53 protein-coding genes, 5 pseudogenes and 1 riboswitch (2 of these 59 running past the window's edge) are annotated in these 57,671 nt (G+C 36.1%); of the genes and pseudogenes, 35 read left to right on the top strand and 23 right to left on the bottom strand.

Annotated features, from left to right (window positions below; translation table 11 throughout):
- Positions 1-196: the start of a glycosyltransferase gene (locus tag Q5794_RS27965; RefSeq protein WP_374989287.1), read on the bottom strand. It extends 905 nt beyond the left edge of the window; 196 of the gene's 1,101 nt are visible here — the first part of the coding sequence; the start codon lies at positions 194-196; its stop codon lies off the left edge, out of view.
- Positions 197-602: 406 nt separating this feature from the next.
- Between Q5794_RS27965 and Q5794_RS27960 the strand changes: the two genes are divergently transcribed.
- Complete coding sequence (locus Q5794_RS27960) at positions 603-5,234, top strand: NTTRR-F1 domain (RefSeq protein ID WP_374989286.1); 4,632 nt, start codon at positions 603-605, stop codon at positions 5,232-5,234.
- 208 nt (positions 5,235-5,442) lie between these two features.
- On the opposite strand, the gene Q5794_RS27955 is transcribed toward Q5794_RS27960, so the two are convergent.
- On the bottom strand, positions 5,443-6,048 hold the full coding sequence (locus Q5794_RS27955; RefSeq protein ID WP_374989285.1) for a recombinase family protein: 606 nt from the start codon (positions 6,046-6,048) through the stop codon (positions 5,443-5,445).
- 440 nt (positions 6,049-6,488) lie between these two features.
- Here Q5794_RS27955 and Q5794_RS27950 point away from each other — a divergent pair, with 440 nt between their 5' ends.
- From Q5794_RS27950 to Q5794_RS27935, 4 genes are all read left to right on the top strand, one after another.
- Positions 6,489-7,529 carry a hypothetical protein gene (locus Q5794_RS27950; RefSeq protein ID WP_374989284.1) on the top strand — a complete coding sequence of 347 codons (1,041 nt, stop codon included), beginning with the start codon at positions 6,489-6,491 and terminating at the stop codon, positions 7,527-7,529.
- A gap of 109 nt (positions 7,530-7,638) precedes the next feature.
- Entirely contained in the window at positions 7,639-7,902 is a 264-nt protein-coding gene (locus Q5794_RS27945; protein ID WP_374989283.1) for a hypothetical protein, read from the top strand.
- Positions 7,903-8,175: 273 nt separating this feature from the next.
- Positions 8,176-8,871, top strand: a complete 696-nt coding sequence (locus tag Q5794_RS27940; RefSeq protein ID WP_374989282.1) for a hypothetical protein — start codon at positions 8,176-8,178, stop codon at positions 8,869-8,871.
- A gap of 716 nt (positions 8,872-9,587) precedes the next feature.
- Positions 9,588-9,672: riboswitch (cyclic di-GMP riboswitch) on the top strand.
- A gap of 18 nt (positions 9,673-9,690) precedes the next feature.
- Positions 9,691-9,822, top strand: a complete 132-nt coding sequence (locus tag Q5794_RS27935; RefSeq protein ID WP_374989281.1) for an anti-repressor SinI family protein — start codon at positions 9,691-9,693, stop codon at positions 9,820-9,822.
- A 62-nt stretch (positions 9,823-9,884) separates the two neighbouring features.
- Here the strand turns inward: Q5794_RS27935 and sinI are convergent, their stop codons facing one another.
- Entirely contained in the window at positions 9,885-10,007 is a 123-nt protein-coding gene (gene sinI / locus Q5794_RS27930; protein ID WP_374989280.1) for a DNA-binding anti-repressor SinI, read from the bottom strand.
- A gap of 243 nt (positions 10,008-10,250) precedes the next feature.
- Here sinI and Q5794_RS27925 point away from each other — a divergent pair, with 243 nt between their 5' ends.
- Positions 10,251-10,946 (top strand): AbrB/MazE/SpoVT family DNA-binding domain-containing protein, encoded by a 696-nt coding sequence (locus tag Q5794_RS27925; protein ID WP_374989279.1) that lies wholly within the window; start codon positions 10,251-10,253, stop codon positions 10,944-10,946.
- Positions 10,947-11,777: 831 nt separating this feature from the next.
- On the opposite strand, the pseudogene Q5794_RS27920 reads toward Q5794_RS27925, so the two are convergent.
- The 3 genes and pseudogenes from Q5794_RS27920 to Q5794_RS27910 all read right to left on the bottom strand — a co-directional run.
- Positions 11,778-12,056 (bottom strand): annotated as a pseudogene (locus Q5794_RS27920) (GNAT family N-acetyltransferase); the annotation flags it as partial.
- A 135-nt stretch (positions 12,057-12,191) separates the two neighbouring features.
- Entirely contained in the window at positions 12,192-13,430 is a 1,239-nt protein-coding gene (locus tag Q5794_RS27915) for a CynX/NimT family MFS transporter (protein ID WP_374989278.1), read from the bottom strand.
- Between the two features lie 272 nt (positions 13,431-13,702).
- Entirely contained in the window at positions 13,703-14,272 is a 570-nt protein-coding gene (locus Q5794_RS27910; RefSeq protein ID WP_214989359.1) for an XRE family transcriptional regulator, read from the bottom strand.
- 685 nt (positions 14,273-14,957) lie between these two features.
- Between Q5794_RS27910 and Q5794_RS27905 the strand changes: the two genes are divergently transcribed.
- From Q5794_RS27905 to Q5794_RS27890, 4 genes are all read left to right on the top strand, one after another.
- Complete coding sequence (locus Q5794_RS27905; protein WP_214989358.1) at positions 14,958-16,124, top strand: MFS transporter; 1,167 nt, start codon at positions 14,958-14,960, stop codon at positions 16,122-16,124.
- A 458-nt stretch (positions 16,125-16,582) separates the two neighbouring features.
- Positions 16,583-17,326 carry an SDR family oxidoreductase gene (locus Q5794_RS27900; protein ID WP_214989357.1) on the top strand — a complete coding sequence of 248 codons (744 nt, stop codon included), beginning with the start codon at positions 16,583-16,585 and terminating at the stop codon, positions 17,324-17,326.
- 181 nt (positions 17,327-17,507) lie between these two features.
- Positions 17,508-17,930, top strand: coding sequence for a MerR family transcriptional regulator (locus tag Q5794_RS27895; protein WP_214989356.1), 423 nt, complete (start codon positions 17,508-17,510; stop codon positions 17,928-17,930).
- Between the two features lie 678 nt (positions 17,931-18,608).
- Positions 18,609-19,031 carry a carboxymuconolactone decarboxylase family protein gene (locus tag Q5794_RS27890; protein ID WP_374989277.1) on the top strand — a complete coding sequence of 141 codons (423 nt, stop codon included), beginning with the start codon at positions 18,609-18,611 and terminating at the stop codon, positions 19,029-19,031.
- A gap of 360 nt (positions 19,032-19,391) precedes the next feature.
- On the opposite strand, the gene Q5794_RS27885 is transcribed toward Q5794_RS27890, so the two are convergent.
- The gene (locus tag Q5794_RS27885; protein WP_074897728.1) at positions 19,392-19,622 is read right to left on the bottom strand and encodes a cold-shock protein; all 231 of its coding nucleotides are present in this window, start codon (positions 19,620-19,622) and stop codon (positions 19,392-19,394) included.
- An 84-nt stretch (positions 19,623-19,706) separates the two neighbouring features.
- Positions 19,707-19,820, bottom strand: a complete 114-nt coding sequence (locus Q5794_RS27880) for a hypothetical protein (protein WP_013059980.1) — start codon at positions 19,818-19,820, stop codon at positions 19,707-19,709.
- Between the two features lie 321 nt (positions 19,821-20,141).
- Here Q5794_RS27880 and Q5794_RS27875 point away from each other — a divergent pair, with 321 nt between their 5' ends.
- Entirely contained in the window at positions 20,142-20,522 is a 381-nt protein-coding gene (locus Q5794_RS27875; protein ID WP_374989276.1) for a DoxX family protein, read from the top strand.
- 1,194 nt (positions 20,523-21,716) lie between these two features.
- Here the strand turns inward: Q5794_RS27875 and Q5794_RS27870 are convergent.
- From Q5794_RS27870 to Q5794_RS27860, 3 genes are all read right to left on the bottom strand, one after another.
- Positions 21,717-23,147, bottom strand: coding sequence for a sugar porter family MFS transporter (locus Q5794_RS27870; RefSeq protein WP_374989275.1), 1,431 nt, complete (start codon positions 23,145-23,147; stop codon positions 21,717-21,719).
- 57 nt (positions 23,148-23,204) lie between these two features.
- Positions 23,205-23,603 (bottom strand): sugar phosphate isomerase/epimerase family protein, encoded by a 399-nt coding sequence (locus tag Q5794_RS27865; RefSeq protein WP_374989274.1) that lies wholly within the window; start codon positions 23,601-23,603, stop codon positions 23,205-23,207.
- 86 nt (positions 23,604-23,689) lie between these two features.
- Positions 23,690-24,397, bottom strand: coding sequence for an IS6 family transposase (locus tag Q5794_RS27860; protein ID WP_374989273.1), 708 nt, complete (start codon positions 24,395-24,397; stop codon positions 23,690-23,692).
- A gap of 229 nt (positions 24,398-24,626) precedes the next feature.
- On the opposite strand from Q5794_RS27860, the gene Q5794_RS27855 reads away from it, so the two are divergent.
- Positions 24,627-24,869: a hypothetical protein gene (locus Q5794_RS27855; protein WP_182527981.1), complete on the top strand. Its 243-nt coding sequence runs from the start codon at positions 24,627-24,629 to the stop codon at positions 24,867-24,869.
- A 501-nt stretch (positions 24,870-25,370) separates the two neighbouring features.
- Positions 25,371-26,117: pseudogene (gene map / locus Q5794_RS27850) on the top strand (type I methionyl aminopeptidase).
- A gap of 413 nt (positions 26,118-26,530) precedes the next feature.
- Here the strand turns inward: map and Q5794_RS27845 are convergent.
- Positions 26,531-26,857, bottom strand: coding sequence for a general stress protein (locus Q5794_RS27845; RefSeq protein WP_164798500.1), 327 nt, complete (start codon positions 26,855-26,857; stop codon positions 26,531-26,533).
- 252 nt (positions 26,858-27,109) lie between these two features.
- On the opposite strand from Q5794_RS27845, the gene Q5794_RS27840 reads away from it, so the two are divergent.
- The 6 genes from Q5794_RS27840 to Q5794_RS27815 all read left to right on the top strand — a co-directional run bounded on the left by Q5794_RS27840 (position 27,110) and on the right by Q5794_RS27815 (position 30,652).
- On the top strand, positions 27,110-27,535 hold the full coding sequence (locus Q5794_RS27840; protein WP_214988886.1) for a CBS domain-containing protein: 426 nt from the start codon (positions 27,110-27,112) through the stop codon (positions 27,533-27,535).
- Between the two features lie 73 nt (positions 27,536-27,608).
- Positions 27,609-27,908, top strand: coding sequence for an MTH1187 family thiamine-binding protein (locus Q5794_RS27835; protein ID WP_192998696.1), 300 nt, complete (start codon positions 27,609-27,611; stop codon positions 27,906-27,908).
- Between the two features lie 159 nt (positions 27,909-28,067).
- A complete protein-coding gene (locus Q5794_RS27830) occupies positions 28,068-28,562 on the top strand; it encodes a general stress protein (protein ID WP_214988885.1) in 495 nt (164 codons plus the stop codon).
- Positions 28,563-28,910: 348 nt separating this feature from the next.
- Positions 28,911-29,009, top strand: a complete 99-nt coding sequence (locus tag Q5794_RS27825; RefSeq protein WP_251034303.1) for a universal stress protein — start codon at positions 28,911-28,913, stop codon at positions 29,007-29,009.
- A gap of 4 nt (positions 29,010-29,013) precedes the next feature.
- Positions 29,014-29,337, top strand: coding sequence for a universal stress protein (locus Q5794_RS27820; RefSeq protein WP_311590498.1), 324 nt, complete (start codon positions 29,014-29,016; stop codon positions 29,335-29,337).
- 412 nt (positions 29,338-29,749) lie between these two features.
- The gene (locus Q5794_RS27815; protein ID WP_214988884.1) at positions 29,750-30,652 is read left to right on the top strand and encodes an Rpn family recombination-promoting nuclease/putative transposase; all 903 of its coding nucleotides are present in this window, start codon (positions 29,750-29,752) and stop codon (positions 30,650-30,652) included.
- Positions 30,653-30,810: 158 nt separating this feature from the next.
- On the opposite strand, the gene Q5794_RS27810 is transcribed toward Q5794_RS27815, so the two are convergent.
- The 4 genes and pseudogenes from Q5794_RS27810 to Q5794_RS27795 form a co-directional block, all read right to left on the bottom strand.
- Positions 30,811-31,380 (bottom strand): YdeI family protein, encoded by a 570-nt coding sequence (locus Q5794_RS27810; protein WP_374989272.1) that lies wholly within the window; start codon positions 31,378-31,380, stop codon positions 30,811-30,813.
- An 86-nt stretch (positions 31,381-31,466) separates the two neighbouring features.
- Positions 31,467-32,669, bottom strand: a pseudogene (locus tag Q5794_RS27805) (macrolide family glycosyltransferase).
- A gap of 83 nt (positions 32,670-32,752) precedes the next feature.
- Positions 32,753-33,088, bottom strand: coding sequence for a YolD-like family protein (locus tag Q5794_RS27800; RefSeq protein WP_214988882.1), 336 nt, complete (start codon positions 33,086-33,088; stop codon positions 32,753-32,755).
- A gap of 19 nt (positions 33,089-33,107) precedes the next feature.
- Positions 33,108-34,373: a damage repair protein gene (locus tag Q5794_RS27795; protein ID WP_374989271.1), complete on the bottom strand. Its 1,266-nt coding sequence runs from the start codon at positions 34,371-34,373 to the stop codon at positions 33,108-33,110.
- 262 nt (positions 34,374-34,635) lie between these two features.
- Here Q5794_RS27795 and Q5794_RS27790 point away from each other — a divergent pair, with 262 nt between their 5' ends.
- The 7 genes and pseudogenes from Q5794_RS27790 (at position 34,636) to ltrA (ending at position 43,008) form a co-directional block, all read left to right on the top strand.
- Positions 34,636-35,727, top strand: a complete 1,092-nt coding sequence (locus Q5794_RS27790) for a YsnF/AvaK domain-containing protein (protein ID WP_374989270.1) — start codon at positions 34,636-34,638, stop codon at positions 35,725-35,727.
- Positions 35,728-36,058: 331 nt separating this feature from the next.
- Positions 36,059-36,229, top strand: a complete 171-nt coding sequence (locus Q5794_RS27785; protein ID WP_182006934.1) for a hypothetical protein — start codon at positions 36,059-36,061, stop codon at positions 36,227-36,229.
- 836 nt (positions 36,230-37,065) lie between these two features.
- Positions 37,066-37,554 carry a hypothetical protein gene (locus Q5794_RS27780; RefSeq protein ID WP_214988877.1) on the top strand — a complete coding sequence of 163 codons (489 nt, stop codon included), beginning with the start codon at positions 37,066-37,068 and terminating at the stop codon, positions 37,552-37,554.
- A gap of 1,039 nt (positions 37,555-38,593) precedes the next feature.
- Positions 38,594-39,490, top strand: a complete 897-nt coding sequence (locus Q5794_RS27775; protein ID WP_374989269.1) for a Virginiamycin B lyase — start codon at positions 38,594-38,596, stop codon at positions 39,488-39,490.
- A gap of 16 nt (positions 39,491-39,506) precedes the next feature.
- The gene (locus Q5794_RS27770) at positions 39,507-40,160 is read left to right on the top strand and encodes a Vat family streptogramin A O-acetyltransferase (RefSeq protein ID WP_374989268.1); all 654 of its coding nucleotides are present in this window, start codon (positions 39,507-39,509) and stop codon (positions 40,158-40,160) included.
- Positions 40,161-40,280: 120 nt separating this feature from the next.
- Positions 40,281-40,667 (top strand): VOC family protein, encoded by a 387-nt coding sequence (locus Q5794_RS27765; protein WP_214988949.1) that lies wholly within the window; start codon positions 40,281-40,283, stop codon positions 40,665-40,667.
- 692 nt (positions 40,668-41,359) lie between these two features.
- Positions 41,360-43,008: pseudogene (gene ltrA / locus Q5794_RS27760) on the top strand (group II intron reverse transcriptase/maturase).
- 191 nt (positions 43,009-43,199) lie between these two features.
- Here ltrA and Q5794_RS27755 read toward each other — a convergent pair.
- Entirely contained in the window at positions 43,200-44,507 is a 1,308-nt protein-coding gene (locus tag Q5794_RS27755; RefSeq protein WP_214988948.1) for an MFS transporter, read from the bottom strand.
- A gap of 65 nt (positions 44,508-44,572) precedes the next feature.
- Positions 44,573-44,860, bottom strand: coding sequence for a helix-turn-helix transcriptional regulator (locus Q5794_RS27750; protein WP_214988947.1), 288 nt, complete (start codon positions 44,858-44,860; stop codon positions 44,573-44,575).
- Between the two features lie 197 nt (positions 44,861-45,057).
- Between Q5794_RS27750 and Q5794_RS27745 the strand changes: the two genes are divergently transcribed.
- On the top strand, positions 45,058-45,669 hold the full coding sequence (locus tag Q5794_RS27745; RefSeq protein WP_214988946.1) for a hypothetical protein: 612 nt from the start codon (positions 45,058-45,060) through the stop codon (positions 45,667-45,669).
- A gap of 351 nt (positions 45,670-46,020) precedes the next feature.
- Here Q5794_RS27745 and Q5794_RS27740 read toward each other — a convergent pair whose 3' ends face one another.
- On the bottom strand, positions 46,021-46,371 hold the full coding sequence (locus tag Q5794_RS27740) for a winged helix-turn-helix transcriptional regulator (protein WP_374989267.1): 351 nt from the start codon (positions 46,369-46,371) through the stop codon (positions 46,021-46,023).
- Between the two features lie 123 nt (positions 46,372-46,494).
- Here Q5794_RS27740 and Q5794_RS27735 point away from each other — a divergent pair, with 123 nt between their 5' ends.
- Complete coding sequence (locus tag Q5794_RS27735; RefSeq protein ID WP_214988944.1) at positions 46,495-47,121, top strand: nitroreductase family protein; 627 nt, start codon at positions 46,495-46,497, stop codon at positions 47,119-47,121.
- A 41-nt stretch (positions 47,122-47,162) separates the two neighbouring features.
- Here Q5794_RS27735 and Q5794_RS27730 read toward each other — a convergent pair whose 3' ends face one another.
- The 3 genes from Q5794_RS27730 to Q5794_RS27720 form a co-directional block, all read right to left on the bottom strand.
- Positions 47,163-47,654, bottom strand: coding sequence for a DinB family protein (locus Q5794_RS27730; protein WP_214988943.1), 492 nt, complete (start codon positions 47,652-47,654; stop codon positions 47,163-47,165).
- Between the two features lie 252 nt (positions 47,655-47,906).
- The gene (locus Q5794_RS27725; protein ID WP_214988942.1) at positions 47,907-48,458 is read right to left on the bottom strand and encodes an NADPH-dependent FMN reductase; all 552 of its coding nucleotides are present in this window, start codon (positions 48,456-48,458) and stop codon (positions 47,907-47,909) included.
- Between the two features lie 24 nt (positions 48,459-48,482).
- Complete coding sequence (locus Q5794_RS27720; RefSeq protein ID WP_374989266.1) at positions 48,483-49,049, bottom strand: RBBP9/YdeN family alpha/beta hydrolase; 567 nt, start codon at positions 49,047-49,049, stop codon at positions 48,483-48,485.
- A 475-nt stretch (positions 49,050-49,524) separates the two neighbouring features.
- Here Q5794_RS27720 and Q5794_RS27715 point away from each other — a divergent pair, with 475 nt between their 5' ends.
- The 6 genes and pseudogenes from Q5794_RS27715 to Q5794_RS27690 all read left to right on the top strand — a co-directional run bounded on the left by Q5794_RS27715 (position 49,525) and on the right by Q5794_RS27690 (position 55,404).
- Positions 49,525-49,872 (top strand): hypothetical protein, encoded by a 348-nt coding sequence (locus Q5794_RS27715; protein ID WP_374989265.1) that lies wholly within the window; start codon positions 49,525-49,527, stop codon positions 49,870-49,872.
- Between the two features lie 254 nt (positions 49,873-50,126).
- Positions 50,127-51,209 (top strand): NucA/NucB deoxyribonuclease domain-containing protein, encoded by a 1,083-nt coding sequence (locus tag Q5794_RS27710; RefSeq protein ID WP_374989264.1) that lies wholly within the window; start codon positions 50,127-50,129, stop codon positions 51,207-51,209.
- A gap of 449 nt (positions 51,210-51,658) precedes the next feature.
- Positions 51,659-51,802, top strand: coding sequence for an anti-repressor SinI family protein (locus Q5794_RS27705; protein ID WP_214988939.1), 144 nt, complete (start codon positions 51,659-51,661; stop codon positions 51,800-51,802).
- 389 nt (positions 51,803-52,191) lie between these two features.
- Complete coding sequence (locus Q5794_RS27700) at positions 52,192-52,671, top strand: hypothetical protein (RefSeq protein WP_374989263.1); 480 nt, start codon at positions 52,192-52,194, stop codon at positions 52,669-52,671.
- 261 nt (positions 52,672-52,932) lie between these two features.
- Entirely contained in the window at positions 52,933-53,919 is a 987-nt protein-coding gene (locus Q5794_RS27695) for a DUF3231 family protein (RefSeq protein ID WP_251034428.1), read from the top strand.
- Positions 53,920-54,117: 198 nt separating this feature from the next.
- Positions 54,118-55,404: pseudogene (locus Q5794_RS27690) on the top strand (IS110 family transposase).
- Between the two features lie 386 nt (positions 55,405-55,790).
- Here Q5794_RS27690 and Q5794_RS27685 read toward each other — a convergent pair.
- Positions 55,791-56,711: a DMT family transporter gene (locus Q5794_RS27685; protein WP_214988894.1), complete on the bottom strand. Its 921-nt coding sequence runs from the start codon at positions 56,709-56,711 to the stop codon at positions 55,791-55,793.
- 120 nt (positions 56,712-56,831) lie between these two features.
- Here Q5794_RS27685 and Q5794_RS27680 point away from each other — a divergent pair, with 120 nt between their 5' ends.
- Positions 56,832-57,671, top strand: partial view of a PLP-dependent aminotransferase family protein gene (locus Q5794_RS27680; protein ID WP_374989262.1) — the 5' portion only. Its footprint extends 513 nt past the window's final position; 840 of the gene's 1,353 nt are visible here — the first part of the coding sequence; it begins with the start codon at positions 56,832-56,834; its stop codon lies beyond the right edge, outside the window.

Genomic DNA, 57,671 nt, shown 5'->3' with positions numbered 1-57,671 from the left:
GTGCTTTTGAAAAGTCATAAACCCATTCAAAATCATAAATTCGGTCTGTATATTTACTAGCAATTTTCTTTGTTTGGTCATTCGAACCTGTATCAATGATATTTATTTCATCAACTAATTGGTAAATACTCTCTAAGCATCGTCCAAGTGAATTCTCTTCGTTTTTTACAATCATACATAAACTGATAGAAATCATACCTCAATCCCCCTATAAATTTTTAATTAATATGTGATTATAATCTATTGTTATAAATAGAAAAATGAACATCTTGTTATAAAAGCAATGTGGAATTTGTTCCAGCGTGCGTTAGAGTACCGATATATGTAAGGTACATAATGAAAAAATTTTAAATTATCCTTTTCTCATAGCTCATCTTATGTATTTTTTATTAAGATATTAACTTTAAATTTCATTGTATGAATAGTTATAAAAAAAGTTATTTTTTGATATTTACAATAAGTATATTGAAATACTTGTAAAATATTTATTTTTTTAATCATATATATATTCCTGTGAGTCTTTTGAAAAGTAGAAGACATCACAAAGGAAAATGTATGAACTTTTGAAAAAATATTTAATGAAACGGGGGAAGAAGAAGTGAATGTCTATTCAAAACTTGATCATTAATGGGGGATTTGAAACAGGAACGCTCGCACCGTGGATAATTGCTAATACAACGATCACTAGTCAGTATTCACATTCAGGATATTATTCAGCGAGATTACAAGGGGGGGCAACTTTCTCTTATATTTCACAATTTGTTCCAGTTGGCCCCGGAGAGAGATTAGAAGTTGTTGCTTCTTTGGCCGCAATAGGACATGCACCTGGCATCTCAATTACCATCCAGGTATTTTATTATGATAATCAGTTCAATTTGTTAGAGAATGGGCTTCTCATTACGGTCCCAGGCAATCAAATTCCTAATGTAGAGAATCATGCGTGGTTAGAAAACTATCACACCACGACTGCAGCTCCACCGGGTTCCGCACAAGCGTTTATTGTCATCAATACCCTTCCGCAAGTAGAAACTTCGGATATTTTAGTAGATGATGTCGCTGTATTAACTGTAAGTAACACTGGGGTAACAGGAGTTACTGGACCTACAGGTGCTACTGGAACAACCGGAGCCACTGGAATTACTGGAGCCACTGGTGCTATTGGAGCCACTGGAATTACTGGAGCCACTGGAATTACTGGAGCCACTGGAATTACTGGAGCCATTGGAGCTACTGGAATTACTGGAGCCACTGGAGCCACTGGAATTACTGGAGCCACTGGAATTACTGGAGCCATTGGAGCTACTGGAATTACTGGAGCCACTGGTGCTATTGGAGCCACTGGAGTTACCGGAGTGACTGGAGTCACTGGAGCTACCGGAGCCACTGGAGTTACCGGAGTGACTGGAGTCACTGGAGCCACTGGAGCAACTGGAGTTACCGGAGTGACTGGAGCTACCGGAGTGACTGGAGCCGCCGGGCTCACTGGAGCAACTGGAGTTACCGGAGTGACTGGAGCTACTGGAATCACTGGGGCTACTGGAGCTACTGGAATCACTGGGGCTACTGGAGCTACTGGAATCACTGGGGCTACTGGAGCTACTGGAATCACTGGGGCTACTGGAGCTACTGGAATCACTGGGGCTACTGGAATCACTGGGGCTACTGGAGCTACTGGAATCACTGGGGCTACTGGAGCTACTGGAATCACTGGGGCTACTGGAGCTACTGGAATCACTGGGGCTACTGGAATCACTGGGGCTACTGGAGCTACTGGAATCACTGGGGCTACTGGAGCTACTGGAATCACTGGGGCTACTGGAGCTACTGGAATCACTGGGGCTACTGGAGCTACTGGAATCACTGGGGCTACTGGAGTTACCGGAGCCACTGGAGCTACTGGAGTTACCGGAGCAACTGGAGTTACCGGAGTGACTGGAGTCACTGGGGCTACTGGAATCACTGGAGTCACTGGAGCTACTGGAGTCACTGGGGCTACTGGAATCACTGGAGCTACTGGAGTTACCGGAGCAACGGGTGAAACCGGAGCCACTGGAGTTACCGGAGCAACGGGTGAAACCGGAGCCACTGGAGTGACTGGAGTCACTGGGGCTACTGGAATCACTGGAGTGACTGGAGCCACTGGAGTGACTGGAGCGACTGGAGCCACTGGAGCCACTGGAGCAACTGGAGTCACTGGGGCTACCGGAGCAACTGGAGTTACCGGAGCCACTGGAGTTACCGGAGCAACGGGTGAAACCGGAGCCACTGGAGCAACTGGAGTCACTGGGGCTACTGGAATAACCGGAGCGACTGGAGTCACTGGGGCTACTGGAATCACTGGAATCACTGGAGTCACTGGAGTCACTGGAGCTACTGGAGTTACCGGAGCCACTGGAGTGACTGGAGCCACTGGAGCTACTGGAGTTACCGGAGCAACGGGTGAAACCGGAGCCACTGGAGCAACTGGAGTCACTGGGGCTACTGGAATAACCGGAGCGACTGGAGTCACTGGGGCTACTGGAATCACTGGAATCACTGGAGTCACTGGAGTCACTGGAGCTACTGGAGTTACCGGAGCCACTGGAGTGACTGGAGCCACTGGAGCTACTGGAGTTACCGGAGCAACGGGTGAAACCGGAGCCACTGGAGCTACTGGAGTTACCGGAGCAACGGGTGAAACCGGAGCCACTGGAGTGACTGGAGTTACCGGAGCAACGGGTGAAACCGGAGCCACTGGAGTTACCGGAGCCACTGGAGCCACTGGAGTTACCGGAGCAACTGGAGCTACTGGAGTTACCGGAGTGACTGGAGCTACTGGAATCACTGGGGTTACTGGAGCGACTGGAATCACTGGAGTGACTGGAGTGACTGGAGCTACTGGAGTCACTGGGGCTACTGGAATAACCGGAGTTACCGGAGCAACGGGTGAAACCGGAGTCACTGGAGCTACCGGAGCTACTGGAGTCACTGGAGTGACTGGAGCTACTGGAGCAACGGGTGAAACCGGAGCCACTGGAGCCACTGGGGCTACTGGAATCACTGGAGTGACTGGAGCCACTGGAGTGACTGGAGTGACTGGAGCCACTGGAGCTACTGGAGTGACTGGAGCTACTGGAGTTACCGGAGTTACCGGAGTTACCGGAGCCACTGGAGTGACTGGAGTTACCGGAGCAACGGGTGAAACCGGAGCCACTGGAGCTACTGGAGTTACCGGAGCAACGGGTGAAACCGGAGCTACTGGAGCCACTGGAGCTACCGGAGCCACTGGAGCTACTGGAGTTACCGGAGCCACTGGAGTGACTGGAGTTACCGGAGCAACGGGTGAAACCGGAGCCACTGGAGCTACTGGAGTTACCGGAGCAACGGGTGAAACCGGAGCCACTGGAGCTACTGGAGTGACTGGAGCCACTGGAGCTACTGGAGTTACCGGAGCCACTGGAGTTACTGGAGTTACCGGAGCAACGGGTGAAACCGGAGCCACTGGAGCTACTGGAGTCACTGGAGCTACCGGAGCCACTGGAGTTACTGGAGTTACCGGAGCAACGGGTGAAACCGGAGCCACTGGAGCTACTGGAGCCACTGGAGCTACCGGAGCAACGGGTGAAACCGGAGCCACTGGAGCTACTGGAGTTACCGGAGCCACTGGAGTTACCGGAGCCACTGGAGTGACTGGAGTTACCGGAGCAACGGGTGAAACCGGAGCCACTGGAGCTACTGGAGCCACTGGATCAACGGGTGAAACCGGAGCCACTGGAGCTACTGGAGTGACTGGAGCCACTGGAGCTACTGGAGTTACCGGAGCCACTGGAGTGACTGGAGTTACCGGAGCAACGGGTGAAACCGGAGCCACTGGAGCTACTGGAGCTACCGGAGCAACGGGTGAAACCGGAGCCACTGGAGCTACTGGAGTCACTGGAGCTACCGGAGCAACGGGTGAAACCGGAGCCACTGGAGCTACTGGAGTTACCGGAGCAACGGGTGAAACCGGAGCCACTGGAGTCACTGGGGCTACTGGAATCACTGGAATCACTGGAGTGACTGGAGCCACTGGAGTCACTGGAGCTACTGGAGTGACTGGAGCCACTGGAGTGACTGGAGTTACCGGAGCAACGGGTGAAACCGGAGCCACTGGAGCTACTGGAGTTACCGGAGCAACGGGTGAAACCGGAGCCACTGGAGCTACTGGAGTCACTGGAGCTACTGGAGTTACTGGAGCCACTGGAGTCACTGGAGCTACTGGAGTCACTGGAGCCACTGGAGCTACCGGAGCCACTGGAGCCACTGGAGTGACTGGAGCTACTGGAGTGACTGGAGCTACCGGAGCCACTGGAGTGACTGGAGCTACCGGAGCCACTGGAATCACTGGAGCTACTGGAGTCACTGGAGTTACCGGAGCAACGGGTGAAACCGGAGCCACTGGAGTCACTGGGGCTACTGGAGTCACTGGAGCTACCGGAGCAACGGGTGAAACCGGAGCCACTGGAGCTACTGGAGTGACTGGAGCCACTGGAGCTACTGGAGTTACCGGAGCCACTGGAGTGACTGGAGCTACTGGAGTGACTGGAGCTACTGGAGTGACTGGAGCCACTGGAGCTACTGGAGCTACTGGAGTGACTGGAGCCACTGGAGTCACTGGAGCCACTGGAGCTACCGGAGCCACTGGAGCCACTGGAGTGACTGGAGCTACTGGAGTGACTGGAGCCACTGGAGCTACTGGAATCACTGGAGCTACTGGAGTGACTGGAGTTACCGGAGCAACGGGTGAAACCGGAGCCACTGGAGCTACTGGAATCACTGGAGCTACTGGAGTGACTGGAGCCACCGGAGCTTCTCAACCTGCTGAATCATCCTTATTCTTTGACCAATCGTCTACTTCAATTCCTATCAGTGTGGGAGTAGAAACGACATTAAGCACGATTACTCTTGCTGTTACTGTAGGAAACGAAGTTAAGATTGACAACAATACACAAATACTATTTGTTACTTCAAGTAACTGGAGCATTACTTATAATATAAATATTAGAAGAGATGGGACACTAATTAATCAATTGACAATCTCAAGGAATGGAAATGCTGCAGGTAACCAACGTTTTCTAAGTGCAAACACCTATGTAGATGTGCCACCTTCAACTGGAAATTCGACATATACTATTTCCGTCCAGACTACTGTTGCAACTAGTGTTACATCCATTGCTACAGAAGTCAGAGGGATGAACATTATACGTTTTATATAATTAATGATGCTCTGAGTTAAATTAGAGAAGCACCGATTGAAATAGGTGCTTCTTTTAATATTAGATTTAAAACAATAAATTGGACATAGAAAAGCTAAGCCTCCATCAGCCTTTCCCCTTTAACCCTTAGAGTTAAGTACTTGGTATCCGTATCTACTATGGATTCTATTTTGAATACACCAAACTCATATAATAAGATGAAAGCTGACTAATTTTGCAACTTGTAAGCTTTTACCTTATTATAAAATGTCGCTTTTTTCATTCCCACTTCATTCATAAATGCTACAGCAGTGATTTTTCCAGACGTCCATTCTTTATACAGTCTATCCCATTCTTCTGGGAAGGTGATGATGGGGCGACCAAGGTGTTTACCTTTCGATTTAGCAACGGCTATACCTTCTCGTTGACGCTGTAAAATGGTTGCTCGCTCTTGTTCAGCCATAGAAGTATAAACCTCTATAATGATGTTATTTATCATGTCTATGACCCATTCTTGACCCTTTGATACGTCCTGCATAGTAGTAGGTAAATCAATAATCTTGATTCTAATTCCTTCATCTTTAAATTGCTCTAAATATTTCTTTATTTGTGCTTTATTTCGTCCTAGACGATCAATTGATTTAATGTACAGTGTGTCGCCATCTCTCATTGCTTTAAGCATATTTTGAAAACCTTCGCGTTCCATGTCCTTCCCACTAGCCTTATCACTGTATAGGTACTTTTCATTCGTTATATAAGGCTTTATTGCTTCTAACTGTCTATCTAAATTTTGTTCGTTTGTACTTACGCGAATATAGCCAAAATTGATTCCCATTGTTAAAACCATCCTTGTTTTTAGTAGATGGTTTAAGTATATGACAAACCGTCTAAAAAGGTTTATTTTCAAGAATAAATAGACGTTTTATCATTCGTTTTTCCAGCGTCTAAAAAGGTGTACCTTTTTAGACGTCTTGTATCTTTAGTTTATTAGTAATAAAAATGATCGTTTCTATTACAGTGCAGTGTCAATTATAGAGAACGTATAGACATCCAAATAGTGCCTTTTAATAAGAATGACACAATATTATTGAAATAACCGATTGTCTATATAGGTAAAAAGACCTTTTTTGTTAGAGTGTTATTGGGCATTAATTGCTAAATGATAATTCCTTTTTTTGAATCTTTAGAACTGTATTTGAGTTCTATCTCTATGCATAAATGAGAATCTAATATAAATTAAAAAAAGCAAGAAAATTAATGAAAGGATGTTATAAAGTGGAAAGAACTACTAGGATTGAAAAGTTATCTAAGAAAAGGGCTAGAGAAAAAAAGAAACTTTTTAGAATTGGAGGAACAAGTTTAGCTATTATAACCACATTTACAGGTTATGGATCGTCGAATTTTTTGAGTGGTGATCGAGCTGAGGCAGCATCAGTGCAACTACAGGAAAATATTCAAGGGAAGACTCCCAATGTTAACTCTAAAAAGGTAGTAAAATTGCCAGATCATGAAATGACAATTTCTACTTGTAATCAAATTATTCAAACTCCTGTTAAAAAGGCAGTTACTTCTCCGAAGCAAGAAGAACAAACTCCTGCTAAAGAGGCAGTTACTTCTCCGAAGCAAGAAGAACAAACTCCTGTTAAAAAGGCAGTTACTTCTCCGAAGCAAGAAGAACAAACTCCTGTTAAAAAGGCAGTTACTTCTCCGAAGCAAGAAGAACAAACTCCTGTTAAAAAGGCAGTTACTTCTCCGAAACAAGAAGAACAAACTCCTGTTAAAGAGGCAGTTACTTCTACACATAGAAATGGTTTATCAAGTCAAAAATCGGAAATTTCTGTTGATACTTCGGTAAAGAGAGACACTCCATCTGAACAAAAACGTGTTTTAGAAACACTTGGAGTTGTTACTGGCCTTGTAGACAGTAACGATATTGAACTCAATATAGAAGGAGAAACAAAAGTATTTAATACAGAGGGAGACCGTGACTTACAAAACGAAATCAGCCGGTACAAAGAAGGTACCACATTAGTCATTCGTTATACAGTCTCTTCACAAGGAAAAAATAAAATTAATGACATCGTAAAGGTCTCCGATCCTCTCAAAGGAGACGAATCTATATCAATTGAGGCCGATTATTTTGAAATGATTAATTCGCACATGATTCGAGTTTATGTCAATCATCAACTCACTACCTTCAAACTATCAAATTATTTAGAAGAACGTCATTTAAACTTTGGTGCTGGAACAAAAGTACTTTTAACCGGTGTGAAAACCACGGATGGAACAACAATTGAAAATATAAGCCCATTATAAAATCCTCAAAGAATTAATTGTTTTTTATAGATAGATAAATAATTTATAATAAATGATTAATTTCTTAGATGGTTTACTTCTAGGCATAATCACCAACGGAGGATCAAGTATGATTATTAATTATAAGAATCAAGCAACAGGCTACCGAATGAGTAATGGATGGAATCTCTTTTATGCTTCTCATTTAACAATGTGGCGTAAAGACGAAAAATACTTATTATTAGACGAAAATCAAGATGTAGTCATAATTTTTGGATTTAAAAGAAATGAAATTATTCTAGATAAGTTACAAACTTGGGGTTATACATTTAGTGTTCATCCAGAGAAAAAAAACATCTCCTGCTTGGAGAAGCAAGAGGAAGTTGGTGAATGAGATCAAACGAAAAATAAACTAATCTCCTATTGAAATAATCAATCATCCCAGTAAAAGAGTAATCATAAAAGATATTATTTTAAATATCGTTGATTAAGAACCTTGATAATAATGCTTATTTCAATGTTAGTTATACATGAAGTGACTTTTAAAAGTAGAGAGAGTAGTTATATGGTTGTTAATAAGAGATTATAAACCAAATAATAATTAATGAATAAATTTAAAAACATTCCTTCACTTATGGAGGAATGTTTTTTGAAAGGATTGTCATTCGTGAAGAAGAATGAATCATTTAAAGAATATCGAATGGTTGATAATATGGGAAGAATAGATATACCTTTACAGTTTCTAAAACACGCTAATATTAAACCATTTGCTAGGGTGCAATTTTATAGTTATAAGAGTTGTATTGTTATGGAACAAATTCAAAGTACACCTTTTCATTTACGGGAAAAAACAACGTCAATGAACTCTATTCGAACAATTGATAGTTCGAATAGAGTTGTAATTCCGAAAACCTTACGCGAAATACATAATATTAGCATATATGAAAACACTGAAATAAATATAATAAATAATCGGATTATATTTAACAAAATAACAAAAGGAAATCCATCAGTAGAGATAATAAAATCTTCTATGGAATCTGAATTAATTGGCTGCTTTGATCTCAAGGTCAAGGATGGAAAACTAACTCTTACAGATTTGATACTTAAATTGCTAGACCTAGAAATAAACACATCTTTACAATTTTTTATTAAAGATAAGGAAACAATAGTAGCGAAGACACATCAGTATACATTTGATACAGAAGGAAGCCTGTTTCCTACTGGTCAATCGAGGATTGTGAATAAATATAAATATTTAACCATTCCAAAGAAGCTAAGAGATTATTTACAAATTCAAGATGGAGATAATATAAAAGTTAAAACAGTAAAAAATACATTAGTTATGAAGAAAATTAATTAGATTAGGGCGTGAGTTGGTTTGATGCTATGATTAAAATCATTTCGGAAAGTTACTTACTTGCACTCTGTATATTGGGCAACCTCGATTATAAATTAACTAAAGCTTATTAAGGGGATTTTTATGTAAAAATGTTGCAATATTGAAAAGGCATTCTTGGACAGATGATATGTTGTGAATTAAGCTGGTTCGTTGTTTTGTTTCTATGGTAACTTACTTTCTACCTCTAATTGCTTTACTCTTCGTTGTAATCCCAAATTCTTTAAGTCCTACTCTAACTTATAGGATAAATCAATTCGTTTCTTAGCATTCTCCATTAGTTCTCTAGTAATTGCTAATTTCTTCTCTTGTTTTGAATCCACATTACCAGCCCCTCCCCGCAGTTTTCCAGGTTCGGCATACTAAATGAAAAGTTCTTTAAAAAGGAGTCATTAGGTATCCATGTCTAACAAGTGGGATTTGGTTTAAGTTGGGGGCTCTTCTATTACATATATCCTATGTAAGAATTAATAGCTCACGGCATGTTGGGTAATTCGCTCTAGAAATTATATAATAAATATGAGAATTTTAATAAACATCATGCTATAATTAATTTGTATGCACATGTTATTTTAAAATAAGGTAATCATTTGAATTAAATGTCAAAATAATAATAATAACGACTTTTTATGACACGATTCGACACCTACTGTATAGTAATATAGTTATAAACTTGAATATTCAGACAAATGCAAACTAGTTGGAAAATTGGGGCGCAAAGCTACAGGTCTAAGGTCAATTGACTACGACAGCTGAGTTACCTAGAAATCTGGAGGTATTTTAATGGATAGTTCGAACCGACTTTTAACGCAAGAGTTAGATGAGGAATGGGTAAATCTTATCCGAGAGGCCAAAGAGATGGAATTATCCATTGAAGAAGTTAAAGAGTTTTTAACAAATAAACAAATACTGTAGCAATAAAAAACATTAGGCCAGGATATTCTTGGTATCTAATGTTTTTTATTGTTATGTAATGTTTAAGATTTCTCTTCAAGAAATCTTTTAAATTCTTCCTTAGTCACAGTAGAACTCATAGCCATTTTAACTAATGCCAGCCATTCTTGGGGAAGGTCGGTTTCATAATTTTCATTATTATCCATGATATTCCTCCTCTCAACCTGTCATATTATATACTAAAATATTCTGTAACATAACCCCTACGAATAAAAATTATTACCTTTTCTTATAATTTTTCTATAACTAATATGCATAAAACATAATTACTTATCCAGTTTGTAAAAAATTCAAATCTAACACCATATAAAAGTCATAAAAACGTCAGTTTTCAATGATTTTTATATGCGCCTTTATTTATAAAAGTACATTTGAAAGGATTTTGAGTAGTGGAAGGGAAAGAATTATTCAAAGACTATCTAATAATTGATGAGATGGGTAGAGTCAAGATACCATCGCGTTTTTTAAAGTATGCTAATATTCAGCCATTCACTAAAATGCAATTTTTTGACCATAAAAACTGTTTTGTTATGAAGCAGATTGAAGTTCCACAGGTCTGTTTAAAGGAAAAAATGAGGTTAAACAAATTAATTAGAACTATCGATAATTTGGGTTACATCACAATTCCAAAAACATTGCGTGAAATACATAATTTGAATTTGTATGAGAAGATAGGAGTAAAATTAATCAATAAAAATATTATTTTCTATAAAATAAGAAAATACAATAAAACATTAGGTCAAACAATGGAACCTATAGAACATCAATTAAATCAATTACTCTTAATTACGTTAAAAGATGGGAAAATTAAACTTAACAATTTTTTCTTGACAGCTTTAGATTTAGAATTAAATATGCAATTGCAGTTCTTTATTAAAGAACATGACACCCTTGTTGTAAAAAAACATGAATATAAATTTTTTATTGAAGGAAATCTATCTTTTACTGGACAATCACGGGTAATAAGTAAAGATAAATATTTAAACATACCTAAAAAGCTAAGAGATTATTTAAACATTAATAACGGTGATATTTTGGAAGTTAGATTAATAAGGGATAGGCTATTTATAAAAAAAGTTAATTAGAAAGGGATAAGATTTAAGAAACTTATAGCGAAGAAAGTTAAATGTTTTCTTTTATCAGCTAAATAAAGGTATTACTAAGTTTTTATTAGCAATTAAGACCATTAAAATAAAGGAGTTAAAAAAAAGGTGTCCTTTTTTGGACACCCTTCATTCATATAAGTAATTTCCTAAACTTATTTTTCTTTCAATTCTTCCATCTTTATTTTAAAACAATTAGAGCAGATGTTTCTATATTCTCCTCTTCACCATAAATAACGTAGGTCTAAAAATAATAGTCATTAGATAAATAAAAAATATTTAGTTAAATAAAAAATTAATAACTTTAGACTTGAACAATAAATAATGATTTATTTTATATTATGAATAAGAGTAATAATTAACGTATTTTATCGAAAAATAGTTTACTATTTACCTATGATGTAGAAAAACTCACAATTTGTCGCCAATTAGAGTAATTGATAAAACTCTAATTTTTATAATAGAGTTTGTGCATTTACCCCATTGTATAAAATACATTCATTTTGTGTTTTTAATTAAATATATCTTACGAAAAATATGGTAATACTAAATGTTTTGTAGATTTTCTGTTAGGATACCATGAATAAATCAATTTCTTAAAAGGAAAGTAGAAGATAGGTTGGTTATGATAAGAAGTAAAAATGGTCATTTTTCTACAAGATAGGTATTGGGTTTTTGAACACTATTTTCATTAAATACCACTGTAATTTCAGTATAAAAAGAGAGTGTACAGAAAATGGTTATTTTCTGTACACTCTCTTTTTATATGATATTTTTAAATATTTAGTTATTGAAAATATAATAATCGTATAACTAGTTATTTTTTAATGATAATTTGTTTTTCTGTTTTCCATTATTATCAAAATTAGATGGTGTTAACCATGATTCATAACCTTTTTTTATAGTTGGCCATTCTTCTTTCAACATAGAGAACCAACTTGTATCTCTATTTCGATTTTTATAAATTTTATGTTGTCTAAAAGTACCTTCAAAAGTAAAACCTAGTCTTTGGGCACTATTTTTAGATTTTTCATTTAATGAATCACATTTCCATTCATATCTTCTGAATCCTAATGTTTCAAATACATATTTTCCTTCCGAAAATGGTGATTATTTAAATAAAGAGTAAATAAAGAAAAACCTCCTTTTAAACAAAAAGGGCTTTTAAGTTTAATTTTGTGAAAATAAAAATATCTATCATCCTTTCATTCCATATTATATGTTTTATTAGTTGGTAGAACCTACATATCGATCTTTAGCTGCACCAAGACCGAATATAAAGAGTAAGACCGATGCACTACCTAATATTAAAAGAGGAATAGTCCAGCTATTAGTTGCATCATGTATAAATCCAAAAAGGGTTGGACCAATAGCCGCAAGCAAGTAACCAACTGATTGTGCCATGCCGGATAATTCTGCAGCCTGCTGCGCATTCCTTGTACGTAAGCCAAAAAACATCATGGATAGGCTGAATGCGAAGCCTCCTCCTATGCCTAGGGCGATGATCCACAAAATGATTAAATTCGAGCTACCGTACAGTAACCCCAACGTCCCGATTAAAAATAAAATCGCTGTAATAGTCACTAACGAACGCTGACCAGACATGCGTCCTGCCATGACAGGGACGATGAAAGTAAAGGGAAGAAGAGCCAATAGCATAACGGAAAGCATTAAGCCAGACTGACTTGAATTCAATCCCTGCTGTTTAAGAATTTCTGGCAGCCATGCAACTAGTACATAAAAGAACATGGATTGCAGTCCCATAAACAAGGTTACCTGCCACGCTAGTGCCGAACTCCACAAGTTTACATGACCGTCAGATTTTTCTTTATGAACGGTATCTCTTTTCACGTTACGCTGTTTCATCTGTGATAACCAAAAAAAGATAGATACAAAGCTTAAAACGCCCCAAATTCCCAAGGCACCCTTCCAGCCAAATCTCCATCCAAGTGCAATGGGAACACTCACACCAGAAGCTATTGCTCCAAATAAGTTCATAGAAATGGAATACACGCCAGTCATTAGACCTATGCGTTCTGGAAATTCACGTTTAATCAGACCAGGTAACAATACATTACCAACCGAGATAGCCAAACCAAGAATAGCAGTACCTATATATAAAGAAGCAACTCCCGATAGGGAACGTATAGAAATACCAACTGTCAAAAAGACGATGGAACCAAGAATAATTCGTTCTACCCCAAATTTCTGCCCTAACTTGGGAACAATAGGTGAAAATAGCGCAAAGCCTAATAACGGAAGTGTGGTAATCATACCCGCCAGTGTATTTGAAATATTTATATCATCCTTAATAAGACCAACCACTGGCCCTACTGAGGTCAAAGGGGCTCGTAAGTTAGCTGCTATAAATACAATACCAACAATCATTATCAAAACGGCAGATTTTCCAACTGTTGATGTACGCCCTTTATTCTTCTTTTTAATTACTTGATCCATTGAACTCATTCTATTGCCTCCTAGCTTTTGAAAAAACCATGTACTGTAGTTTGTTCATTATGAATTACTGTAAAGATGAATAATAAAAAAAGAAAATATTTGTAACTCAACACACTTTATATATTAAAGTATATTTTTTTGCTTTCAAAATATAATATAATATACTTATTGGATTTTGTCTATCCTTAAATAAAGAACTATTTTAACCAAATACAAGGAATGCTCCAATCCACCTAATGGATTGAAGCATTCCTTGTATTTGGATACGCTAGGAAAAAAATTCAGATTACGTATTTCAATATAATATGAAGAACAACAACATCGTTAGTATGATTGGCGTACGAATGTGTACCATTTGTAGAAAAACTAATTGAATCATATTGATTTAGGCTATATGATTCATCGTTAACTTTAATTGTAATGGCTCCAGACATGACAGTTGCAAGTTCCGTTGTATTATGATGATGTTTTTCCGGATGGTAGGAGCTATTCGGCTGTAAATAAGCACGGTACATTTCCATATTATTATTTACATTTTGAAAAATTGGTTCGATTTCCCAGTTATTTTCTTCTCCAACAATACGTAGTCCTTCCCCAGCTCGAAACAGATTTACATTACTTTCAGTTGAGAATAGAGCCATGAGTGGTATAGATAAACTTTTTGAAATTTTCCATAACACCCCTATTGTGGGGTTGGTTTCTCCCCGTTCTATATTTCCCAGCGTTAACTTACTTACACCTGATAATTCTGATAGTTCTTCAAGATTTAAATTTTTTTCTTTACGAAGTTTTCTTAGTATTCCTCCAACTTGTAAAACAACTTGTTTTGGATCATCAGTTTCTAAATGCATTTTAGCCACCCTTTGCAAAATCATAAGAAAACATAAATTGAAACAATCATTAATGTTTTAAATATTATAATGGATAAAATAATATTAAACAACCAATTTGTATAATATAATATACAATTAATTTAATTATATGTAGTAAAATATATTTATCCTCTAGGTATTTTCTTTCTATTCTACTGTATGGGTACTGTTAAGATATCGAAATCCTCAACAATAGAACCTAATCCAATGTCTCAAAGACTCTTGATAAATGACTTTTTAATTGGTAATGTGGAAAAAAGTACATAAAATAATCTTTATTCGTGCAAATAGAACCAATTGGACTTAAGATTCGTTGCTATCTTTGTTCAATTGTTATGATAGGAGACTCCTTATAAGGAGTCTTTTTTATTAATACTGATAAAATTATACAAGTAAACAAGAATTTATTTTTGTTCATTTTATTGTTTTATCATTTACACTAAGGGACGAAAAATATAAGAAAAGCCTTCAAAAATAATTGAGGGAATTTCTTACATATGTATAAAAAGCTGCTTACTCAGAAAAAAGAACCCTTAGCTGAACCTTACTGTCGCAAGGTTTCTTTTTGTGTTGTGTTCCAAAAAAATCCATTACGTTAACTAATTTTGTATAGGTTATACCTCTAGAGAATACACATGAAATATAACGTTGTAGGAGGAATGTAATGAAAAGACAAGGAAGATTAAGCTTAAGTATTGGATGGATTACCTTATTCTTAATGGGAACTGATTTATTTGTTGTATCCCCATTATTACCATTTATTTCTCAAGAATATAAAATTAGTTCAGCGACGGCTGGATGGATGGTAACTGTCTTTGCAATTACGTATGCTTTTTCAGCTCCATTCTTTGGGTGGCTCTCAGACAAAAAAGGCAGAAGATCTTTGATTACATTGGGGTTATTACTGTTTGCTGCTTCCAATATTCTAACGGCCTGTGCCCCATCCTTTTTTTGGTTGATTGTTAGCCGTATTTTAGCTGGGTTTTCAGTAGCATCCATTACCCCTTTAATATACGCTATCATTGGAGATATCGCACCACCTAGTCGAAGGGGAACATGGCTTTCAATCGTTGTTTCTGGTCATTTAACAGCCCTTTGGGCTGGAACACCACTCGGTACATTATTGGAACACTTTCTAGGTTGGCGTTCTGTATTTATTGTAATGGCCACACTAGGAGTTATATTGATGTTTGTAAATTTTAAAGCATGGAAGTCTGTTCCTAGTAATGAATTAACAACAAATTTATTAAAAGGAAATCTAATGAGAATACTTGGTTCCGTAAGTGTTACTGCCATTTGGGCCATTTCAATGTACACCCTGTATGTTTATTTAGGTGCAGCTCTACACTTTAATAATGGATTTTCATCGGCAGAAATTGCACTAGCTGTTGCCTTTTATGGTATTGGTGCGGTTTTAGGAAGCCTTTCAAGTGGACAATTAACTGATAAGTTTGGGGAAAGAAAAATATCTATCAATACATTGATTGTATTGATTCTAATACTCCTTTGCCTAGGCGTATTTTTCTCATCCGGTGATTGGTTGTATTTCTTTATGTTTATATGGGCTTTAGTTGGATATGCAGGATTCACATCTTATCAAGCTCGATTAGCTGTTGAATATCCTTTAGAACGGGGAATTGTAATGGCATGGAACAATACGGCTCTATATATTGGTATTACCCTCGGGTCAATGCTTGGCGGTTACGTGATATCAAATTGGGGATATCCTACTCTTCCATATGCTTGTAGTATTGCTGCCGTTTTAAGTTTTATAATTAGCATCCAAAAAAGACAAGAGTTAAAGGGAAAATCAACTTTTATTAGCAGATAAGAGACCTTATAAGGAGGTCTTTTTGTTTTATTATTAAATACTGTAACTAGAATTTCATATCCTATACATAGTCTAAGTATATGACATAACGCATAAAAAAGTTTATTACTTTTTATACGTACAATAACGTCTAGTTTAGAGGATAAATAGACGTTTTGTCATTAGTTTTCCTATCGTATAAAAGGGTGTAACTTTTAGGACTGTTTATAATGGACAGACCTCACCATAGGCGAACCATGCATAGTTAGATTCAATAACAATTCGTTCTTAGAATTGCAAAAGTCTTTTTATATTTTTTCTCGTTAAAAAAACAAAAATCCTGAAGACTAGTTAAGTCGACTAAAGGCGGAATATTTTGCTTTTAAGCAGAAAAGAATTTTTTATAAAGCTCTTGTGCTAGAGCGCACTCTAGGTATTATACTGAGAAACATCTTAAGAATAGAAAGGGTTGATCAGTAATGTTAAATGTTGAAGAGAAGGTAGTTATTTTAACTGGAGCTTCAAGTGGAATCGGTGAAGCAACTGCTAAAGTACTTGCTAATAAAGGAGCTAAAGTTGTACTATCTGCAAGACGTGAGGACCAATTACGAAAAATCAAGTCAGAAATTGAAAATCAGGGTGGTACAGTCGAATATAAAGTAACAGACGTTACTTCTCAACAACAGTTAGAAGAGCTTGCAAGTTTTACCCTAGATAACTTTGGTCAAATTGATGTCCTAATTAACAATGCTGGTTTCATGCCACTTTCTTATTTACATGAAAAAAGAGTGACAGAATGGGAACAAATGATTGATGTAAATATTAAAGGTGTCCTTTATGGGATTGCTGCGGTTCTCCCCTATATGAGAAGAAAAAAACAAGGGCATATTATTAATGTTTCTTCTGTTGCAGGACACATAGCTTTTCCGTCAAGTGCTGTCTATTCGGGTACGAAATTTGCTGTAAGGGCTATTACTGAAGGGCTGCGACAAGAAGAAGTAGAAAATAATGTTCGTACAACAATTATTTCACCTGGGGCAGTGGATACAGAATTGGTCAATTGCATTTCTAATCAAGAAATTAAAAAAGGTATTGAAGAACAAATTATGGAATTTGGACTTCCTGCAGAGGCTATCGCTAATTCGATTTTATATGCAATTTCTCAACCAGATAATATAGCTGTCAATGAAATAATTGTAAGACCAACTAAACAAGAACTATAATAAAAAAAGATATTGATATTTGTGGCTCACTTTTTTTGTAAGTGGGCCTTTAATTGCAAGAAATTTAATAGTTAATTAACTCAATACTGATTTAAAAACTTGAACAAGCCAACCAGTTTAAACCGATCGTACCTTTCAGATAATGATGGAATAAATAATAAAGAGACAGGAGGTATTAACTATGAGCTACACGATTAGTCAAGTATCAGACCAAACAGGCTTATCAATTCATACTTTGCGTTATTATGAAAAAGAAGGTATTACTCCGATTATTAAGCGAAATGAAAGTGGCAGACGTATTTATGAAACTAAAGATATTGAATGGCTTAAATATATTTGCTGTTTTCGGGCTACGGGTATGACTATTGCTGATCTAAAGGAATTTGTGACCCTCGTAATGCAGGGGAATGAAACAATTGATCAACGCATATCAATGCTTAAAAAACAAAATGAATATATACAGTCAAAAATAAATCAATTGACGTCTTATCAAGCAATGATTGACCATAAAATTAATTGGTATAGTAATGAAATAGGCAATAGTAAAGTTTGTCCTAGAGAAGGAAGTATTGAGAATCGACTGAATTCAGAGTGGAAATATTGATTAAAATGAGAGTTTTTCTACTTTTATTCTTCTGAAGAAATTGTTACTTCGTTATAAATATTGATATTACGACATTCTTCTAATTATCTCTTCTCACTCTATTTAAATAGCAATTCGCTGTTCGAATCACAAGGGTCTTTTTATATTTTTTTCGTTAGAAAAACATTAGCCTCAAGGCTAAAAAATCACCCTGAAGGTGGTTAATCTCTTTAACAAAAAAAGAAAGCTACCCCATCGTTGCAGGACGGATAGCTTTTAGGGAATTTGTAAGCTTCAATTCATAAAAAAGGCTGAAAAATTCTACAACAAATTTATAAATAAGGCAATATAGGACAACCTTGAGCATATGTATAAAACATGCTCTTTTTATACATTTTTTTCTCGTTCGTCTCCTACTAAAGCGTTGGTATGTCAAAGATGTATAAAAAGCTGCATATCCCATAAAAGTCATCCTACTCCGAACCCTTGTCCTGCATGGGTTCATTTTTTTGCTTGGTTCCTTGAAGAGACATTATGTTAATTGCGTTATTTTACCATCAATTTTAATTAGTATTTCATATGGCACAATATACATTTTTTTTAAATTCATTTGTAAAGTTTATAATTAAATAACTATTCATACGTCAAGGTAAATAGGGTTTTTAAATTTTATAATAAAAAAGAAAGGATGGTGAAAACATGCCAAATATTTCTTTTTCTTCTATCGGAGATACGCCATTTCAACAATTATTAGGATATAATCCATCTATTATGGAGGCATGGAACGATTTAGGAACTAAATTAGAAGGTGAGGGGAGTCTTACCTTTAACTTGAAAGAACAAGTTAGAAGAACTTTGGCACAACAGAATGGTTGTGAATATTGCAAAGCTAAGGGAAAACCTGAACATGAGCTTTTTGATGAGAAAACTGCCATTGCTGTAGGCTTTGCAGAAGTATTTTTAAAACAAAAGGGACAGATAGAAAATTCTATTTTCAAAGTACTGAAGGAAACATTTAATGAGCGTGAAATTAGTGAGTTATGTGCTTTTATTTGTTTTACTACAGCCTCACAATACTTTGGTTCTATGTTATCTTTGGAAGCTGAGAATAAGATTAGATAAATGAAAAAAAACAAAGGTTCATTAACATGGAAAGATTATTTCTACGAAATTATTAAAGCCTTACTTATTTATAAATAAGGACTGTAATTCTTGATGTGTTTAGGTTCATAGATAATATTTTTATTAAAAAGATTATAGGTTCAGGATTTCAACCAAAATACATATTAAGCAATACAGTAAGAGAAACTGTAAAAGCCTTAAATTTAAAAAGTAATAGATAAGTAAAAAGTACAAATATTAAAGACCTTATTGATATCAATAAGGTCTTTGTAGTTCCTATAACGGTAATTACGTTAACTAGGGTTTATATTCTTTGCATGTGATATACACTTTTTACTGTGTAATAATTCCCTTAGGATATTAGCCTAGGACCCGTACCATTTCTGCTTGCATACCTCTTTGGCCATTCACTACTACAAAAGTAACCTTTTGCCCTTCTTTTAAGCTTTTAATAACAACCCCTTCAGTCCCTTTAGTCCGTTCAATAGCTGTAAAATGGACAAAAAGATCAGGTCCATTTTCTGGTGTAATAAAGCCAAATCCTTTCTCATCATTGAACCACTTAACTGTTCCAACTTGTCTTTCTGCCATATAAATCTTCCTCCTAAGGTATCAGTATTTTTTGTTTCGATAATGGTGATTATGTTAACTGAATTTGTATATTATATACATGCTTTATTGGTGAATATTCTTATTACCTTTTCCTTTTAAAGCTTCCACTACAGATATGATTATTAGGGAGATAAGTGATGAGATAAAAGCAGTAAAACTAATTGCTCCTACTCCCATACCAGTCCATCCTCCGATAAAAAACATTATGGAAACTAACTTTGTATATCGTATACAGCGTAAAAACGAAAAAAACTACCCTATGGATGTAAGGTAGTTTTTTCTGTTTTATCAAAAGGGTTAGTAAAGGATACCTTGGAGTATCTTGAGTAGTTTGCTCAAATTATTAGGTATTATTCATATAAACAATTACTACTTAGGTTTTATGACTATCGATGAAGTTCCTTATTTAAATAAAAAACGTCTGCAACATACATACAAATCATCTAGCATATATTTTCAAAGAAACTTTAACAAAGAATATTATAGGAGGTGTCTGTTATGAAGTGGTTTACAAGAATTATCCAGGGACTATTAGTTATGGACTTTTTATTATCTGGAATTATGAAATTAACAGGTAATAATACGGTGGTACAGGAATTTACAAAGGTCTACAATTTTTCACTAGGATTTATGTATACTATTGGTATTCTTGAAGTCTTGGGTGCACTTGGATTATTTATTGGTTATTGGAAGCCAAAACTTGCAGTAGCTGCTTCTGGAGGATTAGGGCTAATCATGATAGGTGCAATATTCACTCTTTTTAATGCAGGACAAGGATTAATGGCTCTAATGCCTTTAGTAGTTCTTATTTTAAGTATTATTGTATTTATAAGAAATCAAGCAATTTTAAAACAGAAATCAATAATTAAAGAAGGATAAGTAATTATACAAATAGATATTTAAACATTCTTGGTTTTCAAACTCACATACATCAAAAGCTCTTAGAATTATTAATTCTAAGGGCTTTTGGTTCTTATAATAGGTTTTATGGTGCGACAAGAAGTCGCTTTTATATAGTGTGGCTCACGCCACTGGTTTAGACGCAAAAACTATCCCCGTCCAAAACTGCGGGCCTGGTAACGGGCTCGTGGGTTGCATGCGGAAATGCGGAAACAGAGAGTCAGTGCACGACTCGGAACACTGCTAGGGGAAGATGAGTATGGTGAACATTAGTGAAGGTTTGTAAGCTTCGTAAGTGTTAGCTCAGGATAGTGCACAGCTTTGCTTGGGTATTGGCAAGAGGAAAAGCAGATTCATAAAGCTGCTGTGACGCGTCCCGTATCTTGCCCGGAGTAAAGAACCCACCTAACCTCGTCGTATCTATAAGATGCGGAACTTGGTAAGCCCTTTGTCATCTGTGTAAACAGTAGGATGACTGCAAAGTCAAACAATGTGGCAGAGGGTAAAGGATACGAGAGAAAGCAAATGCCATTACCTCGAAAGAGAACAGGAAAGCAGGAAACTGTATAACTGGATGGATACTATCGTCCTTACGGACAAGCCCATGATAGGCCCGAAAGGGAGCTGACTTCTCGTTGGTCTCTCGTAGGAACATAAGGTTGTGGCTATCTTCTGACGAAAGAAACGTACTGTTATGTATACCTCCATTTGGAGCGTCGGCGTACGTTTTACTTACCGATATGGTGTGTGATGAGGATACGACAGCAAATGGACCTGCAATGGGAGGCTTGAGCCGTATGAGTTGAAAGGCTCACGTACGGTTCTCAGGGGAGTTAGGGGCAGTGATGCCCCTCGCTTACCCGACTTAACTAGAAAAAAATATATAATATATACTTTAACACCGGCATATATAAGGGTGTTAAGTAAACATACAGTGCATTTGCTCATAGTATTAATTTTTTCACAATAAATAAAGAATCTACCTCGAAGTTTCAGTGAGGTAGATTTTCACAGAATAAAATATTATTTCTAACAACAGAAAAACGTAAGCATTCTCTTTACTGTGTAGAATTTTACGGCATCCTTTTGTATTCATGATTATACAGGGAGATTAGCTCTAGATCGACTCTTAGAAAATTGTCATAGGCGTAGTACTAACATACATTTCTAGATTTATTTTATTTGAGCTCCTGACTGATTGGAGCCAACATATTTACCTTCTCTTTTATCATAATAGGTACGGAAAGAAATTTCGATTTCTTCAAGTGTACGGCCTTTAGTTTCAGGCAAGAATTTCGCCATTAAGAATATAGATACACACCCTATCACTGCAAAGATAAAAAACGTTACTGACAAGCCCATTTTATCCAACATGACAGGGAATAATAACCCTATAATAAAGTTCGTCATCCAAAGAAAAAACACACTGATCCCCATACCGAATCCTCTTAGGCGTAATGGAAAGATTTCTGATAGTGAAACCCATAATACCGGTCCAATCGCTCCTTGCATAAAGGCAAGAAATGTGACTGTTAGTGCTAGCATTACATATGGAAGTACAGTAGATGTTCCAACTACAAACGAAAGTATTCCAATGAGTAGCAAAGTCACAGTTGTACCTGTTAAGCCTGTTAACATCATAGGTCGACGTCCGACCTTACCAAGAAGCCAAATTCCGACGATAGTGGCTAATACTGAAATGACACCGTTTGCAATATTTCCAATTAGTGCTGCGGATGTTGCAAAGCCTGCCTGTCGGAGAATTTCCGTTCCATAGTACATAATCGAATTAACACCAGTAGCCTGAGTAACAAAGGCAATAGCGATTCCAATAAATACAATTCGACGCATCCATGGTACGGCAAGATCCTTAAAGGATGCCTCGTTTAATTCAACCTCCCTCGATAAAGCGTTTTCAATTTCTTGAAGTTCAATCTGTGCTTGTTCCTCTGTACGTATCTTGCGGAGAACACGTAACGCCTCTTTATTTTTCCCTTTTTTTACGAGCCAACGAGGACTTTCTGGTACTTTCATCATACCAAAGAATAAAACTATAGCTGGAATAGCTGCGATTGATAACATGTAGCGCCAAACCCCAATGTGACCAACTAGATTACCAAGGATAGCATTGAAGACAAAGGCCAAGAATTGTCCACCTACTATCATTAACTCATTACGAGTAACCATCCGCCCCCTTCTATCAGAGGGCGACATTTCAGCTAGAAATGTTGGAACGGTTACGGATGCTCCACCTACAGCTATACCTAGTAAAAATCGAGAGATGATCATCATAGTTATATTCGGTGAAAGGGTACAACCTATAGTAGAGATAAAGAATAAAACGGCAAGGAAAAAGATACTTTTACGTCGTCCTATACCATCCGATAGACGACCACCAAACACAGCGCCTATCGCAGCACCCAGAAGAAGAACACTGGTGATGAGACCTTCTGTAAATGAATTTAGATTAAAATCGTCTGACATATAAGGCAAAGCCCCATTGATAACTCCTGTATCATAACCAAAAAGAAGGCCGCCAAATGTCGATATTAAAACAATCGTACTCAGAAATGAAAGGTGATTTTGATTAACCTGTTTATTCATTTTTATACCCCTCTACGTTTATTAATCTTTAATAAGGGAAAACGAGTAAAATCTTTTTCAATAAGACGTAACATATCTTTTTTCATCAAAATCTTTAGGCAAAGCTTCCTTTAATACATGGGTTGACTTTCTCAAGGCAGTGAGTGTATTCATTGTCAAATCTTCCATTTCTAGACTTACCGATCCATCATAACCAACCATGCTGAGAACTGAGAAGAATTCCTTCCACCAGCCCACTTCATGACCATGACCTAGTGCAACGTAATTCCATGAACGCGTGGAAAATTCATCAATGTTTTTTGTATCCAGCACTCCCTGGGATTCAACGATGCCTCTTTCAATACGTGTATCTTTGGCATGAACATGATATATAGCTGATCCTAAAGTTCTTAAAGTTACAATAGGATCCCCTCCCATCCAAATGAGATGACTAGGGTCAAAGTTCAGTCCAATCATGTCTCCTACATGGTTTCGTAATTTGGTTCTGGTGCGAAAACCATTTGATAGAGACATAGAACCTACATAGTCTGTTCCATTCCAGATTATGATGAAATTCCAAACAACTTATGTATGAATTCAACTTCATTTTGGGCAGACTTCACCTGTCGGTGAAGTTGTCCTTTTTTCACCATATGCATCACTTCAATGCCACTCAATATAGAAGTAGCCGTTTCATATGACTTAAATCCCAACATAGAACGCACACGTTTCTTAATGAAACGGTGATCTTGTTCCACGATATTATTGAGATATCGAACTTGCCTTATTTGTATGCCTTGAGGCATATGTTTCTCTTCTTTTAACTCTTGAATCGCCACAGGATAGGCTGGGTTTTTGTCCACTGTTATAACACGCGGTTTACAAATATGAGAAGCAGCCAAGGCTTTCTTGAAAAAGCGCTTGGCTGCTTGTTTGTCTCTTGATTTACTTAGATAAAAATCAATGGTATTCCCTTCTGAATCGACCGCACGATATAAATACATCCATTGCCCTTTTACCTTGATATACGTTTCATCAACTCTCCAGGAGTCATTTGTTATCTTAAGGTGATGTCGTACTCTTTCATCTAATTCAGGTCCATATTGATGAACCCAACGCATAATGGTCGTGTGAGCGATAGATAAGCCTCGCTCCTCCATCATTTCCACCAAATCACGAAAACTTAGGTTGTACCGTAGGTACCATCTCACCGTTAGTAAAATAATATCAGGCTGATAATGCTTCCATTTGAACAAACCTTCTTTTTCCATACCGATCACACACCCTTTTTAGACTGATAGTATCAGTATGTCCAAGATTTAGAGATTCATTGCAATTATCTTGAAGTTTTTGCACCAGAACCGTAAATTGTATATCTCAAGTTTAAAAATACACCTTTGCAATAATTATAATCTCTCAGTCTGTGCTAGTTGCAAAGGTGGCGCTCATTCATTTGTAAAATTCACTAATATAAAACTTGAATTTTTGAGGAGAGAGAGAATGGGAACATTATTTAATCAAACATCTCGAAAAGATTATTTTGATAATGATGCTGTTAAATTTCTTGATACAGTAAAAACTCTTGCAAGAGATCATGGTTTGACAGTTGAAGAGACTTGCCGTATTTTGGAACTATCTATGAAAATGGATGATTATAATCGCAAAGATGAGCAATTAGCAGGATTGGGACGATTAATAAAAGATTTAATTGATGAAATTTCTATGGTAAGAGAAAAGTTATAACATGATAAATTAGAAAAAATACCTAGAGAGTAAGATGTTTTTCTAATTAAAGATGGTTAAAACACAGTTAAACTAAAAAAAGAGAGGGTTTTTAACCTTCTCTTTTTCTATATCATCTATGTTTAGATACTCTTCTTCATCCCTCATTCTCGACATTCACGTAAGAATACGCCACCCTTTACCGAACTTTTGAAGTAAGATGAATTGCAGTTGTTGCCTCTACCACTGACCTTATTAAATGGACTAAACTAATAAGAGGTTATTATGGTTAATATGTATATATTATAAAGGAACATAAGTTTGTTACAAATGGAGGTTGTAGCCTATAGCAGGAGGCGTAGTAAAGTCTTCAGACCGAACGTTAATTTGATTTAGGAGGTGAGGGGTAGGAATTTTCTAATTTTGTAATAATGGGTATTAAGCAATCAGGCCAGTTTATGGAGGACCGGAAACATTACCTTTGGTAAAATAAGAACATCAAGAAAATTGGAGGGTTCGTATATGACAGTTGAAGGTAAGGAAGATATTGAAGGGCTTAAGGAAATCGGCAAGATCATTGCTTTAACAATAAGTGAAATGAAAAACCAGACACGTGCTGGAATGACGACCAAAGAATTGGATGAAATCGGGGGACGTTTTTTAAGAAGATATGGCGCAACTTCTGCACCAAAGATAACTTATAATTTCCCTGGGAACACATGTATTAGTATTAACCATGAAGTTGCCCACGGTATACCGGGGAATCGGAAGATTAAAGAAGGTGACCTAATAAATATTGATGTCTCCGCGGAGTTAAATGGTTACTTTGCCGATTCAGGTCATTCCTTTCAGATGCCTTTATATAACCCTTCTATAACGCGTCTCTGTCAATACACACACGCTACCATGATGAGAGTTATTTCTTCACTTAAACATGGGGTGAGATTGAATTAAATTGGAAGAATTATTCAAAATGAAGCCCAAAAAGGTGGTTACAAGGTAATTACAAATCTGTGCAGTCATGGAATTGGAAGATCTTTGCATGAGACACCTGAAAATATTTTACCTATTTATGACAAGCATGATAAACGGGTGTTGAAAGAAGGTATGGTTATTACCGTTGAGCCTTTTTTATCAACTGGAGCAGAGTATACAGTTGGAAGTCCGGACGGTTGGACTTTATGTGTCCTCGATAATAGTCTTTGTGCACAACATGAGCACACAATAATTATTACAAGGGATCAACCGATAATTACAACGATAGCTTAGATATTGTTTTCAGATGTTAAGCCCATAGGTATTGAAGGCAGTTCATCAAACGGGCGCGTTTATTGAGCGAAAATTAAAAGGTAGATACATATTAGTCATGTGCAATATGTATCTACCTTTATTTTCTATGGCTTTCTTCGATTTAGATCTTGATAAAAATTTATCCGAAAATTCAGCATAGTCGTAAACTTTATCAAGATCAATTTCTTGCTCCTTTGTTTCTTCCATGTTAATCACTATTTGTGAATTAATCCCATATTCTTTTAAAAGCCGATAACAAATATCACAAATAAAATGATTTAACCATGTAGTATGTGAAAGCGATGGTCATAATCTAATCTTATTAAAAGGAATGTAATCAAATGTTAATGAAAGAGAACCTACTTAATAGGTTCTCTTTTATCTTTTGGACATTAACCTGCTTTTGTTGCAATTACTAGTACACGTCCTTGATCTAATTCCCTTTCATATTGCTGAGCTTCTACATCTGATAACCCTAAAGAATGGATTTTAGAACGTAATTCATCTCCACGGGATCGGAAAACATTGGCCATTAAATCAAATGCTCCTTGTTCTGAAACGCCGATATCGTTCGTCTCTAATGCTTCCGTTAAGTCTTTAGAACGATTTTTATCATGAGCTAATAAATATACTTCGTCTCTTGTGTATCCTCGATTTAGAAATTGTTCAATTACTTCTTTTGCTTGAACTCCGTTTTCTACTACTCTTACATTTTTCATAAAACAACCTCCTTTTATAGTTAAATAATATGTACCCATTTCTAAGAAATAAAAATCATTTTTATACTCAATAATAAATTTTAAAGATCTTGCTGCAAGTTCTTCCATTCTATGTTTCAGGTCATCTATTAAGTTAATTCCTTCTCCTTAAAATCTAAAGCTGTAGGAATTAAAACTCAGGATTACGTTTTGGAAGATGATGTACGGGAATGAAATGAAATAAGACAGCTATTAAATAAAGGAGGAATTGTTATGAATATAACAGAAGTAATGACCTCAAATGTTGAGAGCTGTAACCTTAAAAGTTCTTGTGGTGAGGTAGCTACTATGATGAAGAATCTAGATGTAGGGATTATTCCAATTTGTGAAGACGATAAGCTAATAGGATTGATAACGGATCGTGATTTAGTTGTCAATGGATTAGCCAATAACTTTAATGCCAATACACACATATCTGAAATGATCACTACGGATGTCATTTCTGGTACAAAACACATGTCTGTAGATCAAGCCGCAGAAATCATGTCTCAGTACCAAATACGCAGGCTTCCCATTGTAGAAGATGGGAAACTCATTGGAATGGTTTCCTTGGGTGATTTAGCAGTAAGTAATGATTCAAATCAAAAAGCAGGAAAAGCCCTTGAGGACATCTCAGTTCCTGCTGAGCCTAATAAATAAAAGTCAGGAGACTTTATATAAGTAGTTTCTTTCCGAATTAAAAGCACACACTTATAAGGAAGGAGGAGATACTATGCCCTTATTAGATATAAGTATTATACCTGTTGGAACAGATTCAGCAAGCTTTAGTTCAGAAGTAATTAATGCTGTACGTAAGGTTAAGGGAAAGAACTTACATTATGATGTAACACCCACCTCTACTGTAATAGAAGGAGACCTTGAACAGTTATGGCAAGTAGCAAAAGACATACACCAAGAGGCAATCTCCAGTGGGCCTAATCGAATTATCACAAACATACGTATTGATCATCGAAAAGATAAGAAAACAGATATGAATCATCAAATAGACACTGTAGAAAATGCATTAGACTAGTTTTTAACACTTATTTAAATTTTATAAGTCTAATTAAAAGAACGTTGCTATATATACGAAAAAAAAATAGTAATTAGTATTTACTGATTGAGGAGTAATCCTTTCGCTGCCCTTTTATCTTATTCAAAAATGGAATTCTTTATTTGGGAGGAGATAAAAATGGAACGAACTGCAAAGAGAGTTGTAGGAGTATATAAGTCAGAGCAAGAAGCCATTGCAGCCGTAGAGGACCTGAAAACACAGGGATACGCTACACGTGACATCTCCATCATGGGGAGAGATAGTAGAGAGGTAGATACAGTAACGGAAGAAACAGATACCGAAGTTGTTGACGGAATTACAACAGGTGCACTAACTGGTGGAGCTCTTGGAGGGCTAACAGGTTTATTAGCAGGAGCTGGTGCACTTGCTATCCCAGGAATAGGACCAATTGTTGCTGCAGGACCAATTGCAGCTGTGTTAACTGGCGCTGTAACGGGTGCAGGAGTAGGAGGTTTAACAGGAGCTCTTGTTGGAATAGGTATTCCTAAAGAGGAAGCTGAATACTATAGTAACTCAGTCAAAGAAGGAAAAATCCTAGTACTTGTTGATGAAAAGGAGAAATTTGGCCGAAATAGAGAGCAAAAGCCACCTCTGTCAGGAAGAATTCTTTAAACCTGAATAAAAATAAAAAGATGGTTCACTGTTTATATAAAGGATGAATGTGTAGATGAGTATCTGTTAAAGGTTGTATACAATATGGGGGATGATGAGGTTTGAAAGACTTAGTAGTAAGTTAACCTAAAACGTTGCCTGTAATGAAGGTATATTTACCTGCTTAGTAAAAGAAATTTATAAGGACACTCATTACGTGAAATTTCATGTAAAAAAGGTCTGTATCTATTTTGATACAGACCTTTTTTACAATGTTTATGGAAATCTTCCTTAAGGGAATTTAATAAATAAGCTTTTATTTTTATAATTCATGAGATAATAAAATATACTATTGAGGTGACAATTGGTATGTATAACAAGATTCTAGTAGCATTTGATGGTTCTAAACCTTCTATTCACGCTCTCCAACACGCAGCTAAATTAGCTAAAATAGCAGGCAGGTACTAAAAAGATAGTCATTCTACATGTTAATGATGAACCTATAGACTTACAGCAACCTGTTTATAACGTAGAGATAGATCAGTTAATTGAGGAAGATAATCATAAAATTCTATCTACAGCTAATGGACTTCTTCTTGAGGCAGGGATTCCTTATGAAACTCATACATTAGAAGGGGATCCCTCTAAACAAATCACATCGTATGTAAAAGAAAATCCATATGATTTAATTGTGATGGGAAGTATGGGAAAGGGATTAATAAAAGGAATGTTCTTAGGAAGTGTGAGTCACACAGTAGCACATTCTGTTGATTGCCCAGTTCTTATTGTAAAATAAATTTTTCGATGGTTATTTATTTTTAATGACGCTAATTAAACAGTTCAGCAAAAAGCTCTACGTGAGAATACGTAGAGCTTTTTATAGAAAAAGTAAGGGTAAACGTTCCTCAATAACTTCTTTAAATTCCTTCTTAGGTTTAAACGTGGCAACCCTTGAAGCCGATAGTATTGTTTATTTACTTGCTTGAGGTTTACAACCCGGACATTTTGCACGTTTATGAACCACAACGTAATAGATCCGATAAATTGAATTTTTCTGCTTTTAAAAATGTATTAGAACTCGGTTCAAGCTTCTTGTAATGAATTTATATTGTAATGACAACTAAATTATTTTAGTGTGAACATTTGCAAACATATTGGGCTATCTATAAAATAAGGGTAAGAAATAAGAAAGATAGGAAGACGAATCCATGTCCACAAAATTAGTAAATTTACGAATTGATTTCGCTTTTAAACAGTTATTCGGCACCAAGGGGAGTGAGGATATCTTAACGGGTTTTCTAAACGCCGTTTTAGAAAAATCTTTAGAAGCACCCATTACATCTCTTCAATTGGAAGACCCACACCTCCACAAGGCTTACGAAGATGACAAGTTATCTATCTTGGATTTACTAGCCACCCTGAATAACGGAACACAAGTAAATATTGAAATACAACTTCGTAATACGCATGATATGGTTAAACGCTCTTTATATTATTGGAGCAAACTATATACTTCACAAATGCAAGAGGGGATGCCTTATCGAGCCTTACGAAAAACCATCACCATCAATTTATTGGATTTTATTTTATTTTCTTCAGATGAAGAATTTCAGACGACAGGTCAGCTGTGGGATACAACCAAGCAACGTGTTTTAAGTGATGATATTGAAATTCATTTTGTGGAAATTCCAAAGCTTGTGAAACAGTGGAGGGAAGAAAAAGTCAACCCGTGGGAAAATGCATTTGTTCGTTGGATATTATTACTACCGGCTCATGAAGATGAACATTTAACACAAACATTGGAGGAGATTGCCATGAATCAAGATCCAATTTTACAAAAAGCGATGGATAAATGGGAAAATATGAGTCACGATTCTTCTTTCAGAAGCGCTTATGAGGCGCGTGAAAAACTATTGCTTGATGAGCAAGCTAAATTAGCCCATGCTCGTGAAGAAGGACTAGAAGAAGGTATGGAAAAGGGATTGGAAAAAGGCTTAGAAGAAGGGAAAATCCAATTGATTCGTAGCATGTATGAGAATGGTATGCCTTTAGATGATATTGCAAAATTTACCGGATTAAGTATAGAAGAAGTAGAAAGAGTAATGCGATAATAAATTAAACAGATAGATAAGTTATGTTATAATAGCGTTGGGAATGATACGTGAATGATTTAATGTATTCAACGTAGCAAAGAGCCACTTGTTTTATACAAGTGGCTTTTTATTGGCTTTTTATATTGGCTATGTTTTTAATAAAGCCTACTCATCATTTAACCCTTTTCCGTGTACTTCTCAATCCTTGACTCTCGAGTCTTAGATTGTTTAGCTTTAGAAAAATAAAGAATATATGCTCTTTGTCGTCCTGGAGTCAATGCTTCAAAAGCCGTTTTTAAAGCAGGTGTATCATCGAATTTACGTTGAAGTTCTTCAGGGATAACCAATTCTTCAGGCTTTTTAGCTTCCACTTTCAAACCGTTTTTTTCAATTTCAATGGCTTCATAAATATAAGCTTTCAAGATGTCTTCCTTTTCAACTATTTCTTGCACATTGGTAAACCGAATCTGACGAGCTCCTTGTACATTCTCGGTTTGTTGGATTAGTAAGCCATGAGAATCCTGTAACAAAGCACCTTTCGGAAACAGAAGCGCACAATATTCTTTAAAACCATGTATTAAAACAATATTCTTTTTCTCGAACGTGTAACAAGGATTCATCCATTTAAATTCCTCTGTCAACTCACAGTCAAGAACAATCTTTCTCAACGTCTTATATTCTTCCATCCACTTTTTAGCTTTATCTAAAAATTCATCAACCTTGGGATTCAGTTTATTATTTGTCATCAAGGAGCACCCCTTTTTAATTTTCCTTCTACTTTTCTTTTAATTTTTGAATGACTTTTAATACTTCTTTCTTACGTGCTCTCTAATTAAATATTTAATTGATTTTTAAATTTAAAAATCTCATCTACAGCCTGACGGTATCCCCCTGATTTTTGAAAAGATTCTCTTATATCTGTAAGAGCTTTCTGAAAGGAGGAATGTCCTAATACATGATTCACGGTTTCACATAGTTGATTTACAGTTAAATTTTGCATTTGCAACTTCATTCCAGCTCCAAGATGCTCAACTTGTTGAGCAATTACTGGCTGATCTGCGCTTTGTGGGATTACAATAAGTGGAACCCCATAATAGAGGCCTTCATTGGTACTATTCATTCCACCATGTGTGATAAATAATTTCGTATACTTTAGCACGTCAGTTTGTGGAACGTAATTTTTCACAATAAAGTTTTCAGGCATTTCCCCTAAATCAGATAGTTGAGTTTTCCCACCAATAGACATAACGACGGTATAGTCAGTGTTCTCAAAAGCTTTAAAGCAAAGTTTATAAAAATCAATCTCTTGATTAAAAACAGTACCTAATGAAATGTAAATAACGTTTTTTTCTTTTAATACAGAAAAATCGAAGCTTCCTTGTGGTTCCATTGTAGCAATAGATGGTCCTACGAATTTATATGTTGGATCAAACATTTCTCCAGAAGGCTGAAATTCCCTCGTTGTATATACAATAGTAAGTGGTGCAGGATTATAAAAAACTTCGTAAGGAGAAGTGATTTCAACCCCATATTTCTCTTTAATCTTTCTTGTTAAGCTTTGGAATTCACCATTTATTCTGTTAGCATGTTCTGATGGGATATTTTGAGATAGATATTCAAACATTTTTTTAAACGATGTTTCTGTTTGAGCAAAAGATGTGCATGAGTTAATGGCCGGGAGATTTAGAATTTGAGAAAGTAAACGCCCGCATCCAAACATAGAGTCGTGAATGATGTAATCAAAATGTTCTCCCTGTATCTGTTCAAGAACGCTAGGTATAACGATATCTGCTGTATGTAAAAGACCGTTAATTCTTTCGAGCAAATAATTCCTTCCACCTGAAATGAAAGCTTTTAAAAATTTTTGTCCGTCAAATGTTCTCACATCAGCTCCCGTCTTTTCAATACGTTCTCGAAACTCTTCTATTGAGAAGTATACGACCTATTCTCCACGCGAAATAAGCTCCTGCACAACTCCAATGGTTGGATTGACATGTCCTTCTGACCCACCATTAATAAATAAAACACGTGCCAATATAACTCCTTCTTAAGTTAAATATTGTGTGGACTCTACTGAAAACTCTTACTTAACTTAAAATACTAAAACTAAATTTAATTTTAAACGAATCGAACATCAATTAGTTCACTTAACCTCATTTTGTTCTTTAACTCAAACACTTCATCGATAAAAACAAACAAATTCCCCAGGGAATCAACAAATTGGATGAATCCTTTTTCTGTAATAGATTGTCCCTTTTTATAATATGTAAGATAAACTTGTTTGTTTGTATGTAAGGCTTCAATTAAGGTGAAATTAACCTGCTCCATTTGCTCTTCTGTTAAAACAGGCTGAGCTACTTCTGCTTGCTTATTTATCATTTCCTTTAATCCTATGTATTGCTCTGGCATACTGGCGAATGGACGCCATTTTTTCATTTTTCTATCGTGGTACATGATATCTCCTCCTTTATGCTTATGCTTTATGGCCACCTATAAGGCCGTTTCGATAACGAGCAGTTGAATGTTCCAGATAGCTTGAAGCCCGTAGAACACTATTCTTTCCGTAACGAATACGAATTTCATCAATCGTTTTCGCAAGAGCATAGGCTCTTTCTCGCTGATCGATATCCTCAAATAAGCTCATTTGCTCCTCTTCTTCAATGCTAGTATTGGATAACGAAATCCCAATAGAGCGAATCGGCATTCCATTATCAAAATTATGTAAAATGGTTAAGCAATAGGGAAAAATATCTTGACTTAAGTTTGAAGCTCGCCCCATTTTCTTTTGTTTTGAGAAGCCTCCACCTGTTTGTTTGCTGTAGCCAATGGATAAATGGATAGTTTGCGCCACCACTTGGTGCATGCGTAAACGAAAACACACATCATCCAAGAGTTCTAACAGTAATAACTCCACTTCTTTTTGGTTTGTATAATCGCGAAAGAGAATCTGACTCTTCCCAAAGGAACGAGAGCTAGGAATGTACACATCAGAAATGCGGCTAAAATCAATACCATTCGCATGTTGGTGCAACTCTTCGCCCAGGATGCCAAATTCTTTTTGTAACATCTCTATCGAAGAAAGAGCGAGTGCTTTTATAGAGTGAATGCCTAAATGATTTAATCTCCTTTCCGTAGCAGATGAGATCCCCCAGAAATCCTTCATCGGATGAATGGACCACAACTTAAAGGGAATATCCTCATATCGCCAATACGCCACCCCTGTTGGGCTATTCTTTGCCTCATGGTCTAAGCTTACCTTCGCTAATAAGAGATTAGGGCCTATGCCTGCAGTAGCTGTAAGCCGTGTCTTGCGATAAATCTCATTGATGATTTTACGGGCTAATTCTTCTGGTGTTTCAGCGAATAAATGCAAAGAAGCTGTGGCATCAATGAACAACTCGTCAATGCTATACGCATGAAAGTCTTCAGGAGCCACATACTGTAACACCAAACTCGAAATATAGTTCGAAGCCTTGATATATCTCTCCATGGATGGATTCACCACATGGATATCTTTCCTTTTAGGAATGTCGAAAAGGCGACTTCCTGTTTTGATCCCTTCTTTCTTTAATAAAGGTGTGGCAGCTAACACAACAGATCCCGACCGTTTGATATCTCCTACAACCGCAAGCCTTGTTTTTAAAGGATCTAATCCCCGTATGACAGAGGAAACCGAAGCGAAAAAGCTCCTCATGTCGATGCAAATAATGACTCTGTTCGGTAGCTGCCCATAATCCATTGAAAGTACTCCTTATAAAGAACGTTTGTTCTTTATTATATACGAACAAACGTTCTTTGTTCAATGGAATATCATCCCTTTTCCCGATTATTGCTATTGCTTATACTTCATCTTTCTACATTTTATAATTTAGGTGTCATTTACATAGTCACACGTACCACGTTTCAAATAGAAAACTACTGGGTACATATTATACATAACAAAGGTGGAATTAAATGTAAAAACTAGTATAAGTTTAATTAAAATTTAAGGAGATGGAAGAATGGGCACACAAAAACGAGTTGCGGGAACTTTTCATTCGGAGCAAGAAGCGATACATGCAATTAAGGGGTTAAAACGTCAGGGATATCGTGAAACAGATATATTCGTAGTCGCAAAGGATAGAAGTAACACTCTACAGTTAGGGGCCGAAACAAATGTAATGATAGAAGCTGGAACGCCAGCTGTAAGTTCATTGGCAGGTGTGATGATGGATAGCTTTCTTACCATGATGACAGGTGGAATGGCTACTACTACACAAGCTGGTGGTCTAACTTCAAAACTTGTTAGAATGGGCATACAAAGTTTTACTGCAAAACAGTGTGAAATGGATGTAAAGGAAGGGAAAATTCTTGTCCTAATTGATGTGGATGAAACTCAAACAATTCCTTCGTATACTACGGTTAGGGAGGTTCCATACGAGACAGAGGAGAATAGGTCAGTGCAACTTCGCGAAGAACAACTCGACGTAAGGAAAGAACGTGTTCAGACTGGGGAAGTACAACTTCGTAAGGAAATCGTAGAAGAACTACGAACTATCCAGGTTCCGGTTATGCGTGAGGAAGTCTACGTAGAACGTCGCCCGGTCATAGACGGTCAGTATGATGGTAGCCCATTGACAGAGAACAAGATCATTCGTATTCCTATTATGGAGGAACGAATTGAAGTAACCAAGAGACCTGTGGTTGTGGAAGAAGTAATCATTGGTAAGCGTAAAATTCAAGAGATTAAAGAGATGAAGGATACTGTCCGAAAGGAAGAAGCGCGAATTGAACAGTCAGAACTTCCCGTGGTTCCTGAACTTGCTGACTCTGAAATCTATCAAAACATGGATAATCACGTAGATCAAAGTTATCAAGAAGTTGCTGCTGCAATTGCTTCTGATGCTCCAAAAGAGGAAAAAGTTAAACTTTCCCCTAACAAGAAACAAGAAGCTCAACTTAAAGTGATGACTTCTCCTGTTATTAAAGAGATTGAAGAGGTTGCAGCCTCAGTAAACAATCAGAAACCAGAAAGTCAAATTAAAGACACGGATATTACGACTTCTGAAAAAGAAAAAAACAATGAGAAATCAACAAACAAGCAAAAGAAATAAGTATATCTCCTCTATAGTTTATAGTAGAGGGAATAATTGAGAAGATTTAAGGAAGGCTGCCTAGCTGTATTGGCAGCTTTTTTTATTTCTCTTTAAATTAATATAAGTAATGTTTCTAAAATCAAAAAAGAATCAAAATAACTCATTAAAATGAGCATAAACAGGCAATGAATAAAAGAAATGACTTTCATTACTGGGGGGCATTTCTTTTATTCCTAAAAGTCCTGGAGATTATATCAAATTCCAACAGGCATTCTCACTAAATTCTAGAAATATTACTTATCAAAATGACGTATAAATATTTCCAATCATGATAAAAGAAGGTGATTAAATGGAACGAAAGAAGTTTATTGAATACATTGATAAGTTAATAGAACAATCTGATGCGTGGAGAAAGGATGCGGAGAAAAGAGAAGACTGGAACAGTGCATGCTTTTACCAAGGCGAGGTCAAAGCTTATGAGAGAGTAAAGAGATTGGTTAATCAGCAGTTACATGCATAAATAAAAATTACAACCCTAACTCAGAAATGAGTAGGGTTGTAATTTTTATTTTTCTAGTTTCCATAAGTTTGATTATGTCTAGTTTCACTTTTCGGCATATCATTAAGTAATGATGAATGTACTTTATTAAAAATAGTTTTATCATTTATCTATATTGGAGAAAAATACAAGAAAAGCCCTCAAAATTAATTGAGGGCTTTTCTTACATGTGTGGTTGATCATAGCTGCTTTTACTAGTTGATAAAAGTGAAACATATACATGTACATACCTAAAATATAATATTAGGTTATAATTTGTCCAGTCAAAAGGTAAGCAAAATAAAAAGCTACCTCGGCAGTGGACGCGAGGTAGCTCATAAATAGGGTTCACACGTATAAAGCGTATGATAAACGGATTCTAACAAATTTTAGCACATTTTTGCTGGAAATACTATATTTTTCCGTACAAGCATATGTATAAAAGGAGCGCTTTTTATACATTCTCGTTTCTTTCAACTATCCAATGAACGTAGTCATATCAACGATGTATAAAAAGCTGCATACTCCGGAAAAGAATCCTTGGCGGAAGCCCTACTGCCCCAAGGGTTCTTTTGCTTTCCTGGTTCCTTTAAGAGTGATTATGTGAACTAAACATATATACGATATACAGCTTAAAAACAGAAAAAACCCTAGAGTTTAGTCAGTGATTTTTCTGTTTTTACGACTTTATACAAGGATACCTCATGGCATCTTGAGTAGTTTGCTCAAATTTTTATATGTTATTTGTATAAATACTTCATCAATTCAAAAGAACAGGTAATAATACGTTTAACAATATAATTTAAGGAAGGTATCCTATGTATAGATATAATAAGAAAAAGGCATTTTCTTTAGCTATGATAATAATTCCTTGGTTAACTGTTCCTTTTATGGGGAAGAAATCTTTTTTTAGATTTTTACCCGTCGCAAGTTTTATTAATTTATTCTTAAGCGTACTTAGCCTTACGGCTAATAAGAAAAAATGGTGGACAAATAAAAATCCTCTATCTCCTGGTTTCGTGGATTTCTCGTATATATTAGGTCCCTATTATGTAGCTACACTATGGATATTTAAATTAACATATGGGAATTTCCCGAAATACTTGTTTGCTAATATGATGATAGATATGGTTAACGCTTTTCCTTTTGCCTCTATTTGGGAAAAGGTTGGGATATTTAAATTTCAAAAAATGAAACATGTTACATGGTATTTGATATGTGTAGGTCTAGCTGTTTTTATTTACGGTTATCAATATCTAGTGGAACAGTCGATTAGAGAAACAAGTAGTTCTCAATCCAAGCAGTAAGCAATTTTCCACTGATTTATTGCTCTTGTTATATATGGAGTTACACTATTTAGTTACATTAACCTGCCTATATTATTAAGGTGATTTTTTTGTTTTAATAAGTAGTTAAGAGGATCTTCGTCGTGAAGATCCTCTTTTAGTACCTATAATGACGATTATGGTACGACAAGAAGTCGCTTTTATATAGTTTAGCTCACGCCACTGGTTTAGACGCAAAAACTATCCCCGTCCAAAACTGCGGGCCTGGTAACGGGCTCGTGGGTTGCATGCGGAAATGCGGAAACAGAGAGTCAGTGCACGACTCGGAACACTGCTAGGGGAAGATGAGTATGGTGAACATTAGTGAAGGTTTGTAAGCTTCGTAAGTGTTCGCTCAGGATAGTGCATAGATTTGCCTGGGTATTGGCAAGAGGAAAAGTAGATTCATAATGCTGCTGTGACGCGTCCCATATCTTGCCTGGAGTAAAGAACCCACCTAACCTCGTCGTATCTATAAGATGCGGAACTTGGTAAGCCCTTTGTCATCTGTGCAAATAGTAGGATGACTGTAAAGTCAAACGATGTGACAGAGGGTAGAGGATACGAGAGAAAGCGAATGCCGTTATCTCGAAAGAGAACAGGAAAGCAGGAAACTGTATAACTGGATGGATACTATCGTCCTTACGGACAAACCCATGATAGGCCCGAAAGGGAGCTGACTTCTCGTTGGTCTCTCGTAGGAACATAAGGTTGTGGCTATCTTCTGACGAAAGAAACGTACTGTTATGTATACCTCCATTTGGAGCGTCGGCGTACGTTTTACTTACCGATATGGTGTGTGATGAGGATACGACAGCAAATGGACCTACAATGGGAGGCTTGAGCCGTATGAGTTGAAAGGCTCACGTACGGTTCTTAGGGGAGTTAGGGGCAGCGATGCCCCTCGCTTACCCGACTTAACTCTTTGTGCATACCGTATACAAAATTTCTTTCGCAGGAATTCAATTATTTTATACCGAATTATTAGAGGGATTTTATATAAGAAAAAGGAGGAATTAATGTGAGAATAAATATTGAAGAGTACGAACTTCCTCATATAGATTCAGGTCCTTATGGAATTACTACGGGTAAAGACGGTGCGCTATGGTTTACACAACATAAAGCGAATCAGATAGGGCGAATGACTGTTGATGGTAAATTAACGCATATTGATCTTCCTACTGTCAATGCAGGCGTTCTATCTATCACTTCTACAGCTCAGGGTGATATATGGTTTACTGAAAATAGGGTAAATAAAATCGGAAAACTAACAGTAACAGGTGAAATTACGGAATATACACTACCGACCAGCGATTCTGGACCTTTTGGAATCACGCAAGGACAAAATGGAGACATTTGTTTTACAGAAATGAACGGTAATAGAGTAGGAGTAATTTCACGAGATGGTGAAATCACTGAGTACGATTTGCCAGATCCAGGTGCTTACCCTTCTTTTATTGTAGCTGGTCCTGATCATGCTTTATGGTTTACTCAAAATCAGAGTAATCAAATAGGTCGTATTACGCTAGGAGGAGACATAACTACATATAAGTTACCGACGGAAAAGGCTTGTCCTGTTGGCATTACAAATGGACCAGATGGTGCACTTTGGTTTGTAGAAATTAACGGCAATAAGATTGGAAGAATTACTACTTCTGGAGTTATAAGCGAGTATCCTATTCCTACTCCGAATGCCCGCCCACATGCAATCGTAACGGGTCCCGATGATGCTTTATGGTTTACTGAATGGGGAAGCAATCAAATCGGTCGCATTACAGTGAATGGGAAAATCACGGAATATCCTATTCCTACAAAGAATGCGGAACCACATGGTATTGTAGTCGGATCTGATAAAGCTTTATGGTTCGCAGAGGAATGTAATAAGTTAGGTCGATTGAGTTTTGTCCAAAAATCATGAGAGGCAGTGAATACTTATGGAATCGAATAAAGCACACGGCCCAGATTCTACAGATAAGTATCCGATTAAAGGAAATGATGTTGTGCAATTCATTAAAAATACAATTACTAGGCCAAATATTATCGTAGGTGACTATTCCTATTACGATGCAAGAAGAGGAGAATCCTTTGAAGATCAAGTATTGTATCATTATGAGTTCTTTGGCGATCGACTTGTTATAGGGAAGTTTTGTGCTATTGCCCCCGGCGTAACATTTATTATGAATGGAGCAAATCATAGGATGGATGGCTTCTCAGCTTATCCGTTCAATATCTTTGGGCAGGGTTGGGAAAAACACACCCCGACGCTAGATCAATTACCGTTTAAGGGAGACACGATAATTGGAAATGACGTCTGGGTTGGAATGGACACAGTCATTATGCCCGGAGTTAATATAGGTGACGGTGCTATTGTAGCAGCAAAATCAGTTATTACAAAAGATGTAGATCCTTACACGATTGTTGGAGGAAATCCTGTACAGAAAATTAAGGAACGTTTCTCAGAACAAATTATTAATAGATTATTAGAAATTAAATGGTGGGATTTAAATATCGATATTATTTCTGCCCATATTGATGTAATAGTTAATGGAGACATAGAAAAGCTAGAAAAATTAAAAAATCACAATTAAGAAAAGATAACTATCTATAATTTCCATTAGGTTAACTAAAAATGTGCAGGGTACACGGATGAGAAAACACGAAGGTCTTTTGATAAATAAAGAGAATTATATCATGAGGAGGAGATTGGATTGAAGCTGCTACAAATCAGACTATTAGTTAATGATTTTAAAAAGAGTACCGAATTCTATAGAGGTCTGTTAGGAATTCCAATAAGTTGGTATGAGGAAGAAATGGAGTATGCACTTTTCAATAATGGAGAAACAAAAATCGAGCTTTTATCTCAAAATGCCATGGCAGAAGTGATTGGAAAGGGAAATAGGTCTTTAGACGGCGAATCCCAAACAAACTTTTTACTTCAATTTGAAGTAGAGAACGTAGATAAGACCTATGAGTATTTAAGAGAAAATGGGGTTGAATTTGTTACTGAACCACACGATCGTAAAGAATGGAGATCACGTATTGCGCATTTTCGGGATCCAGATAAGAATCTTATTGAAATATATAAAATGCTGTAATTAATCAGGAAATTTTTCATGCTCATTGTAGCTCTGTTTAGATTTATTCGAACAGAGTTATTTGTGATATTACTGATAATGAACATTATGGTGCGACAAGAAGTCGCTTTCTCACAGTGTAGCTAACGCTACTCATCTAGACGCGGAGATGATCTCCATCCGAAACGGCATTCTTGGTAACGAGTCTGTCGGTTGCATGAGGAAATGCGGAAACAGAGGACAAATGCATGGTCCAGAATACTGCTAGGAGAAGATAGGTATGGTAAACGAAAGTGAAGGTTTGTAAGCTTCGTAAGCGTTAGCTCAAGATAATGCATAGTTTTGCTTGGGTCTTGGCAAGAGGAAAAGTAGAATCATAATGCTACTCTGATGCGTCCCGCATCTTGCCCGGAGTAAAGAACCTACCTCCCCCTATCGCATCTGTGGAATGTGGAACTTGGTAAGCCCTATGTCATCTGCGCAAGCAGTAGGATGACTGCAAAGTCAAACGACGTGACAGAGGGTATGGGATATGAGAAAAAGCGAAAGCCGTCACCCTGAAAAGGGACAGGAAAGCAGGAACACTGTATAACTGGACGGATACTGTCCGTCTTCACAGACAATGGCAGGCTCGAAAGAGCGCCCACTTCTCATGGGTCTTCAACACGAAAATAAATTTGTGGCTATCTTCTAACGAAAAGGAGCGTGCTGTTATGAATACCTCTCCACGAGCGTCGGCGCACGTCTCGCATAAAGGTTGGTATTCTATTGATTGGAATACTATACAACACTATGTAACGAAGTTACGACAAAGAATTTATCGTGCCGAACAACAAAATCAACGAAGAAGAGTAAGGAAACTTCAACGTTTACTCCTCCGGAGTAAAGCCAATTTATTACTCTCCATTCGCAGAGTGACGCAACAAAATACCGGTAAGCGAACACCTGGTGTAGACGGCTATACGGCCTCACAACCAAACGAACGTATCAAACTGTATCAAGAACTATTAAGACGGAATGTTTTTCAGCATCGCCCAAAGCCAGCGAAACGAACGTTTATCACTAAGAAGAATGGGAAATTAAGACCTCTCGGTATCCCGACGATACGGGATCGGGTTTATCAAAATGTCGTAAAGAACGCACTAGAACCGCAATGGGAAGTCAGATTCGAAGCCAGTTCCTACGGTTTCCGCCCTAAAAGAAGCACTCATGATGCCATCAGCAATCTCTTTAACAAGCTCAATATGAATAGTAAGAAAAAGTGGGTGTTTGAAGGAGATTTCCAAGGGTGTTTCGACCATCTCAACCATAATTGGATAAGTAAACAAACGTCTATGTTTCCAGGAAACACGCTGATTGGAAGATGGCTCAGGATGGGATATATGGAGCAAGGTATGTTTCACAACACAATGGAAGGAAGTCCCCAAGGAAGTGTAGCTTCCCCCTTCTAGCTAATATCGCGCTAGATGGAATGGAAAAAGAGATTGGTATTGTTTACCGAAAGACATACAAATCAGGCACGGGCTACAAGATTGATCCAAAGTGTAAGATGGGGCGTGTCGCTTACGCAGATGACTTCGTCATCGTAACGGAAACTAATGAGCAAGCTCAACTTATGTATCAAAAGTTGGCTCCTTATTTAAAAAAGCGTGGGATTAACTTGAGTGTTGATAAAACAAAAGTAACGCATATCGAGAATGGGTTTGATTTTCTCGGTTTCTCACTTCGTCAATACAAGACTGAGCAAGGAAATAAGTTATTGATCAAACCTAGCAAAGATAGCATCAAAAAAGCAAAAGGTAAGATAAAAGATACGTTCGCAGTGATGCGAGGACGACCAGTAAAAGAAATCATACGCGTCTTAAACCCTATTATTCGTGGTTACGGACAGTATTGGAAACATGTCGTATCAAAAAAGACGTTTGGGTATATGGACAATTACGTTTTCTTAAAAATAAGAAAACACCTTAGACAATTGCATCCAAAGAAGTCGTGGAAGTGGATTCGAGAGCGTTATTTTAAGAAACCCCACCACGGAGGAAATGATAGATGGATTCTCACATGTCCACTTACCAATATCCAGTTGTTAAAGATGTCTTGGATTAAAATAGAGCGTCATGTGATGGTAGCCTATAAAAACAGCCCAGATGATCCTAGTCTAAAAGAATATTGGGAAAAGCGAGACCGTAAGGTCTTTAATCATGAAAATACGCTAGACAGGATGAAACTCGCAAGAAAGCAAGGATATCGTTGTGCAATGTGTAAGTACACTCTACAAAATGGAGAAAAGGTTACGGTACGAAATCTAGAAGCTTCTACAGGTAAAGCCGTTAAATTGGTACATATACCTTGTATTAAATAAAAGAGTTGTTTGGATAAAAAGAAGGCTTGAGCCGTATGACGGGAAATCTGTCACGTACGGTTCTTAGGGGGGCGGGCGCTCGTGAGAGTGCCCGCCTACCCGACTTAACTAACGTTGTATACCATATACAGCCTGAAAATAGAAGAAACTACCTTACTGCATGGGGTAGTTTCTTCTGCTCTATTGCAACATTACCCCGTACTCTTTTGTTTTACTATGGATAATACAAAAGAAAGGATTAATAGCCCTGCAAAGAAGAAGAAGGAAAAATTAAGATTTGAAGAAATCTCTAATAAACGACTGGATATGGAAGGACCAAAAGACATCCCTAAAAAGTTGAAGAGATTGTATACCCCTATCCCCATCGACATTTTCTCCTTCTCTATTGTATGAGGAATTTCAATATTAATAATTACAGTTAGAGCACTAAAACTTATATAGATAAATAATACTCCTAGCGTGATCATAACAATAGAATGAAGACCAAGAAAGATTAGAATGCCAAAACCTATTAATTGGACACCAATAGATATAACCATTAATTTCTTATTACTTATAAAATGAACAGCCTTCCTCACAAGTAGACTAAACAAAAAGCCTACTATTGAGATACTACATAAGATGAGGCCGATTAGGATAACTGATACATGAAATGTTCGAATGGCCTGTAAAGGAAAAAGAAACAAAATAGCTACCATGGCTGCATTATTAATAAAACTAATTAAGATTAATTTGTTAAAAGAATAAGATCGGAATACGGAAAAATCAATAAATAACAAGACTCCTTGTTTTTTACTATGCAAGCCCAATAAGAGGATAGAAAGGACGCTTAGAATAAGCAAATATCCATTTAATTTTACTCCTAAGATAAAAGAAATAACGAAGAGAAGTAAATAAAACAACCCGGAAAAATCAAAGGGTTTAGTTACTTTCTCGTTACCAGCATATCCAGAGGGAACAAAGTAGTATAGGCCAAAAACTGTGAGTAAAGTCAGGCTCATAATTAAGAATAAGGATGGCCATCCCCAGGTATGAGTTAGTATTCCTCCCATCAAAAAACCAAATCCAGAACCTAGAGACAAACATCCTCCTATTAACGTAAGAGTGACATTTCGCTTAGCTAAAGGAAGATATTGATTTGCTGTGATCATGGATAAAGCAATAAAAGAACTGCCCCCCATAGCTTGAATAATACGGCCTATCAGAACTCCAATATATCCATTAGATAAATAGCCTATTACTGAACCTAAAGCGAATAAAAAGACACCAATCATTAATAATTTTTTAATCTGAATGTAGGAAGATAATTTGCTATATGTGATTGAGCCAAAAGTAATAACCAATGTATAAGAAATAACAATCCAACTGATTGCAGAACTCGTAACACTCAAATCTTTTGTCATATCCTCAAGAGCCACGTTAAATAAAATAGCATTAATGACACCAGATAGGACAATGAAACATAACGTTACAATGAGATAATTCATCCTGTTTTTCATAAATAACTCCTCTTTAATCAAATAGTCATAAAACTTTAAAACTAATTAGCAAAAAAAAAGCTACTTTATAATGTAGCCAAAAATCCAGGAAGGTATTGTTTAAACATTTCAGTATTCAAAGAAACGTATTTAGTTACACCTTCTCGTTTAATTGTTACCAGCTGTGCATCAGATAAAATTTTCAAATGATAAGAACCATTTGATTTACTAATCCCTAAACTCCTTCCAATATCTGTACATCGCGGGCAATTTTCTTCTTGAGATAAGATACGAATAATACTTATTCTCTTTTCATCTGCTAATGCATTAAATATTTTAACTCTTTGAAGGTCATTTGTTTGTTCTAAAGTCATAAAACTATTATATAATAATCAATCAAATTGTCAACTATTGTTATTTCCCTTAGAGATGGCAGCTTTAATTTATTTCTTAGTACCTAGAAAATCCATTATGGTAACTAAGTTTATATGGTATACATCATTGAAATACATTGATATTCTTTAAATAACTGAACTCTTAATTAAGAGAATTTTTAAATTTGGAGAATTTTATGGATAGTAGTAGACAGCAGAAAATGAAAAGATTATTAAAACAAAACCATGTACGAAACGAAAGAGAAAATGTTATTGCTCTTTTTTATAAATATTTTAACTATAAATTAAGAATTGAAGATTTTAAAAGTAGAAAAGAAACAAATGAACATAACAGATTATTGGAGGAACAAGTCTGTTATGAAGAGATATTTCAATTATATAATTCTTTTAATAGCAGTGAAATCAATAAACACCTTTGCGGAGAATTATCAAGGAGTATTAGGTTATCTCATAAGCACCTTTTAATTTTCCATAAGCTTGTTGAAAAGACAGGTACAGTACATTTAGACAAACAACATCTAAAAAAAATCTTAAATGAATTAGGAACTGCTATATCTTTTCCAAAAGAACACAACGTCATTATCAGACATGGAATGAATAATGTAACAGGTAATATTATGTTGGATAAAGGTTTAACTAATAATTTATATAACAACATAACAGAATTTATGGACAATGATTTTATGTATTCACATTTTTATATAGTTGACCCTAATTTTGAATTTGGGTTAAATATTTCTTACGAAGAATATTTTTATTCAGTCAGTTACTGGGGATTTAATAAATGATGATGTAGTTTAAACAGATGCTTTATCTTAGATAACATCTGACTTATTTTGTGAAGAATGGAACGATTGATAAAAATGTAAACTTTACAGATAGTAAAATAGGAAAGAGAGGGAATGCTTTTAGCTCAATACTTTAAGCATTCCTCATTTATTGGTTCTGATAATCTGAACTATGTTAACTAGATGCGAATATTAATACATATCGTTACCTAGTCAATAGTAATGGTGCCGGAAAGAGTAATTATGTTAACTAAGTTTGTATATGGCATACATGTTGATTACTTTCTAGATAAGTTGTCGAAATGTATTGCTTCCGAATTATGAGATGGGATTATTAGCTGAAGTTTGCCTTTATTTATGATTACAACAAATTTGTTGATCTCTATCTATATCTTTTATAGTTGCATAAGTGTTACCCCATTCACACATTGTATTTAATACTGGTACAAATGATTTTCCTAAATCAGTTAGGCTGTATTCTACTTTTGGAGGTACTTCTTTAAATATTTCTCGTCGGACAAGACCGTCTTTTTCTAACTGTTTCAGTTGATCTGTTAAGACTTTTTGTGTAATTCCAGGTATTAACTCGTAAAACTCTTTTGTCCTTATTGATTTTTGACTCAAGAAAAAGAGGATTAAACCTTTCCATTTTCCACCTGCAATATTCATAAAAATGTTGATTCCCGTATTATGCTTAACCATGTTCTGTCCCTCCCCAATAGGCACTTAAAAGTGGCTATACCACATTTTTGTGCGTTATTTTCTTATTTATTATTGCTTATTATAATTAAAGGAGCAATAAATAAAAATTTCGGAGTTGATATAATGAGTGTAAAAAATATTTTGGAAAAAAGACGTTCAGTTAGACATTATGATTCAAGTTATAAAATAAGTTCAGAAATTCTAACCTCATTAATTGAAAGTGCGAGTAAGTCACCTAATGGAAATAATATTCAAGCAACTCGATACTTAATTATTGATGATCCGGACTTAAAAAATTTATTGTTACCTATAGCTTTTAATCAACAACAAGTGGTAGAAGCTTCAACTTTAATTGTTATGTTGGGTGATTATCAAGCATTTGATAAAGATAATATTATTAAGATACATGAAGAAGGCTTTCAAGCAGGTTTTTTTGATGAATCGCTAAGAGATTATCTAGCGAATGCTGCAATAAAATATTATGAAAATAAATCAAATGAAGATCTAAAGCTAGAATTAACTAGAGATGTAAGTCTCGCGTCAATGTCATTAATTTTATTAGCAAATGAAGCAGGTTTTGAAACAATTACTATGTCAGGTTATGATTCTAAGAAATTAAAAGCAATCTTAAATATTCCTGAAAGGTATTTAGATGTTATGCTTATAGCTATTGGTAAAGGTACTAAAGCCGGTCATAATACCGTAAGGCATAATGTGAATAAGGTAATGTATAGAAACAAAATAATTTAATGTTGCTATAATGGAATAACTGTAAAGCTAATGAAGGTTTTTTAAAAGCTGCGTTTCCCTTCCCAAGCTCCTTGCATTTTACTTAGGAATACAATTTGCCCAATATGATATGCATCGTGCAATGCTAAACTCTTCAGTTCAAGCACTAATGATCTTTCTCCAGGGATCTGTCTATACAGATCTTCATGTTCTGATTTTGCTAGTATTTTTTCAAGTTCACGATGAACATAAAAGTATTCTTGCTTTGTTTCCTTCCAATTTTGAAACGTCTCAGTTGGTAATCGAAATGTAGATTCATTATCTTCTGCCTGTGGTTCATTCGCTGTTTCACCAAGAAATCGCATGAGAAGTCTCTTTTCATAAAAAAGTAAGTGACAAACTAATTCCCAAATGGAATTCATTCCCCCATCAACTGGTTTCCAAGTAGCCTGTTCAAAAGTAATATCCTTTAGCACTTTTTCAAGTGGTGGAAACCAGTCTTCTTTATCTAAGCAGCTTGCCCATTGTTGTAACAAAAGTGTCTTTACATCCATTTTCTATTCCCTCCATTTCTGCATCCTTCAATCGCTTTATTAGTCACTATTACTATCTTATTTGGACTTAAAAAGGTAAAATCCTTCTAAAAAAGCCACTCTTTTAGAGTGAATTAAGTGGTTAGAATATTATTAATGTCTCCTTTCAAGATTAACCTTAGGCTCACCAAACCACTTTATAATGGCGAAAAAGCCTTTGTGGATATAGACAAAGGCTTCTCATATTTATAGACACAATGAGGAATACCCTAGCTAGTTAAACTTGATAGATGAAATGAGAGAATTCAATACCGATTTTAACTGTTCACTCGTTGTAGAATCTAAGATTTCGATTTTATTATTGATTTTGGTTCCTACAGCACCAATTTGTAAAGTGCTTTCTTTTGGGATTTTCGCTTCAATCATCTCTAATGTAAGCATAATGGATTCGTGAGCTTTATCTCCACCTGAACTACGTGAAGAAGCACTAATAACTGCTACTGGTTTATTCACAAATTCTCCCGAAGATACAATCCAGTCAAGAGCATTTTTTAGGACCCCTGGGACTCCCCTAGCATATTCTGGTGTACATATTATTACACCATCAGCTAATTTCAGTTGGTTACGTAAGTCCTTAACAGGATCAGGAGGACTAACAGTATCTATTTCAGGATTGAAATGAGGAAGGTGTTCCAATCCTTCATAAAATTGAAAATTAGTATTTTCAGGTCTTAGATTGGAAACAGCATACAAAACATTTGTGTTAGAAGAATTTTTACGCAAACTGCCTGAAATAGCGAGTATCTTTATTCTGTTTTTATCCATGCTATCATCCTGCTTCCTCATTATTTATACGGTTTTCATCATATTATTTAAAATATCATAAACCAATTGGAAAGTAATGAAACCATCATCTTCTAGAAAATGACCACCCTTTTCAACAGGATAAAAAGATGCATCCAATTGTTTGGATAAATTTTGGCTTAACTGAAAAGGAACAATATAGTCGTCTTTTGCAGCAATAACAGCACGTGAATTAGTTGCAGAAATTATTTTTTGATAATCCACTTTTTTAACTGTAAAGGGATCTAGTGAAGGTAAAGATGATAATCGCTCAGAAAAGCCAGAAACAAGAATAAAGCCTCCAAAGCCTGGTAACGGATCTAACTGTTCTAGATAGTTCAATAGTGTAATAGATCCTAAGCTATGTGCTACAAAATAGGTGTGGTTATCTAAATTCTTTATTTTAGTAGCCAATGTTTTCAACCATTCTTCTTTCTTGGGGTCAGACGAATTTGGCATATGAAGAATCGAAACTTGATGATCATTTGCTATTAATTTTTCTTTTAACCACGGAAACCAATGATTAGATGGTGAGGCTCCGTATCCATGGATAATATATACTTGTTTTCCCATTGCTACTCCCCTTCTCTTTTTATAGATGTAAAAACAGTATATTACTAATCCAAACCTATATGGTAGGAAAAGCACTTGAATGAGCAGTTAAAAAGATCTTTTAAACGAAGATTTTTTTCAGTGCCGATAAGTTGTTTTATGTTAAGTAAATCATAAAGTATTTCATAAAAATCCACAATTTAACTATTTACCTTAATGACGACAAGTGGCGCCCGATTGTGGAGAACCTTTATAAATAAAGGGATTTTTTATATGACCCATTTTTCCTAGCACGTTAATTAATATGGTAATTATTGTAGGTTCTTGGTTTCATTTTCCTTATAGTGTATTGTGGGAAAATTTTTTTTGTAGTATTCTATCATCGATTTGGATGCCATTGAAGTAATGAATCTAGTTTATTGTCTGCAAAGATAATTTCTCTATATGTTTCTAAGACTACATTTTATTCCAAATCAAAAAATAAGGGAGGGATAGGATGTCCAGGTTTTATAGACGTATCGTTTTATCTGTATTTTTTTTGTTTTTGGTCACAGGAATGATTTCACCGGCACAAGCGCAGTCTGATTCAAATGGCGGAGGTTATTGGCTCCCAAACAACAAGGAGAAGATTGAAAAGGCAACTAAACTTATAAAGCAAGGCAAGTCAGTTGAAGAGATTGGGATTAAGCAAGATCAGATCCAGAAAAAAGAAGGCATCCAGACATTAGATAAATTGATGGAGGAAGACCAGCAAAGTGACACAACATACAGAGCGAACATGGCGCCTCCGATCAAGACAGCAGCCGGATGGACCCCCCTGACTTCGACTATGATCATATCCTGACTACAGAAGAATGCCAGGGAAGTCCAGACAGCAGTTCAGAAACAGGGTATATTAAAAACCGGTATTCCTTCTGTTGGTCCCACGTCGCAACATATCAAGTCCCAGTAAAATGCATTGGTGGGTTCTGTTTTTACGAAGGCGTTCAATTTCAATTCACTGAAATAGGTTATGGCTCCAACCAAAGTCGAAAAATGAGGGTCTATTATACACTTGATGATATCCTCGTAACTCATCCATCCTTGAACGGAGCCAAGTTGAAAATTGATATGGTATGTGAATCCAAGGTGAACGCAGGTGACTGTAAAGAGGATCCCGACTTTCCACCGACGGAACGAACAATCGCCCAATGGAAAAACACGAACTTCAGTACAGAAATTTTCACATCAGAAGCACCCCCACCAACTGAGGCAAACCCTGATCAGTTAGGGTACATGGAATTTTGGCCAAAACTTACCCTTACACATGCACCAAGGAAATTCAAAAAGAGCATTGATGGTATTAAACAGACCGTTCGTTACGATTCTGCAAAATATATGTTTGCTTTCCCTAATCAATATTTCTGGCAAGGAGCCGTATTCAGTAAAGCCACACCAATCTTCAATGTTCCGGTCACAAATCCAGAATTTTCGATGTTAGCCGAAGCTGGACAGCATTGGAAGTTTGCGATGGATCATCCAGATCAGACGAAGCCTCAAATGGCTGGAAAGAAAATACCGGGAGCTGTGGGAGACAGCACGCTGACACGGATGTATCCGAAACGTCATCAGGATGAATATAATCGCAATAGGAACAAGACAAGAAGGACTTGTGACAGGGAATTCGGAGATGAGGATCGAACCGGCAAGCAGTGTGACGAATATCCGTTTGCTTCCACCTGGGAAGGTTCGGCGACCAATGGATCGGATAATTTTTCAGTAAGAATGATTTCAAGCGAATCGAACGGTGCTGCAGGGACATGGCTCGGTGCCTGGTACGCCTATGATAGGGTTCTGGATGGGGATACTTTCAATGTGCAGGTCGAAGCCCCTGAGAAAATAGCTACAATCAGATCGGAAGGTCAGCCTCAGGACGGACAGGATAACCGATCAAGTGATAACTTCACGATCGGGAATATCCCTTCTTACGCGACCAAGTTACAATGGAAAATCGTCGACGGCCCTACTAATGCGAAATTCGATGTCATGAAAGACATCAGCTTCGGCATCGACGAAACGATTTTCAATGACCTTACAGACGGATCCGAGACAGAAATCAAAAAGAGCGAAGATTTTTACATTGCCAGACCGGAAGACACCAATGGAGAAAGCTTCACTGTTGAAGTTTATGCAATCCCATAATAATAACTTAGAGGCTGGCCTTTAAGTGTCACATACTTAAAGGCCAGCCTCTTTTAAACCATTAGAGAATCAGATCCAAACCTACTGTTTCAGCATTACGTTATTCCTTTAATTCAAGAAATACCAATTTCTTTTTTAATAGTCCTATATTTATAAAAAACGCTAGTAAGGATTAACATTTCGTAAACAAAACAATATTTAATCACTATTTTTACTCTTCCTGATTATTTAACAATCTGGCCCTTTCACGGAACAACTCTATTGTCGGTGACGAGAATGTTAGAAAGAATATTATTTTCTACTACCTAAACAGCTACCTAGGGTCGATTAAAGTAAAGAGAATTAACTATTTAGTTATAATATAGTGGTTGGTCACTATAAAACAAGATTTCAAGTTAAAAACAACAGGTAAATGATAAATAATAATTTATGTGGAGAGGTGTTCAATTATGAAGAAGTCTACAGCAGTTCTACCAGAAGAGTGGATGAGGTTAGTTAAAGACGCAATGAATTTAAATGTGAGCAAAGAAGAATTTAAACAGTTTCTAGAAGAAAAAACTCAAGATAACACTACAGCAAAAAACATTAGATAGCTTCTATATCTAATGTTTTTTGCTATCACTAAATTTGTTTACTACCTAAGAAAGCTTTTTTAACAGGCATTTTTGTGCGCTTGGATAGTAAAAAGCTTTTATATCAACAATGTATAAAAAGCTGCATATTGAAGAATATCTATCATCCCAAGAGGCCTTGTCCTCCAAGGGTTCTTTTTTTGTTGGGTTCGGAAAAGTACAGGATGTCAACTAGAGTTGCATCTCCTGTGCATTTTTCACTTCTAAATCTGGCTATTATTTTTATTCTTAATTGTTTTTGTGATCATTGGGACAGTTATCTTTGATAATATAACTTAATAAATAAAGATGACTAAGGAAATTATTAAAGTAAATAATGATAATGGAAAATACTCAAAAGGATGGATTATATGCTAAGCAAAATTACACTATGGATGGTTCTTATCGTCCCATGGTTTACTTTATTTTTATTAAAAAAGGAAGATATAAAACGATTTATGCCTGTGGCTATTTTTGCTTCTACTCTAATGATTCTTTATAACCTTATTGCATATAACCAAAAACATTGGATCATTAAGGTAACTATTTTACCTTGGTTGAAACCTTCCTTTTCTCCAGGTGTGCTTGGTGCTTTTTTAGTTGTAACTATATGGATTTTTTATTTTACTTATGGACGATTTTGGGTTTATTTAATGACTAATATTGTATTAGACTTTATGTTTGCTGTTTTCCCTATTCATTATTTGTTTCAAGAAAAGTTAGAAATTTATCAATTGGTTAACATTACTCCATGGGAGCGTTTTGGTCTTTTCGTCGCTCTATCTATCGTTATTTATGGCTACCACTTGTGGCAAGAGGGAATTTTTAAGCCTGAATTAAATCGAACATGATAAATTACTTTTCTCCCTATCAGCGACAAAAAAATCCATTATGTTAACCAAAAATCTGTATCGTATACAGCCTAAATAGAGAAAAACTACTGGTGCGAAATAGGTTTTTCTATCCATTAGTTGTTTTTTGTTCAGATCAGTCAGGTTAGAATTTTTCAAAAAAATTTTGCAGAAAACAGTAATACCAGTTTTTAAAGGCTTAACAGAATAGATATGCTAGAAAAGGTTATTCTAAGAAAAAATTGGTTTAGGAGATTTTATATGGAAAAATTAAATTCTGCGGAAATGGGTAAACTTTGGGCTACTTATATGGGTAATAGTATGGCTACATGTATTCTAAGTTACTTTCTTCAACTTGTTGAAGACCAAGATATAAAGAAGTTATTGGAAGAAGCATTAAACTTGAGTAAAGAATTTCAGAGCACTATAAAAGATACTTTCATAAAAGAGAACATTTCTATTCCACATGGTTTTACAAAAGAAGATGTGAATCTTGGTGCCCCAAAATTATTTGAAGACGAGTTCTATGTGCATTATTTAAGATATGTAACTAAAGTAGGACTTAGTCTTTACAGTGTAGGAATACCGTTAATGTTTAGAGAAGATATAAGGGAATTTTCCCTTCATTGTATGGAATCAACTATAAAATTGGGTGAACATATCAAAGATATTTCAATAAATAAAGGGTTTATTATTAAATCACCTATTATTCCGAAACCACAAAGGGTAAATATAGCACATAAAAATTATTTAAAAGGTTTTATTGGAGATGTACGACCTTTACATGCATTAGAAATTGCCCATTTATACGATAATCTAGAGACTAACGTGGCAAGCAAAGCCTTAGTAATGGCGTTTAGTCAAGTTACCAAAACGAAAAAGATTCGAGAGTTATTTATAAAAGGAGAAGAACTTACTTATAAAGCGATTGAGGGTTATATAAAAAAACTTCATGATGATAACTTGCCTTCTCCGGAATTAATTGATCATTTAGTAACAACTTCAACATCTTCTCCTTTTTCTGATAAATTAATGGTATTTCATAAAATGGATATGTTTTCGATGAGAGTAAGAAATTTTGGGAATTCAGTAGCTGTAAACGGAAGACGCGATTTAGCGCTAATGTATGCAGATTTTTTAAAGGATATATCAGGATTCGTTAATGATGCAGCCGATATTATGATAGAAAATGGATGGATGGAAACACCACCCGAAGCTGCGGATCGAGAAGATTTAGCTTCAAATTAGTGTCTTTGATAAAGATGAAAAAATAACAAAAAAGCCCTTAATAAAAGGGCTTTTTGTTATGTAATTTCCTATAACCTCCATTATGATAACTAGCATTCCTGTTTGAAATTATTTGGTGTCTTGAAATAAAAAAGTCCTCTTGATATGATGCAGAAGATCATGGCCATGACTTCAATTCATCATTCAAGGAGGACTCTTATGAATTGTACTCAAAATGAAAAGTTAAATCAAGTTACACCCCATACACTGATTGTTGGAGTAGATATTGCTAAATTTAAGCATGTTGCTCGTGCCCAAGATGATCGTGGGAAAATTCTTGGGAAAGCTCTAACCTTCACGAATACAAAAGAAGAATTTGAAGGATTCTTTGCCTGGTTGGAAGAGATGCAACATAAACATGAGAAATCTGATGTTCTAGTTGGTATGGAACCTACAGGTCATTACTGGTTAAATCTAGCCTATACACTAAAAGAAAGACTTGTCTCTTTCGGAGTCGTTAATCCTCTGCACGTTAAGCGAAGTAAAGAACTCGACGATAACTCTCCAACGAAAAATGATATCAAGGATGCTAGAGTTATCGCTCAACTGATAAAAGATGGTCGATTTTCTTATCCTCGCTTACCAATGGATCAAGATGCAGAAGTAAAGGCAGGAATTACAATTAGAAACCAAATTGTAGGTGATTTATAGGCTCTACAAGGACGGATTCATAATTGGTTAGATAAGTATTTCCCAGAGTTTTTAACCGTTTTTAAAGACTGGAGTGGAAAGATGGCGTTGGCCACGCTAGAACATATTCCTCTTCCAGTTCAACTTAATCAAACAACACCCGAAAGGGTGGCAGAAATATGGTCTACTTACGGAGGCGTACAACGCCCAAGCCATAAACGAATACAGCGACTTCAAGAGGCTGCTGGACGCTCAGTAGGGTTAACGGTTGGACTACAGATGGCACAACGAGAAATAGCCACAAATATCAAACGATATAAGATGCTTAAAGAAGAACTACATGCATTAGAAAAACAATTGGAAGACCTTGTGCTGACCCTGCCGGGTATTGCTGAAATGCTGACTGTACCTGGTGTTGGGATGGTAACTGTTATTGAACTTTATTCTGAGTTAGGTGATATTAAAAACTTTGAAAATCCACGCCAAATCTTAAAATACGCGGGATTAAATTTACGAGAATCCAGCTCAGGAAAGCATAAAGGACAAACACGAATTACCAAACGAGGAAGGGCTAAATTGAGGGCTTTGCTCTTTCGGACTGTTATGCCCCTTGTTCGACATAATCGAGCCTTTAAGGCTCTGCATCAGTACTATACAACGAGACAAGAAAACCCTTTACGTAAGAAACAATCACTGATTGTACTTTGTGGGAAGTTAGTTCGTGTTCTACATACTGTAGGTCAGAAACAATGTCCATTTGATGAAGAGCGAATGATACGAGATATTCCCCATCTTTCTTTAGCTCTAGGAGCTTAATCTTTGTCCATTAAAAATGAAGCACGGAGTATTTGGGATAAAGCATTTTTCCAGGCATTCGACCTTGCAAACTAGCATTACCAAACTCTATCTCATAGACAGATTGAACGAAGGAATGTAGGCGCTAAGACGCTGAGAGACATGGGAGGTTTCATCGCTATGAGGCACATAGAGATCCATTGTGCGACTATATGTATGTCTCCATCTTTTTTTAAAATAATGGAATAAGAATAGCGAAGCTATTCCCCTTAGTACCAGTTTCTTATAAAAATGAAAATATAAGGTTATAAATGGACATAAAAAATTTTTTATATTTTATTTCCCCCTATAAACCCTTGATATTACTCAATTTATAGAGGGAGACTTGTATATATTCTAAAAAGAAATTAGGCTTTTTCACTGTGTTTACCTTTTGTACCAAAGTAATTTGTCCCAATAACTCCTGTAATAATGATAATTGACCCGACTAGATGATAAAGGTGAAATTGTTCTTTTAAAAAAATTACTCCTGCTAAAATTGTAATGAGTGTAGCAAAATTACTGAAGACACTCATTTTAGATGCTTCTATTTTTGATAAGGCGTAATTAGAAAGATAGGACGTGACTAAAGATGATAATAAACCTAGATAGACAATTGCAATCACAAAATCCAGGTGAACAAAAGGCTGTATAAATTGATGGATAGTGTTATTCATTAGATGATTTGTCAATGCCAAACCATTAAATGTAATAAAACCAAATAAAGTCATTATATATGTGATGGTGAATAAGGAATATCGTTGAGTTAAATTTCTAGCACATACATTGTATAGAGACGATACAAGTGCGGAAATTAAAATCAAACCACTTCCTAGTAGACTAGGATTTTTATTTCCTATACCGTTCATATACATAATATATATCACACCTACTACCGAGAAAATAATAGCTATCTTTTGACCAGATGTAGATGTTTCTTTTAAAAATATGCTCGCAAAGATTAATGTGAAAATTGGGATTGTTGCTTGAATGATTCCAGCTTCAGATGATGATATATTCCCTAGTCCAAATACCTGAAAAGCAAAAAAGAGAGTGGGGTATAAAATAGCTAACAAGGCAATAATCCCTATATCTTTTATGGTTATTTTTAAGGATTTTTTCCTTAGTACTTTTAAGATTGTAACCCCTATAAAAGCAATAGTAAATCGATGTGCCAATGTATCAAAAGGTGTAGCAATAGTTAATGCAACTTTGACAAACATAAATGACAATCCGATAATAATGGCATAAGTAAGTGCTGCTATATATGCTCTTTTCTTTTCAATCATGTGAATAACCCCCTTTAGATTTATCCGGCCGGTTATCACTATAGTAAGAGAAACTAACAATATCTACGATATGAAAAATACACATCTGTATCGGTACAGATGTGTATTTGGGGGAATACTATGCTTAAATATGAAACAATTTATCAATCTCTACTTCAAAAGATACAGTCTGGGGACTTTCCAGCAGGGGCAAAATTACCCTCAATTAGAGGCTTATCACACCAATATATTTGTAGTAAAAGTACAATAATATCTGCCTTAAAACGATTGGAAGAGCAACATATTATTTATTCCATTCCAAAGAGTGGTTATTACGTTGTGGAACATCAGGTTTTTGAGGAACCCACATCTACTGAAGGCGTTGATTTTGCAACATCATCTCCAACATGGCATGCATTTCCTTATAAAGATTTTCAACAGTGTATTAACAAAGCGATTGATACATATCAAGAAGAATTGTTTCGTTATGGAACACCAAAAGGTTTATCTTTATTAATTATAGAAGCTAAGAAGCTCTTAGAATCTTATCAAGTATTTACGAAACCTGAACAGATTTTCATCACTTCAGGGGTTCAACAGGCACTCGCTATACTGAGCATGATGCCATTTCCAAATAACGGATCTACTATTTTAGTTGAACAACCTAGTTACCATTTGTATATGGATATGTTGAAAACATATGGAATTCGTGCAATAGGAATTCAACGTACAGCGCAAGGTATTGATCTAAAGCAACTAGAAAAAATATTCAATGAAGAAGAGATTAAATTTTTTTATACAATGCCACGCTTCCATAATCCTTTAGGTACGTCATATAGCAAAAAAGACAAAGAAGCTATTTTACAGTTAGCTTATAAATACAATGTGTATATTATAGAAGATGACTATTTAGCAGATTTTGAATATAACACTAAGAATGATCCTCTTTTTGCAGAGGATATTAAAGAACAGGTTATCTAC

This window comes from Priestia megaterium, from assembly GCF_041941685.1.
GTDB classification, from domain to species: domain Bacteria; phylum Bacillota; class Bacilli; order Bacillales; family Bacillaceae_H; genus Priestia; species Priestia megaterium_C.
The sequence above is the reverse complement of the archived record's forward strand: the minus strand, read 5'-3'. Positions and strand labels throughout refer to the sequence as shown.

Coding starts and splice junctions, on each gene's coding strand:
- Q5794_RS27845 (WP_164798500.1), bottom strand. CDS start 26,857: ATGAAAAATGTAAGAGTAGTAGAAAACGGAGTTCAAGCAAAAGAAGTA.
- Q5794_RS27780 (WP_214988877.1), top strand. CDS start 37,066: ATGTATAGATATAATAAGAAAAAGGCATTTTCTTTAGCTATGATAATA.
- Q5794_RS27750 (WP_214988947.1), bottom strand. CDS start 44,860: ATGACTTTAGAACAAACAAATGACCTTCAAAGAGTTAAAATATTTAAT.
- Q5794_RS27730 (WP_214988943.1), bottom strand. CDS start 47,654: ATGGATGTAAAGACACTTTTGTTACAACAATGGGCAAGCTGCTTAGAT.
- Q5794_RS27740 (WP_374989267.1), bottom strand. CDS start 46,371: ATGGTTAAGCATAATACGGGAATCAACATTTTTATGAATATTGCAGGT.
- Q5794_RS27715 (WP_374989265.1), top strand. CDS start 49,525: ATGTCCAGGTTTTATAGACGTATCGTTTTATCTGTATTTTTTTTGTTT.
- Q5794_RS27810 (WP_374989272.1), bottom strand. CDS start 31,380: ATGACAAATAATAAACTGAATCCCAAGGTTGATGAATTTTTAGATAAA.
- Q5794_RS27735 (WP_214988944.1), top strand. CDS start 46,495: ATGAGTGTAAAAAATATTTTGGAAAAAAGACGTTCAGTTAGACATTAT.
- Q5794_RS27830 (WP_214988885.1), top strand. CDS start 28,068: ATGGAACGAACTGCAAAGAGAGTTGTAGGAGTATATAAGTCAGAGCAA.
- Q5794_RS27905 (WP_214989358.1), top strand. CDS start 14,958: ATGAAAAGACAAGGAAGATTAAGCTTAAGTATTGGATGGATTACCTTA.
- Q5794_RS27770 (WP_374989268.1), top strand. CDS start 39,507: ATGGAATCGAATAAAGCACACGGCCCAGATTCTACAGATAAGTATCCG.
- Q5794_RS27800 (WP_214988882.1), bottom strand. CDS start 33,088: ATGTACCACGATAGAAAAATGAAAAAATGGCGTCCATTCGCCAGTATG.
- Q5794_RS27835 (WP_192998696.1), top strand. CDS start 27,609: ATGCCCTTATTAGATATAAGTATTATACCTGTTGGAACAGATTCAGCA.
- Q5794_RS27910 (WP_214989359.1), bottom strand. CDS start 14,272: ATGCATTTAGAAACTGATGATCCAAAACAAGTTGTTTTACAAGTTGGA.
- Q5794_RS27880 (WP_013059980.1), bottom strand. CDS start 19,820: ATGGGAGTAGGAGCAATTAGTTTTACTGCTTTTATCTCATCACTTATC.
- Q5794_RS27855 (WP_182527981.1), top strand. CDS start 24,627: ATGGGAACATTATTTAATCAAACATCTCGAAAAGATTATTTTGATAAT.
- Q5794_RS27935 (WP_374989281.1), top strand. CDS start 9,691: ATGGATAGTTCGAACCGACTTTTAACGCAAGAGTTAGATGAGGAATGG.
- Q5794_RS27890 (WP_374989277.1), top strand. CDS start 18,609: ATGCCAAATATTTCTTTTTCTTCTATCGGAGATACGCCATTTCAACAA.
- Q5794_RS27790 (WP_374989270.1), top strand. CDS start 34,636: ATGGGCACACAAAAACGAGTTGCGGGAACTTTTCATTCGGAGCAAGAA.
- Q5794_RS27885 (WP_074897728.1), bottom strand. CDS start 19,622: ATGGCAGAAAGACAAGTTGGAACAGTTAAGTGGTTCAATGATGAGAAA.
- Q5794_RS27785 (WP_182006934.1), top strand. CDS start 36,059: ATGGAACGAAAGAAGTTTATTGAATACATTGATAAGTTAATAGAACAA.
- Q5794_RS27700 (WP_374989263.1), top strand. CDS start 52,192: ATGCTAAGCAAAATTACACTATGGATGGTTCTTATCGTCCCATGGTTT.
- Q5794_RS27755 (WP_214988948.1), bottom strand. CDS start 44,507: ATGAAAAACAGGATGAATTATCTCATTGTAACGTTATGTTTCATTGTC.
- Q5794_RS27860 (WP_374989273.1), bottom strand. CDS start 24,397: ATGGAAAAAGAAGGTTTGTTCAAATGGAAGCATTATCAGCCTGATATT.
- Q5794_RS27695 (WP_251034428.1), top strand. CDS start 52,933: ATGGAAAAATTAAATTCTGCGGAAATGGGTAAACTTTGGGCTACTTAT.
- Q5794_RS27955 (WP_374989285.1), bottom strand. CDS start 6,048: ATGGGAATCAATTTTGGCTATATTCGCGTAAGTACAAACGAACAAAAT.
- Q5794_RS27945 (WP_374989283.1), top strand. CDS start 7,639: ATGATTATTAATTATAAGAATCAAGCAACAGGCTACCGAATGAGTAAT.
- sinI (WP_374989280.1), bottom strand. CDS start 10,007: ATGGATAATAATGAAAATTATGAAACCGACCTTCCCCAAGAATGGCTG.
- Q5794_RS27725 (WP_214988942.1), bottom strand. CDS start 48,458: ATGGATAAAAACAGAATAAAGATACTCGCTATTTCAGGCAGTTTGCGT.
- Q5794_RS27960 (WP_374989286.1), top strand. CDS start 603: ATGTCTATTCAAAACTTGATCATTAATGGGGGATTTGAAACAGGAACG.
- Q5794_RS27915 (WP_374989278.1), bottom strand. CDS start 13,430: ATGAGTTCAATGGATCAAGTAATTAAAAAGAAGAATAAAGGGCGTACA.
- Q5794_RS27900 (WP_214989357.1), top strand. CDS start 16,583: ATGTTAAATGTTGAAGAGAAGGTAGTTATTTTAACTGGAGCTTCAAGT.
- Q5794_RS27705 (WP_214988939.1), top strand. CDS start 51,659: ATGAAGAAGTCTACAGCAGTTCTACCAGAAGAGTGGATGAGGTTAGTT.
- Q5794_RS27840 (WP_214988886.1), top strand. CDS start 27,110: ATGAATATAACAGAAGTAATGACCTCAAATGTTGAGAGCTGTAACCTT.
- Q5794_RS27815 (WP_214988884.1), top strand. CDS start 29,750: ATGTCCACAAAATTAGTAAATTTACGAATTGATTTCGCTTTTAAACAG.
- Q5794_RS27875 (WP_374989276.1), top strand. CDS start 20,142: ATGAAGTGGTTTACAAGAATTATCCAGGGACTATTAGTTATGGACTTT.
- Q5794_RS27720 (WP_374989266.1), bottom strand. CDS start 49,049: ATGGGAAAACAAGTATATATTATCCATGGATACGGAGCCTCACCATCT.
- Q5794_RS27795 (WP_374989271.1), bottom strand. CDS start 34,373: ATGGATTATGGGCAGCTACCGAACAGAGTCATTATTTGCATCGACATG.
- Q5794_RS27865 (WP_374989274.1), bottom strand. CDS start 23,603: ATGATTGGACTGAACTTTGACCCTAGTCATCTCATTTGGATGGGAGGG.
- Q5794_RS27685 (WP_214988894.1), bottom strand. CDS start 56,711: ATGATTGAAAAGAAAAGAGCATATATAGCAGCACTTACTTATGCCATT.
- Q5794_RS27895 (WP_214989356.1), top strand. CDS start 17,508: ATGAGCTACACGATTAGTCAAGTATCAGACCAAACAGGCTTATCAATT.
- Q5794_RS27870 (WP_374989275.1), bottom strand. CDS start 23,147: ATGAATAAACAGGTTAATCAAAATCACCTTTCATTTCTGAGTACGATT.
- Q5794_RS27745 (WP_214988946.1), top strand. CDS start 45,058: ATGGATAGTAGTAGACAGCAGAAAATGAAAAGATTATTAAAACAAAAC.
- Q5794_RS27825 (WP_251034303.1), top strand. CDS start 28,911: ATGTATAACAAGATTCTAGTAGCATTTGATGGTTCTAAACCTTCTATT.